Consider the following 57,671-nt stretch of genomic DNA (forward strand, 5'->3'; position numbering starts at 1 on the left):
CATGTCTTCGCGAATGACTTCACCCGTTCCGTCTTCAAACGTCACACGGTAGTTGTAGGCGATTCCCGGCTGGTCAACGAACGGAAGGAGCTTCAGACCGACATTACCCTGCTCACTCTCCAGCACTCGCTGCATGAGTCGCTGAACCAGTTCGTCGTCAGGAGAGACGTAATCGATGCCATCGTGGTCCATGGCGAACTCTCGGCTGAACGTGAACGGGCCGTACTTTTCGTCAGTACCCTGCCGAAGGGAGCGAGGTAGTTCGGCTCGATAGAGATTGGTCCCTGCCTTCTCGACGTCACCACCAAGCACCTCGATTCCGCGCTCGACGAACTCGTGGATGTCTGCTTCGGTCCCGTAGACATCCTCGGACTCGTCCATGACTTCCTGGATCTTCTGTCGGCTCTCTTGATCGAACGTGCTCGTGTCGACGAGGCTGCGTTCGTACCACTCTTGGAGCGTGCGTTGGCGCTCGTCGATGAGTTCTTCGAGTTCCTCTTTCGTGGCACTCGCTGGTTCCTCGTTCCGGATAGACTCCATGATGAGCGAGTCGACGTTGATGTCGTCGAGCATCCCAAGGACGTCGGCCGTGTTGCCGAGTTTCCCCCGGATGCTCTCGACCTTGTTCTGGAGCATGTCGAAAATCTCGCCCTCGCGAGTATCTTCGAACGTGAAGTTCCAGACCTTGACCTCTTCGTCCTGCCCGTAGCGGTGAAGGCGACCGATACGCTGCTCGAGGCGGTTGGGATTCCACGGCAGCTCGTAGTTCACCATAATGTGGCAGCTGTGCTGGAGGTCGATCCCCTCACTCGCTGCATCAGTCGCAAAGAGGAGACGGGACTGCCCGTGGTTGAACTCCTCCTCGATACGAGCACGCTCCTCCTTGTCGACGTCACCGTGGATGACGAGAATCTCGTCGGCCCAGGGTTCGTCCATCACGAGGTCGAGAAGGTAATCCAGCGTGTCGCGGTACTGGGTGAACAGCAAGAGCTTCTCGTCGGGTTGCTCCTCAAGCAACTGCTGGATGTAGCGGCGCACCTTCTGCGCTTTCGAGTCGACGGAGATGCTCTCTGCCAGCGAAACGAGATCGCGAAGCGTTTCGATCTCTTCCTCGAGTTGTGCGTCGCTCTCGGTGACGGTCAGCGCAGAGAGTTCCTCCTCAGCCCGTTGCTTGTCGTCTTCGCCGAGGTCTTCGCCGTCGAGATACGCTGACGCCTCCTCCGAGAGACGGGTGGTGCTTGACTGTTCGTCGACGAGGTCGCCCAAGCGACGGCTCAGTGTCGCTTTGATGGCGCCGATGCTGCTGACGAGTCGCTTCTGCATGAGCGCCATCGCGAACCCGACCGCTGGTTCGTTCAGTTTCTCGGACCGGTTGTAGACGTTCTGTACGTAATCAGTAACCGCACGGTAGAACTGCCGTTCCTCGTGGGGCATATCGATTGGAATCGTGGTGACCTCACGGTCGGGGAAGATGCGTTCGCCGTCGTCGTCGTACAGCGTCTGTTTCCCGCGTCGGATCATCACGCGGTCGACGGCCTCCTTCGAGAGATGCTGGTCCTCGGCGACGAGGAACGGGTCGATGTACTCGACGAGCGAGCGGAACGCTTCGCCCTTGCCGTCGTGTGGCGTCGCGCTGAGGAGGAGGAGCGAGTCAGAATTACCGGCGACCCGCTCAACCATCTTCGACGTTTTACTCGGCGACTCTCCCCGCTTGGCGGCCTTGTGGGCTTCGTCGACCACCACGACATCCCAGAACGTCTCGTCGAGGGCGGGCTGGAACTCCTCCTGCCGGAGAAACGCCTGGCTCGTGACCAGTTGCTGATGGTCTTGGTCCCAGATATTGGATTCCTCGCCGAGTCGGCGGCGCTCTCCTTCGGCCCACTGCCTGTCGGCCGGCGTGAGGCCGATGTCGAAGAACCGATCCATGTCTCGGATCCACTTCTTCTGAAGGTGGGCAGGAACGACGAACAGGACACGCTCAGCGCGGTTTCGAGCGGTGAGTTCTTTGAGAATGAGGCCTGCCTCGATGGTCTTCCCGAGGCCGACATCGTCGGCGATCAGCGCGCGCTGGCGGAGCTTCTGCATCACCCAGTTGACCGCGGCGAGCTGGTACGGTTCGAGGCGAACTAGCGAGTTCGAGATGCTCAGTAGCTGGCCTTGCTCGTGGGCAATCTGAAACTGGAGCGCCTGGGAACGCAGATCGAACCATTCGGCTGAGACTGCTTCGTGATCGGGATGCAGTTTATCGGCCGACGCTGGTTCCAACTCGGCGAGTCGATTGCGTTTTGACTCAATCTCGACATCGTCGATACAGACGGTCTTCACACCCGCGTCTTCGACGTACGCTCGCAGGTACTCAAGATCGCCGACTGAGTATGTTTTGATGACCTCGGCCGGAGTCCCGTTCAGGCGTATCGAGTCGCCAGGATCGAACGAATTCATTGCCCCTCTACTGGGTCAGATGACGACGTCTCGTCCTCTTTTTCCGTCTCTGTTCCAGTCGTATATTCACGAAATGCTCGTTCGAACGTATAGTCCTCGATCAGGTTCGCCTCGCTCGCGTTGTGGTCGCTCAATTCTCCTCTATCTTTTGTATTCACCCTGAAATCGGTTCTCCCGATTTCATCGAAGGCCACGTAGAATATCTCGTCTTCCTCGACGACATATCCAGCAAAAATATCGACCTGCCCATCCTGATACTGTTCAGTGAACAGCCGATATTTCCAGGGTTTCTCGTCGTTTTGGTTCGCCTTCTTGACCTGTGTCCGGAGGAGTTCGTCGTCTTTGTCAGCAACGAGGTCGTATTTGTACGACCCGTGGGTGTAGGACACTCGACATCCTTGACGAACGAGATGGGCTGCGACAGCGAGTTCGGCTTCTTCACCATCGATGTGACCCGTATTACGGTTCATCTCTACGCTCGCTTCCAACCAACGTATTGTGTTGTGGGAGCAGCATCATCGTTCACGGTTCCTTCGGGGCATACTGGTGTTACTCTTGGGTGATCGTAACGAAGTTCAATACAAACTCTTGAGGGAGAACGCCGCCGTGGTAGAATCGGGCGTCCGGTAGTCCCCGGTTGCGGAAGCGTCGAATCGGGTCCGCGAGGACGCTAACCTTCGTGTCGTCGTCGAGGTAACCGAGGTGAGCGTTCTCGTCGAGAAGTACGCCAGGCGTATTCTCGTCGAGATCGGCGCCGGCAACCCACCGACGAGTCACTTTCTCGGCTTCATCCGGTGGGTGGATGTCGTCGATGTCGACGTTCTCTGGGAGTGAGACGAAGCCGTGATCGGCGAGGATGTACGCTCGGTCCCACTCGCCCTGGTCGATCTTCTCGCAGATGATGGCCGATATTTTCTCGATACGGTCGCTGAACACGCTCTCGAAGTCGATCAGTTCCTCCTCGCCCGCCTTATCGAGGTCGTTCCAGTAGTAGGCGACACGGGTGTTACTCCACCCCGACTCGTCGTCCTCGCTCTGCATGATGTAACTCCAGCCGTCGTCCTTCAGTATCTTCTCGCGCTGGTAGTTACTGATCTCGCGGCCGTTGCGTTCGGGAATCAGTTCCCCATCGTCGAGTTCGGTGTTGAAACTGAACTTGCTGCCTGGTGTGAGGGCTGCCTTCCCAAACTCGGTGTCCGAGGGGAGCGTCCCGACCCAGGCGGTCTCGTCGACCTCGAGGCTGGGAAGGTCACGGCGGACCGATTCGGCCAGTTCGTGTGCGAGGTCGAAACGCAGTGCGTCGACGATGAACAACGCGACGCTCTGGCCACTCTGGAGGTGTTCTTGCTCCTGGTCGAAAAACTGGTGCGCGTAGTTCTCACCCACGAACGGCGAACCAGCCTCGATTTGGTCGACGACGAGATCACCCAGGTCGCTGAGATAGTCGAGGTACCGCGACTCAGTCAGCGACGTGCGTAAGTCGTCGAGTGTCGCCGTCGCGGGGTGCTCTTCGGGGAGGTCATGTTCGGGCTCGCCCGAGACGACGAGAGTGTACACGGCGTTGTCGATCTGCCAGGTTCCGTCGTCGACGTCGCCGTAGAGGTCGACGACGTCGGTCGTATCGCCGCGTTCCTCCCACGTCTCGAGTTCGTGTGCCAGTTTGGCGACTTCGACGGCCTGCTCCCAGACGTGCGTCCACGGGACGTCGCCGTAGGTCGTTTCGAGACGCCGGTGGCGATTGGATGCACGAGTCGTGCACGTCTCGTACTCGCCGGCGTGGAATGCTTGCGTCCATTCGTCCCAGAGTTCGTGTTCGAGCGAGGCGTCGACGGGACAGTCGGCGAGTTCCCACGGATCGTCGTGAGTGCGGAGGACATCGTGCCAGAAGCGAGCGTCAGGGTCGAGGTAGACGTGTGCCAGTTCCTCGGCACGTTCGGAATCGACCTTGCTCAGCAGCGACTGGAGTTCGGGCCGGGAGATTCCCAGTCCGGAACTGGATTCGGGTCGGTATTCGGCGTCGAGCAGTGACGTATCGAGACCTTCCTCGACGAGCCACTCGGCGACCGCCCAACGTCGCGTGCGCCTCACGAGCAACTCCTCGTCGGTGATTCCTTCGACGGCAGCGACGCCGTCGTCGACGAGGAGATCGCGAATCTTCACCAGGTCATCGGGATCGTCAGGGAGGTTTTCGGCGCCGTGTTCGAGCACGAACTGCACCGGGTCGTCGTGCCCGTCGAGGACGATCTTCGTCTGAAGGCCCTGAAGCGTCGGCAGACCACCCTCGCCGTTGAGCTCCCGGAAGAGCGTCTTCGCGACCTGCTCGCGGTCGCTCTCGTCGGCGTCCCCGCGAGCTTGTGAGCGGGGGGTCGTGGAGTCGTCCGAAAGATCGCTGGGCGATCTTTCGTGATCACGAGAGCGGCCATTGGCCGCTCTCGAACGACTCCGCTCCGCGGCGTCTTCGTAGGCCGTGCGGATCGAGGCCGCCTGGATGCGGTCGTTCTCGAAACAGCGTGCGGCGAGCTTGCCGATGTGTGCTTCGACGACACCACCAGTGTTCTCGACGTCCTGGAACCAGTCCACGTCGTCGTTGTGTGCCTGGGGTACGTACCAGACGGTTCGGTCCCGGGGCGCGTCGGCGCGGAGCTCCAATGGCGACTGTTCGGCCGCGTGGAACTCACAGCCCAGCGAGTGGCTCACACTCTCGACGACGTCGCGAAGGTAGCCACCGTCGTCCCACCAGAGTACGACCGGCTCTTCGTCGGCTGCCTCGGCGATGGCAGTCTCGATGGCGTCTTCGGCGCACTGTGGGAGGGTTTTGGTTGCGGGCATGGCTACAGCACTTGGTCGTCGACGGTTTTCGACACGATCTCGGCGTCGGCAAGCGGCGTGATGTTGATTTCGACGCCGTGTTTCCGGTTGGGCTGATAGCCGGCGGTCGTGATCTCCGAGAGTGCGCGATCGGCCCAGTCCGACGGAACCTGCTTATCCACGGCTTGACAACGGTCGTCGATCTCCTCTGCCAGCGCCTTGAACTCGGCCAACGGCGGGAGGTCCCCCACGCGCTCGATCTCTTCGTCGTCGACCATCGCTTCTAGGTACTCCCGGTCGACGAGGCTGGGGTCGTCGAGGCCGGTCGCGAGCGAGGCGAGCAGGCGTTCGTCCTCGGTCAGAGTGTCGTGCGGGTTTCCGTCTTCGTCGAGAAGGGCGGCGCCCTCGCGGTCGAAGTAGTAGGTCATAAAGAGGATACCCGTACTGGAGTAGTGGTCCGAGCCTTTGAGCCGCCAGTTGAAGTAGTCGAACAGGTCGGCGAGATGCGCCTCGACAGGTTCGTCGCTCGGTCGACCGTACGCCTCGCAGGCGCGTTCGAGTTCGTCGAGGGCGTCGAGCCACTCGTCGCGCCACTCGTCGACGGCGTTCCAGAAGTTGTCGGAGAACGTCTCTTGGAACCACGCCTCGCCCTTGCGCTCGCGCAGGTCCGCCAGCGTCTCGAGGCGCTTGCGGGTCTCCTCGCGGAAGCCGGCGACCTTCGGGGCCAGTTCCGCGACGCGCTCGCGGTCCTCGACGTCGAAATCGCGCTCGTCGGTGCTGCCCAACTCTTGGAGCACGTCCTCGAAGACGGCGATCTGGTCGAGGCCGCTCGCACAGCGCTCGTACTGCTCCGCGGCCTCGGCCTGCTCGCTCGCCGACAGGGAGTCATCGCTCCGCCGACGGTTGGCCGCCGACCGGCGCTCGCGAAGCTCGGCTTTCTGCGGTTCGAGGTACTGGTTCGAGAGGCGGTCGAACAGCCCCGAGTCTAGGCTGTGGTAGTCGAGGAAGCACGCGAATCCCTCGCCGGTCGAGTCGGAGACGAGGCGCTCGGTGGTGAGCCGCCAGACTATCGGCGTGTTTTCCATCCGGTCGACGTGGTAGTCGAACAGGTCCTCGGAGACGAACGCTCGGAGATTGGGGTACGCCTCCTCGGCGGCAGATTCGGCCCCGAGAATTTCGTCGACCTCGATCAGGCGGTCGTCGGCGTACTCGCCGTAGGCGTCCTCGAAGCGCTCGACGATCCGATCGAGCATGTCTGGCTGGTCGTCAGTCGAATACACCGGGATGATACCGTCATCCTCCTCACGGACGGCCTCCATCGCGAAGTGATGGACGAGGTCTTTGACTTGCTCGTCGATGTTGTCGGGGACTTCGGGAACGGATTCGGGGTCGGGGACTTCGCGGTCTTCGGGGGATTCAGCGGTTCGGAGGAAGATTTCTTGGCGAATATTTTTGCGTGTCTCTTCTTCAATTCCAATTTCATCATAAATGAGGCGATCAATCTCATCGGAGATCTCTTCTAGCCTGTTTTTTCGAATAAGGCTCTTCTTTTGTGCTTTTCTGGCAGCCTTTTTGATTGGTTTATCAACAGTTGGTGACTGCACGTGGAGATCGAGATCAGATTTTGCTTGTTCTGCGTGTGGGTGCTGATAGCCAAAACTGGGTCTTGTTCTGTTCGGGAGTAGCTCTGGATGAGAATAGTATGGACTGATGGGATCATGGAGTCGCTGTTTCAGAACAATCGAATATTGTTCCTTACCTAATCTCTCCAGCTCGTCTACATCTTCAAGCTTCTCTACCCAAGGAACGCTTCCGACTTCGTTGGCATTCCAGTGGCGTTCTGTCGTTAAAGACAAAAACAGATTGTGGTACAGGCTTGAGTTTAGAATACTCATCATCTGCCACAGCGATTTTTCTTCCCTTGGGAACATCATGAACCCGGTGTGGCTAAACAGCCCCCCCGGGTAGTAGCCAAAGCGGCGGCCCGTCCGCTTAATATAGGTCCAAGTTAAGCCCGGTTCCTCGTATAATTCCTCGTGGGGTGTTCTTACCGTTGTACTAGACCGCTTCAATCTTGTTCCGCTTTTACCCCACTCTACCGTTTCTGTGACTTGAGGAGATATCCATGCCTCGGAGCCACCTTTGGAGATTGGCTTGAACTGATCGAAATCATTCAGTTCCCAATGCAACCGGGCAAAACGTGTGTCGTCTCCTGTCAGTAATCCAGGAACGGCATTACAAACAGACTTCCCTTCAACATCTGCATGTTCAGCATCCAGTTTCACTGGAATATTATGGAGGTCCCTAACCGAACGAGGAACAGAGTAACAGATTGGTGTGCCTGGTATTTTTGAAAACTCAGACAATTTCACCTCAAAGTGTCGCCTGACTCCACTCTCTTGTCCTGAAATTGAATTGAGAAGCTCTCTCTCCTTTGATTTTGTATCTATGTCGTGGAGTCGCAGGAACGTACCCTGTTTTGAATTTGATTTAGTATTCGTCTGGACGACAGTCCCAACAGTACCGACTGTTGCGTTGTCGAGGACGCCGTAGCCAAATTCTGCTAAGAAATCAAACCCCCCTTGGTCTCCAACAAAGTCTTCTCGGAAGCCCCGGAAGGCCCGTTTAAACATGAAACTCCAGGGGACTAGCATACCGACACGACCGCTCTGCTTTGATAGGCTTTCACATGCTTCAAAGAAATTGATGTAAAACTCTGCAGAATAGCTATAACGGTTATTTACATAGTTCTGAACAACGTCCGGCATCCGATTCTGCGACCCATACGGCGGATTCATCAACGCCACGTCGTAGTCCTGCGCCAGAATATCCAACAGACGCACGAAACTCCGCAAGTCCTGCGCCAGGAACGAGTCCCCCTCCCGATGTTGTTCCACCGCCTCCCGCAGACTGTGGAGCACCTGCCCGAGCGTATGGCTCTCCCGCGGGTCGTCGCCGAGCGTCAACTGCGTACCCCCTACCTCGGCGTCGTCCTCGAACAGGTCCCCGAGGGTGCCGCGCACGTCGAGCAAACTACCGAGCCCGTGGACTTCCTCGAAGGCGTCGAGGATGCGGTCGAGCGCCTCTTCGACCTCCGGATCGTCGCCGGCGACCTCGTCGAACACCGCCTCGACGCCGTCGGCCTCGGCGATCGACGCGTCCGCGCAGACGATCCCGACCTCGGGGATGTTGAAGCCGTCGGCGCCCTCGGCCTCCGCACGGGTGCGGCCTTTCAAGTAGAGGTTGAACGCCGAGAGCTGACACGCACGCATGTCGAGGTCGACGCCGTAGAGGTTGTGTTCGAGGATCTTTCTAGGAATCTCCGCGCCGCTCAGGTCGGTCTCGGCGCGCCAGATTCGCTCCAAGACGTCGAACGCATAGAGGAGGAAGTGCCCGCTCCCACAGGCAGGATCGATCACGCGAAGCTCTTTCGGATGCTCGAACTCGGTCGGATCTCCCTCCTCCTCGCTCGGAACGAGGTAGGTACAGAAGTCGGCGATGTCCGGCGATTCGTCGGGCGAGAGCGGGCGGTTCTTGCGCTCCTCGGGGGCGAACGACTCCTGAGCGTCGACGACGTCCTGTAACTCACCGGTGTGTTCAAGATAGAGCTTCCCGAGCGAGTTGTCGGTGAGCATCCGGACGACCCAGTGAGGCGTGTAGAACTGGTTCGCCGGTGGGACGTCCTCAGGTTCGAGGCCCTCACGGTCGCCCTTGCGGCGCAAGTCGTCGAGCAGTTTGACGTTGTAGTATTCGTAGACCCAGCCGAGCACGTCGTCGGCCCGCCAGACTTCGTCGGGAACCGAATCGAGCTTCTCGCAGAGTTCTTCGAACGTGTCGTCGTCGGGGTCGATCAAACTGTAGGCCGACGAGCGATCGAAGAGGATCTCGATCTCTTCGGCGAGGTCGTCGCAGGCGTTGTGATATGCTTCGAGGATGGCCTCGTCCTCCAGCAGGAACGCCTCGTGGACCAACGTCTCGGCGGCGGGCGTCAGGCCGTCGTCCTTGAAGACGGTGACCTCCTCGTCGACGAAGTCCCGCACTTCCATGCAGCGCAGTGCTGCGAGGCGATTGACGATGGTGTATCCCACGCCCGTGACGTACTGATCGAAGGCTTCAGACCAGGTTTCGCCGTCGACGGCCTCGAGTTCGATCGCCTCGACGAGTTGCTGGGTGTCCTCGTCCAGTGAGCCGACATCCCCGGGCTCGTCGTTGAGCCCTCTCTGCGTGAGTTGGAACTCGACGTTGTCCTCGACGCGCTCCCGCATCTCGGTGACGACGTCTTCGAGGTGTTCACGCTCGTCTTTGTCCAGTTGCGCCTTCCGTTGGGAGAGAGAATCACTTGCCATAGGAGGGAATGCGTATGCTATGTTCGAATCGCACGACCAGCATTAATGTTGCCGATAGTGGAAGTCCGTACCCTATTTGTGGACGAGACTCCGACCCTCCGTTCATGTAAATCATCATCAGGATCGACTGCGTCTGTTTAGTCGATCGCTCATGTCCACACCCCGGAAAAACAGCAGTGGACCAGACGTAGTGCCATTCCCAATCAAGAGTGCCTTCACAGGAGCCGTCGCCACGACTGTCCTCATACCAGCGTTCGTGAAGATATGCCGTGAGTCGAGAAGTGTACACCGGACGCTCTCTCCGGAGGGCGGTGTGTTCTCTCGGGAACTATCTACGATCTTCTTGGCTAGTGAATTGGCGTTCGCGATCCTCCCTATCGCCTCGACGGTCGGTGCGATAGGTGTCGCCCATGTCGACCTGGGCGCAACAGGAGTCGTGCTGTACCCACTCATCTCGTCGGCAGCTATCGGAATGCTCGCAGGAAGTACGGCGACGGTTGTGACCTGCATGTTGGGTGCGGTCGCGATGGTGATCGTCCGGGCATTCACATCGGCGTCGCGTCACCAACGCCGTCCGCCAATTCGAGCGCGGTGATTGCGATGACCGACGATGACGAGCCCAACATGTCCGCGGGCAGGCGCGAACGGGAAGCGATGTATCCCGACCAGGGGGACGCCCTCGTTCGTATCGACTACAACAGTCTACCGGGAGACGCTCTCGAAAAGGCGGCCACCTACGAGTCCCTACGAGATCGGTAGCATTCCTTCAGACACGGACTGGGAGGGGAACGCGTACTCCAACGAAGACCTGTAAGCACTCGCTCGGGCGAACTCACTCCTCCAGTTCAATCGTGTGATGCGGGCTCTCTCGAAGCGTCGACAACGAGACGTACCGATCCCCCTGCACGAACGCGACTGTTCGGTTCGAGTCGTTGGCTGTCTCGTCGGGTGTGAGCACGATCGATCGCTGGAGATCCGACGGGTCTTGATCGAGGGCCTCGGGATGGCCTCCGAGCCGGTTTTGTCGGACGGCGTTTCGGCCCGTCTCGGGTTTGAACCAGAGGGCCGTCGACCCACGAATAGCCGCGTCCGAAACTGACGCTACGCCGGTCACTTGGTTGTCGAATGCGACGAGAAAGAGGTCAGATTCGTCGACGAGTGTCTCGAGGATGTCCTCGCCCAGACGGCTGTTGACGTGTTCGAGCACCGCGAGTAACCTCGACGTCACGCGGTTCTCCCCCCCGCGTATCCGTCGAGAAGAGCGGATTCGTCGTGCTGGCTCACGTTCACACCCGGCACCAAGTCGTTTCCTGCGAATCCCTGCCCCGGATCTATAGACAGCCACAGGAGCGGGCAAGCGAGTTACTCGGGACGGTTCTCGATTATTACGATGGTATCTTCGTCGAGGGAGTCCAACCGTTGGTTCACTGTGCGGACACGGTCAAGCAAGTCGTTCGCTTCCCGTAGCAGTTCTTCCGCTCGCTCTTCACCCGGCCGGTCGTCAGCGTCGACACGCCCCGTCACTGTGTGTGTGAGGTCGGCGTTCGGGAGTTCTTCCCGCAGTTCATCCGCCGTGTGCTCGAGGCGCTCCCACGTGTCTTCACCGGAAATCGGGTCTTTGGCCTCCTCGATCAGGTCTTCGACGCGAGTCGGCTTCGGTGGCGTCGACGACGTCAACGCCGCGTCGACGGACTCCCGTGTCAGGGTTTCCGGATGCTCAGAGCGGAGTTCTCCGGCGGCGTCCTCGAGCTGTGACCAGAGACTCTCGCCGTCCGACTCGTCGAACAGTTCACGAACGGTCGCATAGGTCTCGGCTTGCTGGACAACTACGGTATCGACGACAGTACGCTCCGATAGTGGTTCGCCGTTCCACGCGGTCTCGAGTAGTGTTGTGAGGTCATCGAGGTCAACGTCGTGAAATTCGCCCGTGGCCGAATCGATAATACGACTGACGTCGTCCTCGTTCGACTGAATCCAGCGACCAAGGTCTTCACAGATTGCTTCGGAGTTGGATTCAGTGGTGGTGTCTCCCGTAATCCGCCGATACTGCGCCGACGTTTCGTCGACGCGGTGATCCACTGCGTCCCGAAGCCGTGACTCGACCGTCGCGACACTGGGGACAGTATTGCTCTCCGCTGTCTCCCGCATACCGGAGGTCACCGACGCATTCGGATAGAGCGACGTCATCGTGTCCAGCTCGTCGCTGAACCGTTCCCAGAGCGTCGTCCCGTCCTCCTCGACGCCGAAGAGCTCACGAGCCTCCGCGAAAGTCTTCGCCTCCTCGAGTACCGTGTCGACGTCACTTCCCAAGTCGGACGTGGACAGTTCGTCACCACTGAGGGCTGGCTCGATCGTCGCCTCGAACGTATCGAGCGTTACGTCGAACTCTCTATTCGCTCCCTTCAGCGTGCGTTTGACGGTCGCACTGTTCTCGTCGACCCACTGGCCGAGTTCGGTCAGCCATTCGTCGATACCGTCGCCAGTTGGTTCGCCCTCAAGAACGGTGTCAACGAGCGTCCGTACTTTTCTCGGATCGATTATCTTCTCGAAGCGAACCGTCAGCGACGTAAGTCCGCCTTTCGTCCGAACCTGTCTACCAACCGACGTTGGGTCATTTAGATACTCAGTATTTTGTTTGAGCACGACATCCTCGTTGGAGGTCGCGAGCGTGACGAGAAGCGCTGCGATCGACTCCTGTGGCGTCCCGCGGTAGTCACCGTTCGCCGTCCGGGTCTGCTGGAGGAGCGTCTCGACGTCGACCGACTTCTGTGACTCGTACGTGTCGATGAACTCCCGACACCAGCCGGTGACTCCGATCTCGGCGCTGGTGGTATCGACGCCAAGCATCGCGGCGTCCGCGCCCGAGAGCGGCCATTCTCCGCTGCCGCGGAAGAACTTCGCCATCGCCTTCGCGTCGTCGACTTCGACGAGCGGCCGTGAGAGCGTCTTCCGAGACGATCCGAACACGGCGTCGACCTGATCCTGGACGACATCGTCGAGCACGCTGGAGCGTGCGCCGCGACGTTCGTGGACCGTGTACACCGATGCGTCCTCGAGGATTTCGGTAACCGAGGTTTCGAGACGGCGCTTGTCAGTCCGGTGTTCGCGCTCGAGTTCCTCGTGGGACTCGGTCTCCTCGTCTAACACCTGTCCCATCCCGATGACGTTGCGAATCCGCTCGAGCATCGTCTCGGGCACGTCGATGGTGATCAGAACGTGTTCGCCACCATCCGGGCCGTCATTTACATCCTGCCACGTCTCGACCTGCTCGGAGATGGTATCGTGTTCGTCTGCCAGCACGCGAACGCGAAGCGCATCGTACTCCGGGGACGGCGCTCGGTCGACCGGTTCGAGGATCGAGTAGTCGTACCGCAGTGGGACGAGGCGCTCGTCGCCGACGTCGGCCTCGTGACGGCTCCCGTCGCTGCGGAAGAAGTCGTCGCTCTCGCGCAGTCGCGTCTCCAACCACGCCGACAGCTGGTGCGGGGAAATCTTCGCGGCCTTGTCCTGCGCCCGGCTGAGGATACTTTCCTGATCCTCGGAGACGAGCGTGTACACTTCGTCGCCTTGGTCGTTCGTTTCCGTGAGGGCCTTCTGCTTGTCGACGAGCCTTTCCAGCCCCGACCCGGTTCGCTCGACGACGTCGTCGACGGACGCGGTGACGTCGTCGACCATCAACCGTCCGAGGTTCCCCGGCGTCGAGGGGACAGCAGGCGTCTGGTTCAGGAGGTAGAGCCCCTTCGCGAGGCGCACTTCCCAGGCGTCTCCGTCACCGTCGAACGTTGGCACGAGCGTGTTGTCGATCATCTCCTGAACCCACAGCGGGAGGTACGTCGTCTCCTCGACCAGCAGGTCGAACAGGACGTCCCACGTGACGAGCGACCCTTCCTCCTCCGACGCCCACCCGAACTTGGTGAACAGCGACCTGACCAGAACGAGCAGTGCCCGCCCCTGGATGTAATCTCGGTCCGTTGACCGTCCCTGTGTAATGAGTTCCTGCATCACCGTTCGCAGGAGCGACAGGTCGTACTCGCGGAACGGATAGGACTCGATCGGATCCGGGTCCGCACTCGTCACCGAGGAGTACGTATGAAGTGAGAGGTCGGGCATCGACGCCACCATCGACGCGACACGCTCTCTGCCCTCGGGATCGGATTTTTGGAGCCAGCGTTTTCGGACGATGATCTCCGTGTCCGCTCCTTCGAGTGGGACCTGTTGGTGTGTCCAGTGGTCTTCGGGCGGCTCGCCGATGAGACTCTCCCGTGTATCCGGGAGGGAGTACTGTCCGGTGGTGACCACGACCGGGTTGGGCCCACGCTGCAGTGCCTCCATTGTGTCCTCGAACTCACGATAGCGATGGCGACTGTCGCCGACGAAGAGCGCCACCTCGTCTAACCCGAGCAGCAATTCGGTCCGTTTGCTGCCGTCGTTGAGAGCCTCCGTTGCAGTCTCGACTCGTGAGACGAGGTCCTCGGGATCGAATTCTTCTGGATCGACATCCGCTTCTGCGGTCTCGATGGAGGCTTTCACGCCCGAACGACTGTCGAGTTCCGTACCAGACGTCTCTTCCATCGCCGGCAACGCCTCGTAGAGCCAGCTGCGGAGGGACGCCCGTTCTGCGAGCACGTCGTCGAATGTCTTCCCGTCATGCTCGAACGTTCGGAGGGCTTCCCAGACCCCATCGTACTCCATGTCCAGTGTCCAAGCCCACTCGAGCAGCCAGTTCGGATCGGTCGGATACCCGAGTTCACGGCCGATCGCCTCGAAGATGAGGAACGGCAGCGGGGGCTCTTTCGACGCGTCGCGGTCGAGCAGGTTGAGGAAGACCGGCTTGAGGCGGTCGAGGTGCGAGTCGGTGATAGACCGCTGAAGTTCGTCGAACCCGGGCCACTGCTCGGCCAGCCTGTCACCCAGGTAGGCGAATTCCGACTCGTCGTCGGCGAGGAGGCCGACTAGCTTCAGGAGGTGAGTCTTCCCGGAGCCGAACGTCGCGTGGATGTAGAGAAACCGTGCAGCCTCACCGGGATGTGTCTTGATCGTCTCGCCGAGTTCCGTGAGAACCCGCTCGGCACTATCCGTTTCGTAGAACTCTCGGACGTCGGTTTCGGCCCGTTCCCGGGCGTTGACTTTCTGTACTTCTTCGAGTTGTCGAGTCGGATCGCTGTGGAAGAGGTCGTCGATAGTCATTGGAGATGCACCCCCTGGATCTGGCCGTCGATCTGGTGGGCCGGGTAGTAGTGCCGCGATTCGCCACCGAAGAAACTCAATTTCCCACCGACGACGTCTCCAGGGAACGGGATGCCGACCGTGGACTTGACGTTCCGCCGGTCGAGTTCGTCGAGCAGTTCTGACGCGCGCGTGAATGGATACAGACTGCCGAGGTTGAGCAGGAGCACCACGTGGCTCTGGGTCTCCAGTTGTTCTTCGCTGAGCGCGTGCTCGATCATCTGTTGAACGAGTTCCTCGGCGAGTTGATCTTGCATTGTCCCCTCGATACGCTCGCCTGGCGACGTGTCGTCGTCGAGGTCGGCTAGTGAATCGCCCAGGTCGACGAGGAGTTTGTACACGTCGGTCTGGGGAAGGAGTTCGTCGAGTCGGATCGGCTGAACAGTAACAATGTCCGGAATCTCCGGTGATTCCATTCGACCAGCCGACCAGGTTTCCAGACGGTCTGCTACCCGGTGTTCGACCGCTGGCTCGACGGCAGCGATAACGAACGGATTACGAATACCGTACTGCCCCTGCGCGAACGTACTCAGTTTCTCCTTGAATTCGCGGTACGGCGACGAACTGCCGTGGCTCATCGAATAATCACCCCTTCGTCCGTCTCCTCGATCTCGAGGGCTTGCTGTTCAACAAGACGCTCCAGACGACGATTCAGTTTCTGCCGATCGTCCGGTACGATTCCGATCTGGTCGATGCCGTCGGGCGTCCGAGTGCCAACGATCGACGATAGCTCGTCGAGTCGGGACCTCACCTCGGTCGGAGTATATTCGACCGAATCGCCGAGGGGTTCTAACTGCGCTATGTCGTCCGTTACTTCGACGACCTCGTCTGAATCTGCATCACTCGACAGCATCGTGATGGCGTTCTCGATCGTTTCGTACCACTGCTGGAGACGGCGCATCGGCGTGATGTATTCGCCCTCGAAGGCGATGTGGACGCCTGCTGGGAGATCGGTAGCCTGGAGCACCCAGTGATGCTCTTCGATACGGTTGACCAGTTCACCCAAGCCACGTTCGTCAACGAACGCGTTCCACGACCGGTCAAACTCGGGAGCAAGGTCAGGAACTAACGCTCCGGACAGCGTACTCCACCCGTCGGTCGTCCACCACTCACCGTCGAACGACGATACCGCGGTCGAGCGAGAGACGATGGTAGATCGAGCGTCCTCGTCAACCCAGTCGAACTGACGGTTCCCGATCGTTAGTACCGCGTCAATCCGTTGTAGCGTCGAAAGACGCCGGTTCCAGACGTCGATTACCTCTTCGACCCACTCCTGTGTCTCGTTCGTCCGGTCGATAACGCCCTCGATACCGTCGTCCTGTGATTTGACCGTTGAGATGCGGTCATCGGCCGCCTCGATTCGCTCGGTCAGCTCGTCAGCAAACGTCTCGAGTAATTCGGCGACTTCGTCAGTTCGAACGTCCGTGTCGACGACAAGAGTGACGTCTTCACGAAGTCCGGTAAGCTTCGAGCGAATCTGCTGGTTGGCTTCCTGGAGGTGGATGAGACCATCCGCAACCGTTTCGGTCGTTCCCTTGAAACCGCCCTCTTCCAGAACATCTGCGGGCGACTTCCATTTGAGTAATGTAAGCCTCGTCGTCGAGAGGCTGTCGAGGTCGAGGACAGCCTCGTCTTCCAGCGTGCTTCCGTCTTCGTCGATAGGTAGCAGTCGTCCTTTTCGACAGAATCCCCAGATGATCGCACAGAGTGCGGGCCGTGCCTCGTCGTAGAACGGCTTCCGGTCGACGATACCGTCGAGGACGGTATTCATATTGAGCCCCTCGTCGCGGCCTTTTAGCTGTCGACCGGTGAGAGACATGACGTTTCGCTGGATCGTCTGTTTACCTTGGCTCCCATTCTGGTTCGAGGGAACCTGAATCGTTTGCGCCCACGTGGGCAGTGGTGAATCGCCGTCGAGTTCGCGTAGCTCGCGCAGTCGACTCTCGTCGACTTGGAGCATCATTGGGTGGAAGTCGTCGGGGAAGGCGACGTCGACCGTGGCCCGAACTGCTTTCGAAAGACCGCGGATGTCCGTCCGATCTTTGACGGTGTACGAGCCGCTCATCATCGCGCTGGTCAACTTACTGCGGACTGCATCTGCACGCTGTTCGAGGTCACGCTCAACCGCCGGTGGTGGGTCACGTGTCGCAATCGCGTCGCGAAGCGACCACCACTCGACCAGTCGTTTTCGTAGGTCTTGGAGACCATCAGTGTCTATCTCCCAGTACAGCGTGTCCTCGTCGGTTTGTCCGGAATCCGTGTCAGGCCGAACGCCCTGAATAGCGATGTCGATATCTAGTCCCCTCTCAGACAACTCACTCGTCTCGAACGTCGTTCCGTCGAGTTCGAAATGATACGAAACCGGGTACTCGTCGCCGGACTCCCCGTACGGAACTGACTCGGGAAGAGACAGGTCTTGGGTAATCCGTTCCCAGAGATGGTCGTCTAGCGTTGCGACGACGTCGTCCCAGTCCGGGTCCGCTTCGTTCTCCTCGGTATCGTCGTAGATGAGCCGCTCTTCCTGTGTTGTGAACCGATAGCGTGGTCCACTCTCGTCTTGAGCCGGTCGGATAAACTTCCGAAGCCGATCTAGTGATTCCTCGACGCGATTGGTCGTACTGATCCAGGATTGGCCATTCAGGTCATCCATGACGGCCACCGCGATGTTCCCCTCGTTCAGTGGGACGATTTCGTGAACGTGCTGGAGCAGGAGTACCGCCTTCGCGACGGCGAGGTCGAACTCCCGGAGCTCGCTCTGTTCGTCGTCTACCTCGTCCGCGATACCGGTCGTCTCGTCGGGCCCCTCGACGACCCGCATATCCTGTGGGAGGATTTCGCGCAACTCAGGCTCGATCAACTCGAAAAAGTCGACCAAGGAGACGATCCGGTCTTCCTCGCCATCGTCGACCCAGTCTTTCAGTAGCCCGTGCATGAGCGCAAGGATGGCCCGTGCTGTTCCCGAAAAGATGGACTTTGCCGGATCGTTCGCCTCCCGACGAAGATTGAACAGAATTTCGAGGAATAATGGCGCGTGATACGGGAGGAACGGATAGCATTCGACGAGTTCTTCATCGTCGATCGCGTCGAGCGGCGGCTTCGTGTTCTGCTTGATCTCGTTGTAAACGAGCGACTCAGGCGGTTTCACACCGGCATCGTCGAGGATTCGGCGAACTGCGTCTTCGCCTGTTTTTGACTTTTGGAAAAGCCGTCGTTTAGCTATGTCACCGACGTGCTTACTCGGTAGCTGATACCGGTGTGGGAACCGGTCTTTGACGATACTGAAATCAGCGCCGTGCGCCGCGAATTTCGGCTGAACGTCTTCGATTCTCGCCTGTGCGGTTGCGACGAGCTGAATGTCACCATTCCCGATGTCGTCGACGTTCTCTGCAAGCGTCTGAAGCTCGGTGAGACGCTCGAAATCGGTCCCGATGAAGAGGCTCACTTCGTCGAGCAAAAGAAGGAGCTTGACCGGTTCGCCGAGCTCCTCTTCACGGTCTCGCCGGAGGGATTCGAGGCGGCCAACGACCTCCTCGGGGTCAATATCCGAGGGCTGGAGGTCAGTGTAGCCGTCCCGCGTGCCCGTTACGTCCTCGAACAGCCCCGGGAGCACTACGTCGGAGAGCGCGCTGTACTGTTGGATGTCGGTCCAGAGGTCTGCTTCCTCCCATTCGTACTGCGGCGATCTCGGGGGCACTCCCTCGACGACTGATGCCGCTTTGTCTTGCCGCTCAGACCACGCTTCGGTCGTTTGGTACCAGTCTTCGAAGTACGCGACGTCGAGTTGGGAGGACAGCCCGGTGGAGATTCCATCATCGACACCCGTGAGGATCGGGTTCCGGTGGGCATGCCGAAGAACGATCTCACTGAAACTTCGTTGCTTCTGTCCCTGGTATTTCAGCAGGTTCACCGAGACGGGAATGACGTGGTATTCGGAATGAACGCGTTCCCAACGGCCGCGCAATTCGTTCAGGTTGCTCTCGGTCGACGTATCCGGAACGAGAGAGGTCCAGACATCGTCGTAGCAACTCCGGAGCCACTGGGTATCCATCAGGCCGTCAAGGACTGTCAGCAGATGACTCTTTCCGCTGCCGTAGTAGCCGTAGAGCCAGTAGTTCGACCCCGTGCGCATGTCCTCTGCCTCGCCGAGCAGGCGATTGACGAAGTCTTCAAAGAAGTGTTGGGAATCCTCCGTGACGTGGTAGGACCCTATAGCTTGTCGCCTGTGCCGGTTTCCCTCCGCCGACTGCTCCTCGCGGTCGATGCGTACCGATTCTTCGAAATCTTCAGACAGGTCATCGAACCAAGTTGGACCAACCATCATTCAGCACCCTCTTGAGAGAGCCATGCGTACGGTTCGTCAGTAGGTCGCAGTTGGAGGCGGCCGTGGAGTTCGACAAACTCCCAGGCGTCCGTTTTAGCCACTCTATCGCAGTGCTCTTCCCACCGATCGCTCGGCTGAAGCAGGTACTGGAGGCCGACCGGCGACTCTAGCCACTCGTCACCACCCTCCGCATACGAGTAATCCATCGCAACGAGGAGTGGTATATCTCCGAGTGATGGTGGATCACCGACGACAGTTTGCTGATCTTCGAGGACGCCGATCTCACGCATGACCGATCGGAAGCCTTCACACCAACGTTCCGTGGTGGAGTCAGCGTAGTCGAAAGCGGATCCATCGGAGTATTCAAACTGGTCAAGGACAGCAGTGAGTGCCTCGTTCGAGAAGTCAAGTGCGTCTGGAGCGTTTACAGAAAGTCGCTGTACGTACTCGTGGACGACATAGCGGACGAGCACGTCGTCCGCGACGAGATACGGGTAGAGAACTTGTGCTTTGTCCTGCGGCGTTGAGCAGGTATCCAATACCGTAGGTAGGGCACGCGGGTTGGGAAGGCTGGCAGGAGCGTTTTTGAATCGTGATGCGAGAACACGGTAGATCTTCTGTGAACTTCCTCGTGTGCTGCGGTTAGCACGGCGTTCATCGAACCAGATCTCCTTGACCAGGTTCCAATTCCCGTGTTCGTTGTATATTTGAACGATCTCCTCGGCTCGCTCAACGAGAAGACCACACATGGTCAAGTCCATGTTTACCTCGTCCTGTGAGAATCGGTGAGAGAGCGACGGCGGTTGCGTCCCCCCGCCGTCAGGGATAGTATTCATACGATCTTGAAATCAATCAACCTACTTTACTATTTGTCATCCACAGACGGGGTAGCCAGTCGGAGAACGTCCTCGCGAGTCATCTCTGAACTCACGACACCTGGTGGACTCTTCGGTGATTCGAGACTACTCACCGTTCAAAAACTGGTCGTCGTCGAATAGACCTGTTCTGTGATTCGACCGTCCGCCGTAGACGATCGGACTCAGTAACGCCCCCTCTGGTCAACACGTGGCAAGAATCATACTAATCTATCGACCGGACCGTCTCACAGAACAGTACGGACACCTGAGTGACTGGTCGGCGATACTGTGCTGACGGGAAACGTGTATGTAGCACTGCCCGAATCCGGACGGAACCGTCACCGTGATAGTTCTATTTTGACAACGTTGCCGGCTGGCGAATTCTCCTCGACTGTGATGGTACCGCCCGACCTGGCGGTGATCAATTTCACGAGCCACAACCCGAGACCGCTCCCGTGGTACAGCGGTGTTTGCTCCGCTTCGTCTACCAATAAATCTCGGTCCATCTCGGGGATGCGCGGCCCACTGTCGGCTATTTCGATACGAACCGTCTCGTCAGTCTGAGTAACGGTAACGGTGACTTCAGGCGACGGCGAATCGTTGTGGATGATCGCGTTCGTAACGAGTTCTTTGATCGCCTGTCCAAACTGTGGCATCGCCTCAACGGTTACGTCGTCAGGGCAATCAACAGCAATTGTCGCGTCCGAGTACTCCGAACCAACACGCGAAACGACGTCCTGGAGGCGATCGCGTACCTCGATTCGGTCCTGTGTCGGGTCCTCCCGAAGCAATTCCGTTATCTGGCGTTCTTTGTCTGCCAGTCGGATCAGTCGGTCGCTCGTGTCCACGATCTCCTCGGCAGAGGCTGCAACCTCCCCCGACGTCTCGGCGTTGATCGTCTCGGCTCGTCCTCGAACCATGTTCATATCGTTGCGGAGGTTGTGTCGTAACACCCGATCAAGAACTTCTAACTGTCGTTGGCGCTCCTTGCGCCCTGTGACATCCTGTTGGAATCCGATGTAGTTGACGACGGTACCGGCATCGTCTCGTACGGGCGCGACTTTGAGGTGGTTCCAGAACTCCGTGCCGTCCTTGCGATAATTTTTGATCTCGATCGATATAGGTTCCTCCGAATCGATCGCCTCCCGAATTTTCGCAATCCGGTCCGGGTCGGTGTTCTCGCCCTGAAGGAATCGACAGTTCTTCCCGACTGCCTCCTCACGTGGGTAGCCCGTCAAATCTACGAACGCCTCGTTGACGTAGATCATCGGGTTGTCCTCCCGGTCCGGATCAGTGATGGTGATGCCAACGGGGGCTTCGTCAATCGCCTGCGTCCGTCGCTGTAGCGTCTCCTCTCGCTCTTTGCGTTCCGTAATGTCCTTCTGGACTGCAACGAACGAGTGAATCTCGTCACCGTCGGTGACGGGGGCGACCGTCTGCATCGCCACGTACATTTCGCCGTTCTTCCGACGGTTGATGATCTCCTCTGCCCACACCTCCCCAGAGAGGATCGTGTTCCAGAAGTCCTCGAAATACCCATCCGGCATTGCCCCGGAGTTCAACACGTGCGGTGTCTTGCCGACGACTTCTGCCTGAGTGAATCCAGTTGTCTCCTCGAAGCCCGCGTTGACGTACTCGATTTTCCCGTCGGGATCGGTGATAAAGATCGCGTGGCCAGCGGATTCGACCGCCTGCTTGATGCGTTGAAGATCGCGTTCGCGCTCCTTGCGCTCGGTGATGTCCTGCATCGTCCCCCGAACGCGGGCCAGTTCCCCGTCTTGGTACTGGGGTTCGCCCCTCGTTCGCACCCATCGCTGGTTGCCCTCCGCATCGGTGAGTCGGACTTCGACATCGTACGGCTCATCCTCCTCGATAGCCGTCTCGAACGCATCTTCGACGATCGGTCGATCCTCGGGGTGGTAATATTGGAGGCTCAGTTCCGGAGACGGCGTCGTGTCGTCTGGGAGCGCGTGAATGCGGGACACCTCGTCGGTCCACCATCCCTCTTCGGCATCGATATCGTACTCCCAGGCGCCGACGTTCGCAATATCTTGGGCTTTCTCGAAGAGATCGACCTGGCGTTCGAGCTCGCGCTCTCGTTCTCGCAAGGTGAGCGACTGATTCCGCAGTCGGAGCAACGCTTCGAGTCGCCAGTTGAGTTCGGTCTGCTGGATCGGCAGCGAGACGATCTCGTCGATCGTTTCCGTGACCACGTTGTCGGCGAGCTGACCGGCATCTGACTCGATGATATCCGCCCCTGACTCCGGAAGCAAGAGGAGATACGGAAGCAAAACGGGGGCCGCCGCCGCCTTCTTCTCACGGAGCGCATCGAGGTGTTCCTGGAACGCTCCTTTGTCGATGATACAGACATCGAAGTCAGCGTCCTCGATGTCGCCCGAGAAGTCCACGGATTCGTAGGAAGGGTGATCGTCGATCCATTTTTCGAGCACCTGTCGATTGCCCGAATCCGCAATGAGGGGGAGGATCCGGTTCCGGGATCCGCGCACCGCTTTGGGAGTCATCGTCATCGGTATTCACCCCAGTCGGCGACTCTTTCGGGTAGTTCGACCTCGGTACTGACCCCGCCCGAGTCGCCGTCGCTGATTTGTAGTGTGCCGCCGTACTCCGCGACTGGTGTATCGACGAGAGAGACCGAGTCCCGCTACAGGATGATCGAGTCCTTGGTCGGTTCGGTCAAGCACTGCGTTCCGCTGGTCGGATGGGGTCCCCGAGTCGTCGTGGGGCATCGTGATCCTGATCCGCCCGAGCGTATCAAGTCGCTCCCGTAACTCTACGGTGCCGAGCGGTGTCGTCAGATCTTCATCGACAAACTGTGACACCGCCGGCTCTGTCTCAGTCCCTTCCCGACGATCGAGTGTCTCAACACCGGTGTCGGACCCATCGGGCAACACCGGGAGCATATCGTCTGCCTTCCGCTCTCGGATCTCGGTGTCGTACTCACGGAGCGAATGTTCCTCGAAAACACCGACATCCAGGTCGGCCTCCGAGAGAGCAACGACGGCGTCCGAGACGGTCTCGTACTTGTCTGGTCGTTGGAGTCGAATGACGTGTCCTCGTGGCTGGCCCACATGCGACGGTACCGGTACGACCCGGGCGGGTGATGTCACTGTCCCAGGCCGGCCAGCGGTTCCAAGCACCGGTGACTCAGTCTCCATCGTCATTCCAAGTCGGTGTGCCGGTGAGAATCCCTCGGAGTTCGGGCAGCGAGTCCCCGACCTGCAGACCGTGTTCGGTGATCTCCAGTTCCCGGAGCTGGTTTTCGTACTGGCTGGTGCGCATCTTGAGGACGCCGATCACCTTCCGGAGTGAGCCCTTGTATTCGACATGGCGCAGGACGACGATGCTGTCAGCAAGATAGCTCATGCCTTGGTCGGTCGCGCGGAACTCACCGGTGATGTTGTGGACTTCGTTCGTCACTAGTCCGGTCACGCCCATGTTGCGGAGGTAGCGACCGATCTTGACGAGGTCCCGCATCGGGTCTTCGTCGACGCCGCGTAGCGACTGCTCGAACCCGCTGGTCCCGTCGATCATCACGATTTCGGCGTCGTTGTCTTCGACTTCCGATCGGATGCGGTGGGTGAACTCGTCGATCGTGAGTTCTTCAGGGCCGATCACCTCCACGTTGAGCGTCCCCCGGTCGATCATTTCGGTCACGGGGATGTTGACGGCCTCCGCGCGCTCGAAGAGGGTGTTGTGGTCCTCTTCGAAGCTATACAGGACCGAGCGCCGGCCTCGGCCTGCGGCCTCTTTCATGAACTGGAGACCGGTCGTTGTCTTGCCGACCCCTGTCGGCCCGCTCAGAAACGTGATCGTTCCAGTGGTGAGCCCCCCCGACAACAGTGAGTCCAGTGCCGGAACACCCGAGGAGAGTTTGCTCGAAGTGTGCTCGCGCTCGTGACGGTTGGGATCGAGTCGTGGCCACACTTGCATACCATCGTCGGCTATCTGGAGCGTGTGGTGTCCGGATCGAACAGAGGAGCCACGGAACTTCGAGACGTGGATCGTTCGGCGATCCGGCCCCGCCTTGACGTTTATCACGGCATCGACGAGAAACTGCAGGTCGTCGTCGGGCATCGACGTGGCAGCCTGCGAAGTGAGCAGGACCGTCGCGCCCTCGCTTTTGAGGAAGTTGATCAGGCCGAGAATCTGCGACCGGAACTGGTGTTCGTCGGGAGCGAGATACCGGAACTCGGTGACTGGATCCACCACGACTCGATCCGGGTTGATCTCTTGGACCTCCGCGCGAATGCTCTCAACGAGCGAGGGCGTTTCCACTTCACCGGACTCAAACAGGGTGTACGTCTCCTCGCCCTGAAACTGGTCGCCAGAGGCAGAGAGGTTGAGGAACTCGATCGCATCAATAGCGAAACCGAAGTGCTGGGCAGTATCCCGAATGTAGTCCTCCGGTTCGCCAAGGTTGATGTACAGCCCGGTCTCGTCCGCATCCAGACCAGCAGCGAGAAAGTGTAAGGAGAAAATCGACTTGCCAGAGCCGGGTTCGCCTCGCACGAGCGTTGCAGACTCGGGGAGATAGCCGCCGCCGAGGATATCGTTCACGCCCGGAATGCCGGTCACGAGTCGCTCTCGGTCCGTATTATTCGTTTTGCTCATGTATACCCTGGCTTTCTGGCACCATATGTCTCTTCGCACTTGGTTCCAAGCCGTGATAGCTATGGCACATTATTTTTGTCCTATAATCTGGCAACGGACGTCCACCGAGCATTCAACCGGAACATTCGAGTTTTTCGATCGAACTGGAGATACGGAAGCAAGACGAACAGGGTGAGAAGGCCAGCCAGCAGCGCGAGAGCGGTCAGTCCAACCTGCTCAAAAAAAAAATGCGCCGGCGGTTCGGGGTTACTTGCCATCGTCCCAAAACACGTGACCACGTGTGTTAGTTGCCAATATTTTGACTCAAGAGTGCGTATTGACAAATCGGGTGAATGTTGGCGACGGGACGATCCGGCGTGTCGTGTTGAACGAGGGTGTATTCGAGGAGATGCCGTGGGAAAATCCTGTGACGATTGGGTTGTTGAGTACGTAGAGCTCGTGGTCCTCGCTGGAGGGGTGCGACGGACCGCCGAGACACAGCGAGGATCAGAGCACTGGCGAGCCAACGGCGAGCGGTTGTGGTTGTCCCGAAACGCCGTGTCGAACGCCAGGAGTTCCCGACGGTATCGTGGCGGAATTCTGGCTACTCCTAATACGAATCGAGAAACACGACAGGAAACTCACGCCTCTCGTTGCCGAGTAACAGGCTCCTAACAAAGTGGCCGGCTCCGAGATGGACGGCCATGGTTTCACTGCGAGCCCTCGCCGTCAACGCTGTCGTCGGCCTCGTCATCCTGTTCATCGCGAACGTCGCCGGACTGGAAGTACAGATATCACTCCTCACGCTTTTGGTGTGTGCGATTTTCGGGATCCCCGGAGCGATCCTAGTACTACTGCTCGCACTGTTTGATGTCGCCTTCGTGGCCGCGGTGGTCCCGGCGCTCCCCGTGTGAGACCGGTTCGAAGGCGGACACCCACGCTTGGCGTCGAAACGGGCCGGGAGAGGTCGGGGCGTACTTCGCTGACAGTTCTCTAGGCGTTCATACGTAATCATGGCACACCCGTATCGAAACAGTCGCCTTCGCCCCGTGAACGTCTCCGTCGACGCGTGAAGGACAAGGCCAAGCGGTACGAACCGGCACACCCGTCGAAATCGGACGGGCGTAGACCGCTTTGGATATCGACGCCGTGACCCGGAGTCGGTCGCCGGCGCGATCCGGAATGGGTGGATGGACTTCCGTCTCGCCGATCGATTTCCGGGCCGTTTCACCGAACTGCCGTACGGACTACTCTACCGTCTGAAAGGGAATACGACCCGGACGACGGGGACTCTGGACCACGAACAAAAGGGCGATCGAGAGTCATTCGGGCGAGAGGAGAAGGTGAGATGTCTCCTGGGCCACCAGGCCGAGGACGAGGGTTCCGACGAGCAAGCCCGTCGTTTGAACGTCCCCGAGTAAGTCAATATTACTAGCCGACTGGACTGAAACGGATCAGCCTACTGGCCACAATCGGAGGTATGGTTTCTGCATACCGTCTGGATTGTCAGGCCGAACCGTTGCAGACCGTTGCAATCGTATTTCGCTTTCGAGCGTATCGGCACGGCCCTCTCGCCCGTATCGAGTAGGCGCTCACAAGGTAATCTATCGGCCACTGGTCCGAATGTCCTTGCGTAGATTATCGCGTCTTCTGTGTCCCCGTATTCTCCGGAACGATCCGGGGAAGCTACCCACTTTCGAGACTGGCCTCACGGAGGACGGCGTTGACCGCACCACCGAGCAGAACGACGATACTGGCGAAGTACAACCAGGTGACGAACAAAAGGACGGCACCGATCATCCCGTACGCTGCGTAGCGGGTGGCGTTTGCCGCGTAAAGCCGGAACCCAATCTGTAGAAGCACCCACCCGCCAGCGGCGACGGTTGCCCCCGGAAGCACCTCACGTATCGTCACGTCGACCGACGGGAGGACGTAGTATATCGACAGGAATGCGAGTACAAGGAAGGAGATCAGCAGTAGCGACCCGAGAACGTTGATAAAGAGAAAAGCGAGCGGCAGGAACGAGAGCACGACGCTGACGGCGACGACCAGTCCGATGGCGAGCGCAATTCCGGCCATCACGACGAAGCCGTTCAGAACCTGTTTGAGAAGCGACGTGTCCACGGTATCGGGGTACAACTCGTCGAACGCCTGGTCGAGGCCGCGAAAGAGCTTCAGGGCGCTCCAGGCCAACCCGAGGACCCCGATGACGGACGCAGCCCCTCTGCCGGAGGTCTCCGTGAGCGCCTGGGTCACACCGTCCTGACCCGCCGACGAAAGTGGCTGGCTGAGCCTGCCCGTCACACGGCCGGCCAGTGCTTCGCCACCGACGAACGATGCGACCGCCACGGTGAGCAGTACCAGCGGGATGATCGAGACGAAGGCGTAGAAGGCGATACCGGCCGCCAGGTACGTGAGATTGCGGTCCACTGCGAGGGCGACGATGCTGTGGATGGTCAAGCGAGCCCGATCCAAGGGTGCGGTGACGTATGACCCGATTTTCGTACCGCTGCTCATTGTATTTTATACATACAGATACTCACCACTCCGGGCAGTTAGTTATCCGATGCGTATCTCGCAGGACGACGAACCCCGCCAGGACAGGGCTCTGAAACGCCGGAGATACCGGAAAAAACGGCGGCTTACTGCAACCCTCGTTTGACGGGGCCTATAGTAGCGTTTGGAACTGTTCGCACACCTGATCGCCAGACTGCGTGCGATCAGGTGTGCGATGACTTACAAAGGCTACTATAGCCGAGGTCAGAACTGCTCGCCGTAGTGACGGCGAGCCTGTTCGGTGGTATTCCGATTACAGGGATTCTCCATGTAGGTCGGACCGATTCCGATTGTGTCGTCCTCCATATCAGTGAGACTTCCGACCTTGACGATAGCACCGATACAGCCTGGATCTTCTCGATCGGCATAGTACGTGTTGTAGTCCTCTCGTGTGAACGTGTACTCCCAATCCTCGGTTTCCCTATCGCCATCTTCTCCGTAATGGACGGCGAGGACAGTGTACTCACCCTGTGTTTCTGGCCAGGTTGGCTCGATAACTACCCCCGGTGTCCCGTTTTCGGCGCCAACGGCTGGCAACGTGATCATCCGGTCGAGAAGATTCTCATCGTCACCCTCCCGAGTCACGAGTAAGCGGATCCTATTTGCCACAGGTGAAAAATTGACAACTTCGATCCTCCCAAGAACGGTCGTTTCAGAGCCGAGAACAGACGAGCAACCGGCAACAGAGACACTCCCAGCGGCTGCCAAGCGTCTGAGTACCTGACGACGGTTCATCGACTATCTCCGTTTGATCGCAGACTCCGATAAGTCCTGTACATACCGAAACGTCTAGCCTCTATTGATCACGCGCGGATGACCGGTACGGGTTGGGAATCTGCGAATTGTTACGACACCATCTCGTGATCGTGAGTGCTACGGACAGCCTGTGACAGGCCGTTTGCTTCACTGAATATTCGGAGTGGGATAGATTTCCACAGCCACCAACACGGCCTCCTGTATCATCGGCTAACGCGTTCCGAGAACGTGTATGCAAACTCAGACCGGCCAAGGCAGGCCGGGTCCGGAAGTGGAGAGTTGTCTCGGAGGGTAGCCGGTGCCGTAGCACTTGGAGCACTGGATGGTGTTGCCGGATCTGTCTCAGTTGTCGTTGTCGACTCGTTGTCTGCATCCTCGAAGTTGAATGGCCTCTCTTTGGAGTGATAGTGCGTAGCTACGTTGTTCAGCCGGGATTCGAACCCGTCGCAGCCGGTTACGTCTGGTGGCGTGACGACTACAAGCTACTGGACCGGATTCAGGTACCCTCGATCGAGGGGTTCGCGGTGATTGGCCTCGGAGTGATCGGGTACGAGGTGGCACAGCGAGCGGTGACACCGGTATTACCGATGAGCGGGCTGAGCCACGGCGCACATGGTGGGACGACGGTGAAGTGGCGCGCGTTGTCGGACCACCCGGAGATCATCGCTCCGGGGGGAGTGGCCACGTTCGTCGTCGTGACACCCATAGAAGAAATCCTGTACGGAGGGATGGTCCACGATACGCTCGAACCGGCAATCGGGTCGTTCGGCCGGGTACTGGTCGGCGGACTCCCGTTCGGTGGGATGCATCTGCTCCTTTCGGGTGGGGTCGTGTCAACCCTGTTCACGAGCATCTTCGGTGTCCTTCCGGCCGCTTGCAACGAGCGGAGGGGAACTTGACCGTGCAGATATCAGTACGTACTGTATACGGGCCGCGACTCGAGCCACCCACTCGGGACAAACCGGACCATCCGTGTGAACTCCCTCCGCATCGACTCGCAGGAACGATCCGTCAGCAGTTCAGAGACTTCCGTGTCGGTGATCGACCGCTCCTCCGTCCGAACGACTACCCATAATCCGTGCTGAGTACAGCCCGCGTATCCAGCGCGGAGGAACCAACGACCCCCCTCGACAGCGTTCGGATGCCTTCCTGGTAGGATGAAATCGGGACCACACGACAGGACTTCGATCAGCCACAGAGGAAAATACACTTCACCGCGCCGAGAGAATCAGCCGCCTATGTGTGACGCGGAGGATCCCCTATGTACGTCGTGATCGTCGGGGCGGGCGAAGTCGGGACGGCTATCGCCGAGAGTCTCGCGGAGACCCACGACGTCGCCGTCATCGATATCGACGGGAGCCGCGTCGAGGCGCTGATGTACAACACCGACATCCTCGGTATCGAGGGTGACGGCACCGATCTGGACACGCTGGCGGAGGCCGACATCGAGGAAGCAGACATCCTCATTGCCAGTACTGACGACGACGAGACGAACATCGTCACCTGTAGCACCACGATGACGGTCACCGAGGCGTTCACCGTTTCCCGGGTCAAGAGCGCGAAATTTCTGCGGACGTGGCAACGGTCGAAGCGTGCGTTCGGAATCGATCATATGGTTGCGACGAATCTTTTGGCTGCCGAGACTATCGCACAAATTGCCGGCTTACCGGCGGCACGTGACGTCGAGATGTTCGTCGACGGACTCGTTCAGATGGCCGAATTCGAGATTCCGGAGTCGAGTCCCGTCGCCAACCTGACCGTCGAAGCAGCCGACCGCTACGATTCGCTCACGTTCGCCGCCGTATTACGTTGAGACACGGTGATCGTCCCTCGCGGGGAGACCGTCTTGTAACCGGGAGACGACGTGATCGTCATCGGAAGTCCCGATAGCATCCACACGTTCGCACACGAACTCGAACCGGGCACCGACGGAACACCAAACGTGCTCGTCGTCGGTGGCGGCGATATCGGCTACCACGTCGCCCGTCTCTTACAGGAACGTGGTCTGAAACCCCGTCTCGTCGAGCAGGATCAGGGCAGGGCTCGGGAACTCGCCGAATCGCTCAACGGGACCACGGTACTGGAGAGTGATGCGACGGATCGAGCATTCCTCGAACGGGAACACGTCGACGACGTCGATATCGTCATTGCGGCACTCAACAACGACGAAAAAACCTGCTCGCCGGCCTCCTCGCCAAGCGTCTCGGTGCCGAACGAGCCGTCGCAGTCGTCGATTCGGGAGGCTACGTCGACCTGTTCGAGGAAGTCGGCATCGACGTGGCAGTCAATCCACGCGAAGCGACCGCCGAAGAGATAACCCGGTTTACCCGTGAGTACCAAGCCGAAAACGTCGCGATCATTGAATCCGACCGCGCGGAAGTCCTCGAAATCGAGATCTCCGAAGAGAGCGTTCTCGTGGACAGACCGATCCGCGAGTCCGTCGCCGACCTTCCGGATGGGGTGGTCATCGGAGCGATTGCCCGTGACAGGAAATTGTCATTCCCAGGGGCAACACCGTCGTCGAGCGTGGGGACCACGTGGTCGTGTTCGTCGAAATCGGCTCGCTGAAGGAGGCCAGCAGTAAACTGTAGGATGCTCCATCGTCGCTCCCGATGAGGGGGATGGTAAGAACGGGAGATTTTTCCGGATTCGCAGGGAGGAGGTGGCATAATGGACGGTGACCAGTGATGGCGGTTCGAGTCAATTGGCGACAGAGCGTCGCGTTCACGGGCACGGTCATCAAATATCTCGCCGTCACCATGCTCGTCCCGTTGGCGATCGGTCTCCTCTACCGAGAGGATATCGTCGTCTTTCTCCTCTCGATCGGCATCGCGGTCGTCATGGGCCTCGCGCTGGAACGCCTCGACGACGACCCGCAACTCGGCGCTCGCGAAGCACTGCTCTTCGTGGCGCTAGCGTGGGGAGCCGTCGCCCTCGTCGGGGCAGTGCCGTACGTCATCGCCGGGTACGGCACCGAATCGACGCTCCGCTATCCCGTCAACGCGCTGTTCGAGTCGATGTCCGGGTTCACCACCACCGGTGCGACGGTTCTCGGCGCAATCTCGCTCGAACGTCACTCCCACGCACTGTTGATGTGGCGACAGCTCACCCAGTGGCTCGGTGGCATGGGGATCATCGTGCTGATGGTGGCCATCCTCCCCGAGGCCGCAGTCAACGGCGCGCAACTGATCGAGTCGGAAGCGCCCGGCCCGGAACTCCAGAAACTGACGCCGAAAATCGCCGAGACTGCCCGGCTGCTCTGGCTGTTCTACATGGGTTTCACCGTCCTCTATGTCGCCATACTGATCGGCCTCCACTACGCGGGGATGGCCCCGAACATGGACGTCTATAACGCCGTCGCGCACGGATTCACGACGCTGCCGACGGGCGGATTCTCCCCGCAGGCCGACAGCATCGCGGCGTTCTCGCCAGCCGTCCAGTGGGTCGTCGTTCCCTTCATGCTCATCGCGGGAATGAACTTCGCGCTGTTTTACCTGCTGGTGCAGGACGAATACGCCGAGTTCCTCCGTGATCGCGAACTCCAGGCCTATCTCGGTGCGAACGCCGGGATGATCGTCATTCTGTGGGGCTTTCTCTTCACTGGCTCGGCCCCACCCCTGGAACTCGGCGGCGTCACCGAGGGCGCCCTCGAAAACTCGCTTCGGCAAGCCACGTTCCAAGTCGCTTCGCTCCTGAACTCCACGGGATACGCGACCAGTGACTTCGCAGAGTGGGGAACGACCGCACAGGGTCTCCTGCTCTTTGCGATGTTCATCGGCGGTTCGGCCGGATCGACCGGCGGTGGCGTCAAAGTCGTCCGATGGCTGGTCGTCATCAAGGCCATTCGCCGGCAGTTGTTCACCACGGCCCATCCGAGCGCGATCAAGCCGGTTCGTCTCGGCGGCCACGTCATCGACGAGGAGGTCATCAGGGCGATCTACGGGTTCACGCTGCTGTACCTGCTCACCTTCGGCGTGGCGACGGTGCTCATCCTGCTCGACGCGGGCCGTGTCGGCCTCGATATGACGACGCTGGAAGCGGCCAGTGCGAGTCTGGCGACGCTCGGGAACATCGGTCCAGGGTTCGGGTTTCTGGGCCCATTCGGGAGCTACCTCGACTTTCCGGCCTCCAGCAAACTGCTGATGATCTTCCTGATGTGGATCGGTCGGCTGGAGATCATCCCCGTGTTCGTGATGTTCACGGGCGCGTTCTGGAACGAGTAACCGGTCTCCGTCTCCCGTATCACTCCGTCTCTTCGGAGGGTTCGCGCTGCACCACGAGGACGGGGCCGAGAAACCGGTCGGCGACCTGATCGGCCGGCATCCCGAACACGAACGTCGCCAACGAAGGATCGGATTCGCCCATGACGACGACGTCGAACGCGTCGGCTGCATCGACGATCGCGTCGAGGGCCGCCTGCCCGCGCCCGACGCGCGTCTCGATCCGCGAGGCGTCCATGCCCTGGTCCTCCAGTCGGTCTGCCAGTCCATCGAGAAGTGTCGCCACGTCCTCGTCCGTTTCCGCTTCCTCCGAGACGTGGTACAGCGTCACCGACGCGTCGGTCGCTCCGAACAGCCCCGCGACGACGCGGGCGAGGCGGTCGACTCCCACGGTCCCACGGACGGCGACGAGGACGTCTTCGACCGGCCCCGTCGCGTTCGGGACGAGTGCGGCCAGACAGTCGTGCTCGGTCGTCGTCCGGTCGATCGTCTTCTGGCCGTCGTGGGTGAACACGAGTCGCCGCTCGACGGTCGCCCCCGCCTCCTCGAACATCGCCTGGTACTCGTCGAGCCGTTCCGTGGCCCGATCCTCGAACTGCATCTGCGCCTGTCCCGGCGCCGTCTGCTCCGGAACGACGTGGTAGCCAAGCAGGACGACGTGGGCGTTCGCGAGGAGTTCGGGCACGCCCTCCGGAACCGACTCTCCTTCGAGGACGCGAAGCGGGACGAGTATGGATGGACGGTCAGTCATATCAGATGTCCCCTTTGAGTGTCACGCTCCCAGCGTAATAACGGTACCAGAGGTAGGAGACGAGCATCACCACGATGCCGATACCGATCGACGCGGGCTGCATGAAGGCGATCAGTCCGAAACTCGCGAGCGTCCCCACGGCCGGGACCACCGGGTAGCCCGGCACCCGGTAGCTGGGGGAGTACCACTCGGGATTCCGTCGTCGCAACACGATCAGGGCGACACACATCAGCCCGTACATGATCAGGTGGAGGAACGAGGCAACCTCCGCGAGCAGTTCGACTTGGCCGGTCGCGACGAGGACGAGGATGGGGCCACCGGCGGCGAGTAGCGCGACGTGTGGCGTCCCGTACCGGAGGTTGACCTCGCTCGCTTTGCGCGGGAGCAGTGCATCGCGGCTCAGTGCGTACACCGCTCGCGAAGCGCTGAGAATCGACGCGTTCGCACTCGAGAACGTCGCTAGCAGTCCGGCACCCAGAATCGCGACCGCACCGGGAAGCCCGAGGAACTCACGGGCCACCTCGACCATCGCCGTCTCCCCGAACTGGCCGAGCCGATCGGCTCCGAACGCGCTGGTCGCGACGAAGATTGTCACGACGTAAAAGACGGTGACGACCAGGACCGATCCGACCATCGCCAGCGGGAGATTCCGACCCGGCTGTTTGATCTCGCCCGCGACGGTCGCGACCTGGGCGAACCCCAGATACGACGTGAACACGAGCGCCGCGGTCGTCAACACCGGAAAGTACCCTCTCGAGAAGAACTGCTCCGGAACGGTGCCTCCACCGAACACGCCCACCGCGTCGAGAACACCGTACGAGAGAAAGGCCGTGAGGACCACGAGGAGGATTCCGACCACCACGTTCTGAATCTTCGCGGTGTTCTCCGTGCCGCCGATACTCAATGCCGTCAGTGCGGCACCGAACAGCAGTCCGATCCCGATGACGGGACTGAACGGGAGCGAGACACCGAGTTCGGCGAAGACGGCGCTCGCGTAGTGGCCGAGGCCGACGAGATAGAACGCGGAGGCGAACATCAGGCCCAGCCACAGTCCCAGCCCGACGATCGCCCCGTAGGCCGTTCCCATCCCCCGCGAGATGAAGTAGTAGCCGCCACCGCTCCGGGGCATCGCCGTGGCGAGTTCCGAGGTCGGCAGCGCCACGAGCAACGCGATCAGTCCGCCGATCGCAAAGGAGAGGGTGGCGGCGAGGCCGGCGTTGTTCGCCGCCAGTCCCGGGAAGACGAAGATACCTGCACCGATCATGGTCCCGATCCCGATCGCCAACCCGCCGACAAGCCCGATCGTCCGTTCGAGTTCGACGTCGTCGTCGTGAACGGTCGTCTCGTCGGTGACGGCTTCGGGCTCCGCGACGGGGGTTTCACCGGCGACGTTCTCGCCCGCTGACTCGACGTCGGGTGGCTGTTCGGTCATATCAGGAAGATAGTTTCAGCAGTCGGATAAAATCGCCGACGGTCGTACGGTGTTCTCCACGGGCAACACAGGGCAATGAGAGAGGGTATATACTGACCCGCCGTCGCTCCGAAGATGGTTCGGACGTATCGGGCCGTGTGGGCGGCGCACACACCGAACCGGATGGACAGGCCATTATGCCTGTAACCGAAATGGTGGTTCTAGATCCGTCTCCATGGTCACATTACTCGTCGTCGCCGGCCTACTCGTCGCCGCGTTCGTCGGGTTCACCATCGGCGGCTCCTCGACCGGCGTCGCGTTCGGGCCGGCCGTCGGGAGCAAACTCGTCAGGAAGGCAACCGCGGCAGGGCTCTTCAGCGTGTTCGTGTTCCTGGGCGCGTGGACGGTCGGTCGCAACGTCATCGTGACGATGAGCGAAGGGATCGTACCGGCCGCACAGTTCACTCCGGTGGCCGGTGTCGGCGTCCTGTTTTTCACCGGGGCGTCGCTGCTGGTCTCGAACATCTATGGCGTCCCCGCCTCGACCTCGATGACGGCCGTGGGGGCGATCGTGGGGTTGGGGCTCGCAACGGGATCGCTCAACGAGGCGCTGATGTTCACGATCGTCTCGGCGTGGATCGTCGCCCCACTCATCGGGCTCGCGATCGGTGCGGTCATCGGGCGGTACGTCTATCCCCAACTCGAAGCCCGGCTCTCGTTCACGCGCCTCGAACGACAGTTGATCCAGGTCGACCGCTCGGGCCGTGTTCCGCGCGTCCGGTTCAACAGGAACGCGGCGCCGCGCGATCTCATCGGGTCGGTGCTGGTGTTGGGGATCGCCTGTTACATGGGGTTCAGCGCCGGCGCCTCGAACGCTGCGAACGCAGTCGCCCCGCTCGTCGGCAACCGCGCAGTCACGATCGACCAGGGCGTACTCTTGGCCGTGGCGGCCATCAGCCTCGGCGGGTTCACGATCGCCAGACGCACCCTCGAGACGGTTGGTGACGGCATCACGGACCTCCCCATTCTGGCGGCGCTCATCGTCTCCACCGTGGGTGCGACGATCATCACCATCCTCTCGTATTTCGGCATTCCGGCGAGCCTCGCAGTGAGCACGACCTGTTGTATCATCGGCCTGGGCTGGGGGCGGGCGAGCCGCGTCGTCACGCTCGCGGAACTCGCCACACCGCCGTCCAAGACCGAGCCGGGGCCGAAACTCACCACTGATGCCCTCGCCGCCCCGTCGACCGGGGACGACAGACCAGCGGGGCCGACCGTGGGCGACCTCGCGTCCGGAGCGGTCCCGGAAACGGCCGATCAGCACGACGACCCTCCGTCCGTCCCTCCGATCGGCGAAGAGGACATCGAGGAACTGACCGCCGAGAGCTTGTTCGACCCGGCCGCGACGAGTCGAATCGTCGTCCTCTGGATCCTCACGCCGTCGCTCTCGGTCGTGGGATCGTACCTCCTCTTTGCCCTCGTCCTGTGAACCGCTCGCCCCGCAGAGAGCCGCGTCGCACGGTCGATACCGAGGGCAGTGAGACGGGTCCCGACGAGCGATGCGTCTCTGCCTGTGGATTCGACGGACGAACGTTTAATGCCCACGTGGATGAAGTGGTTGCCATGGTTCTCACCTCCGCCCGTGGAGGGCGTTGAGCGTGGCGGGAGTCGTCTTCTGGGCGCTCGTCGTGCTGGCGACACTCACCAGCCTCGCCACGGCGTGGGCGCTCGGTGCCAACAGTAACTCCCCGCCGTTCGCACCGGCGATCGGTGCCAACGCCATCTCGACGATGCGGGCGGCCTTCCTCATCGGCATCCTGGCTGCGCTCGGCGCACTCACCCAGGGCGGAGCGATCTCCGCGACCATCGGAGCGGGGCTCATCGACGGTGTCCAGATCACGTCGCTGGCGGCGACGGCGGGCCTGCTGACCGCGACCGGGTTCATGGTCTTCGGCGTCTACACCGGCTATCCGGTACCGGCGGCGTTCGCGACGACCGGGGCGATGGTCGGCGTCGGACTCTCGCTGGGCGGCGACCCCGCCATCGACACCTACCGCCGTATCGCGCTCTTCTGGGCGCTCGTCCCCCCGGTCTCGGGCGGGCTCGCCTATCTCACCGCCACCCTTCTCCGACGCGACGACATTCCGGAAACCGTCGGCGTCCCGTTGCTCGCGGCGGTCGTCGGGGGTATCGTCGCCAACGTCCAACTGGGGATCCTCCCCTCGCCGCCCGACGCAACCCAGAGTTCCGTCGCGGGGTTCATCGCCCGACGGATCGAGACGCCGGGGATCGGTGGGATCGACCCGCTAGTGATCCTCGTGACGCTTTTCGCCGCCGCGGCGGGGTTCCAGTTCATCCGCCGACGAACCCAGGCCTCGGCCGAGGTCGGGATCCGGACGTTCCTCGTGATCCTCGGGAGCGTCGTCGCGTTCTCCAGTGGCGGCAGTCAGGTCGGCCTGGCGACCGGACCGCTCGAAAACCTCTACGGGACCGAACTCGGCCTCCCAGGGATCGTCCTGCTGGCGCTCGGCGCGACCGGCATCCTCGCGGGCGCGTGGATGGGCGCGCCGAAACTGCTGCAGGCGACCTCCCGCGAGTACGCACAGTTGGGGGCCAGACGCTCGATCGCTGCACTGGTTCCCGGGTTCATCATCGCCCAACTGGCCATCGCACTGGGGATCCCGATTTCGTTCAACAACATCATCATCTCCGGCGTCATCGGCGGCGGACTCGCCGGCGGCTCGGCGGGCGTCTCACGCCGGAAGATCGGCGTGACCCTGGCGTTCTGGCTCATCACGCTCGTCGCCTCCATCGCGATCGGGTTCGGGCTCTACAGGGCCTTCGCCGCGGTGCTGGGCGGCTGATGAGCGCCGGTTAGCGCACGACGGTCACGGTCACGGGGGCCTCGCCGACGACGCTCGTCGCCACGGTTCCGAGCAGCCGGCGAGCGATATCGCCTCGCTCGCCGCCGTGACCTCCCATCACGACGTGGTCGACGTCGTTGGCGGCGACGTATCCGAGGATGGCCTCGGCCGGGTCGCCGGTTTCCACCGCCGTCTCGATCGTCCGGTCGACCTCGGCTGCCCGTGCCTTCGCTCGTTCGACGACGCGGTCGGCCCGATCGCGTGCGCTCTCGCGGCGATCCTCGCCTGGTTCGAGAACCCCGCCCTCGCTCATCGCCGCGTCGATCGGTGTCACCACGTTCAGGACGGTCACCCGACAGTCGAAGTGTTCGAGCGCCTGCGCGAGTGCCTCGTCCGACAGCGGCGATCCGTCGAGCGGGACGAGGACGTGCGATGGCGCCATAGCACACCTTGGCCCCCATCATACATATCGACGGTGGTCCGTCGACGCGCGGGTGGCGACGATGCGACGCCGACCGACCCCGCGACGTCGGGACACGCCAGACGCCGTCCGCATCACTCGTTTTCGTCGTCCGCAGGGCCCCGTATCTCCGTCTCCTCCGAGAGGTTGAGTTCGGCAACGAGACGAGCGGTCATGACTCGGTCGACGATCGCGAGCAGTTGCCTGTCGTCGGCCGTGTAGTCCGCGAAGATGCCGAGGGGGACTTCGCCACCGTCCATCCCGCGGTGGCCGCCGCCGCTGCCGACATCGGGAAACGCGCCGTCGAGCACGTTACCGATGTGGATCCGCGAATCGGTCGACCGGGCGGAGAGTTGGATGCCGTCCTCGACGATGCCGAATACGATCGCCGTCTCGACGCCCTCCAGTGTCGCGAGGTAGTCGGCCGCCTGGGGCAAGGCGTCACGCTCGCTCGTCCGACCGATCCCCGAGATGAGGACCGACCCCCGCACGGTCCGGTTCGTGATCGCCTCCGCGATCGCATCGACGGTCGCACCGGTGACCGACGGGTTCGAGAGAGTCCGAAGTAACGCGTCGTCCGCGTACTCGTGGAGCCAGCCCGCAGCCTCGTACTCCTCGCTGGTCACGCCGCGGAGGAAGCCGAGCGTCTCGCGACGGATCGCGAACAGGAGGGCCGTCCCCAGGGCGGCGTCCATCTCGGTCGCTCGCGATGGTCGACGAACCGCGCCGCGATGTCGGCGCTCGGGTGGTGGTCGATCACGATGTCGACCGGGGTCCCTTCCGGGACCCGATTGTTCGCCCCCGGAACCGCGTGATCGACGAACGCGAGCAGTGACCCCTCCGCCCGGTCTTGGACGGCTGCGGGCTCGAAGGGTGTCAGGTCGATGTCGAGGAGGTTGACGAACGCCCGGTTCTGCTGGTGCGAGATGTCTCCGCTGTAGAGGATGTGGTGTTCGTCGATGCCGGCAGCTATCGCGATCCGGCCCAGCGCGAACGCGCTCGCGAGACAGTCCGGATCGGGGTTGTTGTGACAGACGATGGAGAGTTTCTCGCCGTTCGCGAGCAGTTCTTCGAGCTCCTGTGCAGGAGGCATACCACACTATTGTGACGAATCTTACAAGCGTCTACTGCCTGGAACGGGCCGCGAGCGTCGGCGGTCGGGGCTCGCATCGCCCATCTGACCGAACGCGTCGCCTTCGAGGAGCCGAGGTACCGGACCGTCGGACGCTGGCGCGAGCGGTCGTGGATGGACTGTCGGCGCAGCGGTGGGCATACCGGATCGAGATGACGGGGCAGTTCTGGAGCGACTCGGATCGTTCACCACGATCCGTCACGCAGTGATGCGACTCGGCCCGGAACCCGCGGCAGTCGAAGCGGATTTCCCCCAACTCGGCGTCAATTCGACCGAGTTCGGAGAGACGTCCTTCGGCGGCGGCTGACGTCGGACGGGACGTGTGCGGGCGAAGGGACGACACGGCACACTTTGCATTCGAAAGTTCAGGACATCGATAGCCGAACCTCCGAAAGCACAACCCAACTGAACGTGGGGCCCGTACGTACGAGTAATGAGTGAGCGAACGAGCCAGATCGATATTCAGGGGATGAGTTGCGCGAACTGTTCGCAAACCATCTCCGACGCCGTCAAGTCACTCGACGGCGTCTCGGAGGCGAACGTCAACTTCGCCACCGACGAGGGATCGATCGCGTACGATCCCGAGGAGGTCTCGCTGGGCGAGATATACGACGTGATCGGAGAAGCAGGCTACTCACCAGTGACCGAGTCGGTCACGATTGGGGTCACCGACATGTCGTGTGCGAACTGCTCTGAGACGATCCAGGACGCACTCGAACGGACACCGGGCGTCGTCGACGCAGACGCCAACTTCGCGACCGACGAAGCACAGGTGACGTACAATCCGGCCGAGGCGACCCCGGGGGAGTTCTACGACGCCATCGAAGACGCAGGCTACTCGCCCGTCCGCGAGGACGCCGAGACCGACGACGGCCCGGAGGGCGATGCCCGGGAGACTGCCCGACAGGACGAGATCCGTCGGCAACTCCGGCTGACACTGTTCGGCGCCGTACTGTCGCTACCCCTCCTGGTGTTCATGGCCGCCCACCTACTGTCGCTCGGCCTCGTCGGAGACGAACTCTTCGGCATTCCGTCCGGCTGGGTCGCGTTCGCGCTGGCGACGCCCGTCCAGGTGGTGCTCGGCCGACCGTTCTACCGGAACTCCTACACGGCGCTCGTCACCAACGGCCGCGCCAACATGGACGTCCTGATCGCGCTGGGCTCGACGACCGCGTACGTCTACTCCGTGGCGGTCCTGCTGGGGTTAATCGCCGGCGGGCTCTACTTCGATACGGCAGCGTTCATCCTCGTTTTCATCACGCTCGGAAACTACCTCGAGGCCCGTTCGAAGGGTCAGGCCGGCGAGGCACTCCGGAAACTCCTCGAGATGGAGGCCGATACGGCCACCATCGTCGACGCGGATGGCAACGAGAAAGAGGTATCTCTCGACGACGTCCAGGTCGGCGACCGGATGAAGGTCCGCCCCGGCGAGCGGATCCCGACCGACGGCGTCGTCGTCGACGGCCAGTCGGCGGTCGACGAGTCGATGGTGACCGGCGAGTCCGTCCCCGTGGAGAAAGCGGCGGGCGACGAGGTGGTCGGGTCGACGATCAACGAGAACGGCGTCCTCGTCGTCGAGGCGACGAAGGTCGGGACGGACACGGCACTCCAGCAGATCGTACGGACGGTGAAAGAAGCGCAGTCCCGCCAGCCCGACATCCAGAACCTCGCGGACCGCATCTCCGCGTACTTCGTCCCCGCAGTCATCGCGAACGCCGTCCTCTGGAGCGTCGTCTGGTACCTCTTCCCTGCAACCCTCGCGGGATTCGTCGACGCGCTCCCGCTGTGGGGCCTCGTCGCCGGTGGCCCCGTCGCCGGCGGCGTCTCGGTCTTCGAGTTCGCGGTCATCGTGTTCGCCTCGTCGGTGCTGATCGCCTGTCCCTGTGCGCTGGGCTTGGCGACGCCCGCCGCGACGATGGTCGGGACGACCCTCGGTGCCCAGAACGGCGTCCTATTCAAGGGCGGTGACGTCCTCGAACGCGCCAAAGACGTCGACACCGTCGTCTTCGACAAGACGGGGACGCTGACGAAAGGCGAGATGGAACTCACCGACGTGATCGTGTTCGATGACGACGAGCCGCCGGTCGCCGACGGTGGTGGCTCCGTTACCGATGGAGGCCAGCTGACCGTCAGCGAGCGGTTCAGCGAGGAGGACGTGCTTCGGTTCGCGGCCACCGCCGAGAGCGCCAGCGAACACCCCCTCGCCCGGGCGATCGTGGAGGGGGCCGAAGCCCGCGGCATCGACGTGACCGACCCCGACGACTTCGAGAACGTTCCCGGCCAAGGCGTCAAAGCGGCCGTCGACGCCGAGTTCGGCGGAGGTCCGTCGGACTGGCCCGACGGTGGCGTCGAGATACTGGTCGGCAACCGGACCTTCCTGCGTGAGAACGGGATCGACCCCGCGCCCGCCGAGGAGACGATGGAGCGCCTCGAACGCGAGGGCAAGACCGCGATGCTGGTCGGGGTGCGCGGCGTGGAGAGCGAGCACCGCGCGGCGAGCGATGCCCAACCGGGATCGGCGGGCGAACTCGTGGGCGTGGTCGCGAACGCCGACACGGTCAAGGAGAGTGCGAAAGACGCCATCGACCAACTGCAGGAGCGCGGCGCCGACGTGATGATGATCACCGGCGACAACGAGCGCACCGCCCGCGCCGTCGCCGAACGGGTCGGGATCGCCCCCGAGAACGTCCGTGCGGGAGTGCTTCCAGAGGACAAGTCGGCCGCCGTGGAAGCCATTCAGGACGGTGGTGAGCGATCCGCGTCGGACCGGCGCCTCCACGGTGGTCGAAAGGTGATGATGGTGGGCGACGGCGTCAACGACGCCCCCGCGCTCGCGGTCGCCTACGTCGGTACGGCCATCGGGTCGGGCACGGACGTCGCCATCGAGGCCGCGGACGTCACCCTGATGCGTGACGACCCGGTGGACGTCGTGAAGGCGATCCGCATCTCGGACGCGACGCTCACGAAGATCAAGCAGAACCTCGTGTGGGCGCTCGGCTACAACACGGCGATGATCCCGCTGGCCTCGCTCGGCCTGCTCCAGCCCGTGCTCGCCGCCGGCGCGATGGCGTTCTCGTCGGTGTCGGTGCTGTCGAACAGCCTGCTGTTCCGTCGGTACACCCCCGATCACGACTACACGCTGCTCGACCGCTTCCGCTGAACGCCTCTCACTTCGACGGCATCTCCCACACGACCGACGGTGTCTCGTACATCGGGTGGTGACACAGTCCGCGTCGACGACTCCCTGGATGACGCGCTGACCAGCCGCTCTTTCGCGACGAGGCCGGCATCGACGTCGACGGATCCAGGGGACCGTCCGTGGTTGAACTCCTCTTTATCGGAATTGGAGCGATTTGTGAGGGGACCACTCTCGATACATAGACGTTTTCAGCGACACTCATCCAAACAACACTCGTCTCCGCTGGACTGATTCTGATTTTTGCGTTCTCTTATGCTCGATCCCGAACAACAGATGTATGACGGAATCACTCGCGGCGTCAAGACCTCCGTGGGGAGCGAGCGGAATCCGACTGTCCCATATCGAGAAGCACCTCGATCGGACTGAAAATCGAGACCGGTCGTCTCAGTGCATAGACAACGGAGTGTAGATGAGTCCTGCCCATCCCCCTTATGGAGACATCACGATCTCGAACCGTGCCCCGCCATCGGGCCCATCCGTCACAGACACCGTCCACCCGTGGGCCTCCACGATCCGTTTTGCGATGGTTAGTCCGAAGCCGGTGCCATCACTCATCAAAGAGTGGCCCGGTTCGAAAATCTCGTCACGCCTGTCTACGGGAATCCCTGACCCATCGTCTTCGACGTAGATGGTGTCTTCATCGACACGCCCAACACGAACGGTCACGTCCGTGCCACCGTGTTCGACAGCGTTTCGGAGCAGGTTCTCGAAGACGTGTTGTAACCGGTCGCGGTCGCCCTGGAAGGTCACTTCATCAGCTATCTCGAGGGTCGCCTCGTCCGTGTCTACCATTCCCCAACAGTTCCCGACGAGATCGATCAAACTGACCGACTCCGTTTCGTCTATCGTGTCACCCTGCCGGGCGAGCGTCAACGTGTCCATGACGATGGCCTCCATCCGGTCGAGCGCTTGTACGAGTGGACCGAGGTGTTCGCTTTCCGTTTGTTCATCGAGGATCGTTGCGCGGCCCTGTGCGACGTTGAGCGGATTGCGAACGTCGTGTGAGATGACACTTGCAAACTCGTCGAGGCGCTCGTTTTGACGACGGAGCTGTCGCGCCCGCTCAACGCGTTCGGTGACGTTTCGGGTGATTCCCACGAGACGGGATATTTCCCCGTCAGTAGTAACTGGCGCGAGGTTCGTCTGCCAGATGCGTGCTTCTTCGTCGATTTCTAGCTCCTCCTGATACGAGATCGGCTCACCAGCCTTGACACAGCGGTGATAGTTCGCTTCCAGTTCCACTCCCCGTTCCGCACCGAACACCTCGCGTGGTGTCCGTCCACGAACCTGTTCGGTGGTGATTCCAGTCTGTCGCTCGTATGCCGGACTGAGGCGGTCGAACCGGAACGTGATGTCGCCCGACGCGTCGACGTCGATGAAGAAAATCGCGTCGTCTGCATTGTTTAGAAGGGCTTTGTACTCTCTGGCGAGTTCTTGCAGTTCGTGTTCCTGTCCTTTCCGCTCGGTGATATCCCGGCTGTTGAGTAGAATGCCGTCGATGACAGGGTCGTCGAGCCGATTCCGCATTGTTGCCTCGATCCAGCACCAGGTGCCATCGGCGTGTTTGAATCGGACTTCGACGGTCCGGGATTCGTTCGGGGTTTCCACAACCGCCTCGACCGCGTCGGCGTTTCGCTCCCGGTCGTCAGGATGTACGTATTCGTATCCGGTACTCCCGACTATTTCCTCCGGATCGTAGCCGAGAACTCGGGTGACTGCGGGGCTTACGTACGTTATCGTTCCGTCTGTGTCGATGATCGTGGCGACATCGTTGGACTCTTCGACGAGCCTCCGATACCGCTCTGCCCGATTCTTTCTCCGTTTTTTCGAAGTCTCAGCGTCTTCCATTGGTGTCTCTTGGTGTGGAGGGTATAATAATGCCCAATATCAGCTATCCGGTATTCTCCACTCACGCATCAAAACTCATAGACTGCGCGGACTGTGCCCCTCGGATGATATAGATCCGACACACCGAGGATACCTCCGGCTGAGACGCCGAAATCAAACCGCGACGGCGACCCTCGAGACGGCCGGTTGCGACTGGTCATCTCGATACGTCCGATCGAATTCGACGGTTGGACGCCAATCGTTTTCCCCCACACTTCCCTCCACTGAGTCGTACCGATCGCCGGGTGCGTCACCGGCCGTGTGTACAGACAGTCACGTATGCCACTCGCTCAACTCCTCGAACAGTACGTCAGTCTCGGGATTCTCGTTCTCGCTGCAGGCCTGAGTATACTCAGTTTCCTCGCGTGGCGACGGGAACGTGATAGTCGTATGCGAACCGTCACACTCGGGTACGCGATGTTCGCCGCCTACGGGCTCATCGTGTTTCTCGAATACCCGTTGCTTCCGTATTTTCCGTACGCCACCCTCGAATTGCTCGAACACGGGAGTGCAATGCTCATCCTCGGTGGGCTCTTGACCTTCTTTATCACTTTGACGCGAGACTGAGCAATGTCGGACCCGGACCTCGAACTGGCCTCTCGACGAGAAATCTACCAGCGGATAGCCGACACGCCGGGCGTTCACTTTCGCGCGCTGCTCGACGAACTCGAGTACGCCCAAGGGACGCTCCAGTACCACCTCCGGTGGCTCGCCGACGAGGAGGTCATCGAGGTCTCGGACGACGGCAAGTACACGCGATACTATCCGGCTACCGAGTTCGACGAAGTCGATCGAGTCGTGATGAACGCATTGCGACGGGAGTACAGTCGCCGCATCCTCGCACATCTTCTTATGGACGGTCCGCTCTCGACAACCGAGCTCAGCGACCGCTTGGACAAGGCACAGTCGACAGCCTCGTGGCACCTCTCGAAACTCGCCGAGGCCGACCTCGTCACCAAGGAGCGCGACGGCCGGAGTGTCGTCTACGAGGTCAGCGACCCTGACCGGGTCAAATACCTCTACACGATTCACCAGCGCTCGTTCACTGACAAAGTCGTCGACCGTCTCTTGGGCCTCTGGGACAGCTACTAGCCCGAGGTGGCGCTCGACGGAATTCCCCGATTGCGGCCGCGTGAATCGTCCCGAAGACGAATCCGGCGTACGCGAACGAGTGGCCCCCACGGGCGCTGGAAGCGTTTTGCGTCAGTAAAGCCCAACACGCCACGACGAGCATCAGCAGTGCGCCCGCGCCGGAACCTGTCCGGTGACGACGAACCACGCGACGAGGACGCCGAGCCCGGCGTGTAGCAACGTGACGATCATCGCGAACGCGGAGGGTTCGACATGGATGCGTTGGGCGGCCTCGTGGAGCACACCGAACGCCTCCGTGTTGTAGGGGATGCCTGTGAGTACGGCCAGGTACAGCAACCGGTATGTGACGCGCGCGGCACCGCGGTCAAGGAGCCAGACGAGTTGCGACATTACGATGCTCCCGTCGTTTCGACGACATCGGGACAGCCATCCGCGTCCTGAAACCCGTTCGTCGTTTCCGGTCGTGTCGGACACTTTTCGTCGGGGTCGTTGATCGCGTCCCCATCGTAATCGGCGGGTGCCCGTCTCGTCGAAACGGTCCGATCGACGAGGTCGCTTTGCTGCTTTTCGGTCGCTTGGGTAGCACGCACGTCCCCGATCTGCAAGATGACAGGAACGGCCGCCACTATAGTAGCCTTTGTAAGTATTCGCACACCGGATCGCACGCAGTCTGGCGATCAGGTGTGCAAACAGTTCCAAACGCTACGATAGAACGACGATAGCCACGATGGTGATTCTTGCTTAGGTGTCCAGGACATGCCTCTCAAACTCGTCTGTCGTATGATACACTCCCTCGTGGATAATGATCGCTTCCAGCCCCTCCCACTCCGACGCAAGCGTCGTCGTTAGGGCGTCAACCTTCATGCAATCTCGACACGCGACGACGGTGACCGACTCGTGACGCGAGCCGAGCGACACGGTGGTCGCGTCGTAGATGTGATCCGTGCCGTTTCGCGACCGTCGGTATCCACCGGATGTTGCGACGTGCCAGTCCGTGTCCAGTATCTTCAGCGGCGTGTCGTCGCCGTATGGGCTCTCGATGGCGACCGGACCCGTAGGCGGGCACATGTCGCCACCTCCGCCGACGAACCCGCATCGACCAACACCTCCGAGTGCCTCGCTGGCCCGGTCGACGATGTATCCTTTCGCCAGACCATTGAGGTCGAGTTCGACGTCTTCAGTGACGTGAGACCCACTGATTCGGACGGTTCCGGTATCGAACCTCGTTGGAGGTGCTTCACCGTCACCGCGCAGGAACGTTTTGGGATCCTGTTCGACGCATCCCTGATCGATATCAAACACTCCCCCGGTTCGGTCGTTGTATTCGAGTCCCCGACAGACGATACGTGCGGCGTGGTCGTTCGCTACCTTGCCTTCGCGGTTGAGGTAGCTGACGGCACTCGCCGCGTCGAAGGCGTTCAGCCGTACTTCCATCGACCAAATATTACGATTCAATCCGATGAGATGGTGTTCAGATACGGGTGAAGAGTGAAACGGTCCGGGTTTTGAGTGCCGATGCACGAAGTCGCACGCTTCGGCGACAGTAGCGACCGCTTCGAGTTAGCATCTGTGGAGCGAGCCACGACTCTCGAACCGGTGATGAAGCTCAACATTAGACTTCGTTTGGCCAAACTATCATTTTTTAATTATATATTGATTATGCATATTTTGGGCATCGATCGGGCCGCTCCACCGTACACACCCGGGTACAGAAGGCTGATCCGCAGCCGACCGGTGGTGCCGATCAGAATTGCGTTGCGGTCGATGAGGTCGTACTTCAACCCGGCGTTGAGCAATATTGGCTGTACGACACCGTCGTTACCGACACCAAGCCTGCTTGACGTACGGTCCATTTTCGACGGACACAGCCGTCGACCGGAATATTCCTGTCTGAACGCCGCGAGCAACCTCTCGTCGACGAGCGACCTTTGGCCGTGGTTGCAGGCGGCCTGCCACCGCTTCGAACTTCGATTTCAGCATGTCACACACGAAATCGGAATGCTGCCGAACATATACTTGAAAAAGTAAAAGTACAAAACTAACATTATTCATATATTTTTGATCACGCCGGACCGAGTACCGCTGTAAATTGGGTACAAGCGTTTGTCGTCGCATGAAATCAGCCAATCTGATCCCGACCCCATAGAGAGCGGTAGGCCGAGAGGGGGTGTGCCGAATCCGAGTCCGGTGGCGTCTCGGACGGGATTGTGTCCCTGCGGAGTGCCGAGGATCAGGAGCCGATTTTAAACTCCTCCTTCCGAAATCGAAGTGAACGTACGGGCTGACCCTGGTATCGACGAATAGTACGGTCGCGTCCGACCGGACTGAAGCGCACGTACTCGGCGGCCCGAGAGCGGGAAAAGTCTATGTGAATGGTATACAAGAACTCGAAGTATGAGTGGCCGTCCAGACATCGTTCGGCCCGGCGAGGCCAACGACGAAGTGGTCAGTGATCTGCTTGCAGAAGCGAAGAGTGGGTGGTATGGTGATGCAGCGTTTTTCCGCGCGATGGCACACGTCCCGCCAGTATTCAAGCGTATCGTTGACACGTTTGAGGCGTTCGGTCAGGGAAAGCACATCGATCCGGCGCTCTTCGAACTGATGCGACTGAAGATTGCGGAGTGCCACCAGTGTGCGTACTGTGCGACGGTCCGGACGCTCGAAGTCCGCGACGAGATCGCCGACAAGGAAGACCACGTGTTCGGCACAATTGACGAGGAGGGACTGACGAGAAGGGAGTATCTCGCGGTTCGTCTCGCACAACAACTCTCGGAGGATCCCCACAGAATCACGGAGGAGCATTTCGTGGAACTTCGGGACGAATACACCGAATCGGAAGTCATCGAGCTACTGTTGTTCGGTAGTCTCGAAGTGGGACTGGATCGTTTCTGTATTGCGCTCGAACTCCAGACGACCGGTGACGGACCCTATCCGGACGATATTTCGTATCCCCTGGGGGATGATCGGACGGAGCATTAGTGACTGCCACCCTACCGAAGATCCAGTTCACGGACGGACGAAGCTTCCACGACCGGTCCAGATCCGAAACGTGCGTTTGGACTGGAATTTTTCGCCGTCGGACTCCGCCGGCAGCCGATTTCTACCGACAGTAAATTTATGACTGGGCAATCTGTTGTCACAGACGACCTTCCAGCTATGAGTCAAGTCAACACGATTGCCAACGTCACCGACGAGGTCGACGGTGACGAGGCTGTCGATCAAAATATCTCCGCGGGTATCGCACTCGCCGACGTGTTACGGACGACGCTCGGGCCAAACGGTCGTGATAAGATGTTGGTCGGCGATGGACAGGTCGTTCTGACGAACGACGGTGCGAGTATCGTGGATCGGATCGATATCGAGTCACCGGCCGCGAAACTCGTTTCCGAGGTTGCGCACTCGCAAGGCGGTGACATCGGGGATGGAGCAACCTCCGCGATCGTGTTGTCGGGGGCCCTTCTTCGCGAAGCGAACGAACTGCTGGAAGACGGATTCCATCCGACGACCATCGTAAACGGCTACGGGGAGGCGGCCACACGAGCCAGGAACCGGTTGCCCGAACTCGCGACGTGGGAAAACCACGACGACGAGACGCGTCGGCGGATCGTCGAGACGTCGATAACCGGACGCTGGGATGCCGAACGCACTGCCTTCTTAGCTGATCTCGCTGTTCGAGGATATCAGGCGGCGCGAAGCACCGACGGCCCGCGACTGGAGAACGTGACGATTCACGGAATCGCAGGCGGTGGAACGGCCGATTCGAAGCTACTGGACGGACTCGTCATCGATACCGACCGATCCTCGACGTCCGTCTCCGATGTTCCAGCACCACTCCCGCGACGTGTCGAAGACGCCAATGTCGCGGTCGTCGACGACGAACTGACTATACAGAGTCCGGAGTCGACACCGCAACTTTCCGTCGAGGATACCGACGCACTTCGGCGACTTCAAGCGTTCGAGACAGGTGAGTACGAACGATACGTTGACACGCTCACGACCCACAATATCGACGTACTGTTCTGTCAGAAGTCGATCGACGACCGACTCAAGGCTCTCCTGGCACAAGCCGGTATCCTCGCGTTTGAACGGACTCGGCAAGACGAAGTCCACAAACTCGAGCGTGCGACGGGTGCCTCGCCGATCATGCGACCCGGAGAACTCAACGTGGGCGCAGTCGGTCACGCTCACGTCGTCGAACGACGGACACTCGGGGCCTCGGAGTTCACCCTCGTCCGAGATTCGGCATCGACACAGGTTTCGTTGCTCCTTCGTGGCGGGACCGACCATGTCGTCGATGAAACCGAGCGGATCGTTGTCGACGCTATCGACCTGCTCGCATCGTTCGATGCTCGCGCCGGTGTGGTGCCTGGCGGCGGGGCGACCGAAGTGGCACTTGCGGCGGATCTGCGTACCTGGAGCCGCAGCATCGGTGATCGGACACAGATCGTCGTCGACGCCGTTGCCGATGCCCTGGAGACGATCCCACGCACGCTCGCTCGGAACGCCGGACACGACCCCATCGACACGCTGTTGGAGCTTCGACATCGCCACGACGATGGGGATGCGACCGCGGGTCTCGATGTCAACACAGGAGACGTGGCGGATATGTACTCTCGTGGAATCGTCGCCCCGGTCCGTCTCAACGAGCGTTTGATCGCGAACGCGACCGAGGCCGTGACGTCCATTCTCCGGATCGACGGCATCATTCACGTCGACGAGCCGGTTCACGAGGACGGAGACGACCACGACCATCAGCATGCCATCAGCGGTGGATTCCAGAGTGACTCACACGGTTATCCCTGGGCGATCGGGCACTGAGAGCTGCATCGTTCACCCTGACGAACACGATTTTTGGCCGATGACTTCGGGCCCAGTCCTCCCACCGTTCTTGTACTCGGACAGACCGATCGCGTGTATCCACCACGGACGTTCAAGAACGGATCGATGGCTCGGCGACCGGGTGAAGAATAGATAGGCGGCCGGCCGACTACGACGGCCGTGCCGCTGTCCCACGTGATTTGCTTTTGATATCTCCTAATCGGTCCGGATCGATGTCGAAGTTGAAGGCCGCTTGTGGCACGGACACCGTAACACAGGTGTTGGGTAGGTCGACAACGCCGGCCAGGCGACTCTCGACCGGGATGGTACTCAGTGAGAGGTACGCCTGTTCTCCGGTGTAGCCGAAGTTCTTCAGATAGTCGATGGCATCGAGACAGGCCCGACGCATACCGACGTTGGCGTTCTTGTAGTGTTGTGTTCCGTCCTCGTCGACCGAGTAGCCTTCGAAGGTGATGTACTCGGAGAAGTCCGGTTCGACGTTACCGGGTTTGAAGATTGCGTGATCGAGACCGAACTTCTCCATGCCACCCTTGATCACATCGACGCGGAAGTCGATCCAGCCGGCCATCTCGATGGCGCCACAGAACGTAATCTCGCCGTCACCCTGCGAGAAGTGGATGTCGCCGGTGATGAAGTTCGCCCCGTCGACGAACACCGGGAGGTACACACGCGAACCGCGGCTGAGGTTCTTGATGTCACAGTTCCCCGCATTTTCGCGGGGCGGAATGGTGCGAGCGGCCTCAGTTTTTGCCTCCTCGACTTCCTCGTCGTCCATCGAGCCGAGCATGACGTTCTCGGGTTCGGGTGGGAGTGCAAGGGGCGGTTCTTCCTCGCGGGTTTCGTGGTTGACCGCCGTTTCCGCGTCTGGCCCGTCGTCAATGAGTTTCTGCTCGCGCCGGTTCCATTCCTCGAGGAGTTCGTGTGACGGCGCGGTGCCGAGAATGCCCGGATGTGTGAGGCCGGCGAACTCGACGCCCGGAATGTGCCGGGACTTGGTGTACACACCGTCGAGATCCCAGATCGATTTCCGGGCTTCCGGGAAGTGGTCCGTAAGGAAGCCGCCACCGTTATCCAGTTCGAAGATCCCCGTGAATCCCCACTCGTGATCCGGGAACGCTCCGATGTCGAGGATATCGACGACGAGTAGGTCACCAGGTTCGGCGCCCTCGACCTCTATCGGACCGCTCAGGTGATGATTCGGTGTCAGGTCCATATCGCGGATATCGTTGGCGCTATCGTCGTTGTTAACCTGACCACCGGTCCAATCCAGACACTCGACACGGAACTTCTCTCCCGGCTGAACAGTTGAAGCGGGTGGCGTGTCCGGGTGCCAACGGTTGACGATCGGATCCGGTTGCTCTTCTGGCGGCGCATCCGTATCTACCTCGAAGACGGTTTCTGGCATGCTCCGGTCAGACAACTATGATAATCCATTATATATTTTGCGACGAATAATCATGATTAACTCACCGGAGCTCCCGCAGTTTTACCACCGGTGCGTTCGTCCCTTCGTATCATGCCCGAGGAACGTTCCGACATCGAAGACGGCGTCGAACTGTATGTGAGCGCCTGGAAGTTGTTTCGTGACCAACCGTTCGACGCCAGCGGACTCGCCAAGCGGCTGATCGAACGCGACGAGTACGAACTGGTGGCTGATGAGCGGGAACCGGAGGCCTCACTCGACGAACTCGTACATTACGGGCTACTGGAACGGACCGATTCCGGATACCGGATCGCTGTCGAACCGAATGCCGCTGCCGACGAGTTACAGGGGACCGAATCCTTGCGAACTGCGGCGGTCGACCGTCTGATTCGATCGGCACTCGTCCGAACCAGCGAGAGATCGGACTCGGGTGAGTCGCTCTCGTTCGAGGGGGAGTCGTACACAGTCGTCGAACTTTCTCCCGGAACGACGGTGGCCGATGGGATCGAGTGCGTTACCGAGGCTGTGACCGAGGACGAGAGACGAGGCGTGGCCATCACGACAGCCGGCACGAACGCGGCTCAAGCACAGCAAATCGCCGATAGACTCACCGAACGACAGTGGGAGAAAGCAGGGACCGACGTAGTCGGGGGGGACTCGTCGGAATCGGAACTCACCTTTCGCCTGTTTCTCGATCGCTCTAGTCGCAGTTGAAAGTCAGTATCCACCCGATCGTACGCGATCTTGCCATGGAGTGGACGAACAGTTTCAAACGCGATTGCTGTGTCACCGACTCGGACAATCGTTATTGTCGAACTGCCGGCCACGGTCGCTCGCGCTCCAAGTGGAATTCGCGCTGGGACGTTCATATCGGAAAATTATAAATATCGGATAGTCATGGTTAGATATGTGATGTCACACCAGACTACAACAGCGGTCAGTAACCGAACCGGTTGGAGGGAGACAAATGCCACTGTATGAAATTCTGGGGATGGGACTCCTGTTTGTCGGAGGAGTCCTCTTCGTCAACGGACTGTGGCTTCTCGGATATGGGGGCGATCGGGACGTCGCGGTATTTAATTTCCTCACAGGGCTGATAACGTTCTTGATCGTCCTCTGGTGGGCCTTCGGCGGCGATGCGTCCGACGGTACGCCGTTCAACGCAGCGGGAACGATGTTGTTTTCGTTCACGTATCTCTGGATCGGCGCAAACGCGATCCGTGGTGTCGAAGACCAGCGTTCCTTCGGCTGGTACTGCTTTTTCGTCGCGTTGACCGCTGCACCGACTGGCTATCTGGTCTTGCTCACCGGCGATATCGGACTCACCGCACTGTGGTGGGTGTGGGCCGTACTCTGGGCTTCGTTCTTCGTTCTCCTTGGACTCCAGCGTGATGATCTCACCGTTCCAGTCGGCTGGTTCACCGCAGCAACCGGTGTCGCTACCGCCGTCGGTGGCTATCTGATGGCTTCCGGTTTCTGGCCCTGGGCATAAGATAACTTATATTTCCAAATTGTTAAGTAGATATACTATGCACATTGTCGTGGGTGACCATCACCCACGATCCCAATGCCCGAAGTAAAATTCGAAGTCGACGTGGACAGTCCACCCGACGAACAGCCCGGAGCCAATCCGTTCAACCGCTGGCATCCCGACATTCCCGCCGTGGTCGAAGTCGACGACGGCGAGACCGCCCGTCTCGAAGCGCTGGACTGGACCGGCGGCCAGATCACCGACAACGACGACCCGAACGAGGTTCGGGACGTCGACCTGAGCCAGGTTCACTACCTGGCCGGGCCGGTTCACGTCAACGGCGCCGAACCTGGCGACCTCCTGAAAGTCGAGTTCCTCGACATGGGACCGCTCAACGGCCGCGCCGAGTGGGGGTTCACCGGTACCTTCTCACAGCAGAACGGCGGCGGCTTCCTCACCGACCACTTCTCGAACGCCGCCAAATCTATCTGGGATGTCGACGGCTACACGGTGTCCTCCCGACACATCCCCGACGTGCGCTACGAGGGGAAGATTCACCCCGGACTGGCAGGGTGCGCGCCCAGTCAGGAACTCCTCGAGGAGTGGAACGAACGCGAACAGGCACTCATCGACAAGTTCGAGGAGGACCCCGAATCGATCCCGAACCACCCGACCGGCGAACACGAACCCGGGGTGGCGAATCCGCCGACGCTCGAGGGCGCCCAGATGGGGGAGATGGATTCCGAGGCCGCCGAGGAAGCCGCCGAGGAGGCCGCTCGAACCGTTCCACCCCGCGAACACGGCGGCAACCACGACATCAAGGACCTCTCGATCGGATCGACCGTCTACTTCCCCGTCTACGTCGAGGGCGGCAAGTTCGGGGTCGGCGACTTCCACGCCTCACAGGGCGACGGCGAAGTCACCTTCTGTGGCGCCATCGAGATGCCCGGCTACGTCGACTGCAAGTTCGAAGTGGTCAAAAACGGCATGGAAGAGCACGGCGTCACCCACCCCATCTTCGAACCGGGACACCGCGGCCCCAACTTCGAGGACTACGTCACGTTCTGTGGCTACTCGGTCACCGAGGACGGCGAACAGAAGTACATCGACTCACATACGGCCTACCGCCGGGCGTGTCTGCAGGCCATCGACTACCTGAAGAAGTTCGGGTACACGGGCCAGCAAGCCCTCCACATCCTCGGCACCGTACCCATCGAAGGCCGCCAGAGCGGCGTCGTCGACGTCCCCAACGCGTGCTCGACGCTCGCACTCCCGACCGGCGCCTTCGAGTTCGACCTCTCACCGGGCAGCCTCGGCAACGCCGAGGACCGCGGCAACCTCGTCGTCACCGACGAACCGCTCGGGTAGAGCGGTAGACGGCATCTCTCTTTTTGCCACTCGAGGGACGGACAGTCCGTGAGACGCGTTCGAGAGCACGTGGGGCCGGATTATGAGGGTGTGGATATGGTCCCCAGAATAATTTTCCCACAGTAGTACGAACGGTAGTGATATCAACATGTCCGACAAGTTTGAGACTTCGCAGGGTCGTCGGATATCTCCGCCGGAGCGATTTGTCGAGCAGGCCAATATCACCGACTCTGATATCTACGCCAGGTTTGAGGATCAGTGGCCGCACTGTTGGGGGCGGGCAACTGAGTTCCTCGACTGGGATCGTTCCTTCGACACCATCATGGAGCCCATAGATACCCCTCCCTATACCCGGTGGTTCGTCGGGGGCGAACTCAACGCATCGAAAAACTGTGTCGACCGTCACGTCCAGGCCGGACGTGGTGACGAGCCAGCACTCCAGTGGATCGGCGAACGTGGAGTGACGAAAACGTACACCTACTCGATGCTTCAGCGTGAAGTCAACGAAGTCGCAGTGATGCTCCGTGAGATCGGGGTGTCCGCCGGTGATCCAGTGGCGCTCTACATGCCACGCGTTCCGGAACTTCCGATCGCGATGTTGGCAGCCGCGCGTCTTGGCGCCCCGCACGTCGTCGTATTCGCGGAATATTCGGGCTCTGTTCTCGAGTCGTTCATGCGAGAGACCGGCGCACGAACCCTGGTGACTTGCGACGGCTTCTATCGGGACGGCAAAGTACGGGCGCTCAGCAGTGAAGCCCGGAAAGGAGTCGGAGAACTGCCGTGGGACGTCACGAGCGTGACACTGCCTCATATTCATGACGAAAGCCCGGACTTCGGGCACGATTTCAGGCGCCTGCGTGAGGAGTGCCGCGGCGAAACGATAGCGCCGGTCCCCCGAGCGTCGAGCGATCCGCTATTTTACTGCTACGCCTCGGGTCCGTCCGGAGGGCCGATGGGAATGGAACACGTCGTCGGGGAATATCTCTCCTACGTGGCCTGGACGGCGGCGACGGTTCTCGACCTCAAACCAGCAGACACGTTCTGGTGTCCCGCCGGTATCGAATGGATCACCGGACATTCATACGTCATCTATGGTCCGCTCGCCCACGGAGCGACGAGCATCCTCTACGAGGGGGCACCGGCATATCCGGACAAGCATCGTCCGTGGCGAATTATCGAGAACAACGACGTCACACAGTTCTATACGACACCGACTGCCATTCGGACGTTCATGGAGTGGGGAGGGAAGTATCCGGACGTACACGATCTCAGCTCGCTTCGACTGCTGGGTACCGTCGGCCAACGTATCGAGGCGGAGACGTGGCAGTGGTTCTATCGGAACGTCGGGGGCGAACGCTGCCCTATTGTCGATACATGGTACCAAGCCGAGACCGGTGGGATTACCGTCTCGACGATCCCTGGGGTTGGTGAGATGAAGCCCGGCTCGGTCGGTCCACCGCTACCCGGGATCGAAGCGGTGGTGGTCAATGCCGAAGGAGAGCGTGTCGATCCGGGAGAGGCAGGATATCTGGTCCTCGAGAGGCCTTGGCCGGGGATCTTCAGACCGGTAGGAGAACCGGATCATGAGGCGCGAGAGTACTGGACCGAGTTCGGAACGCCCGGAGAAGACTGGAGATACTTCACCGAAGATGGAGCGATGGCCGATCGGGACGGATACGTCACCGTCCTCGGGCGCCTCGATAACGTGATTAACATCGGTCACTACAGCAAGAACCGCGTTCACGTGAGCGAGATCGAACGAGTCATCGCCGAACTCCCCGATGTTGGAGATGTTGGAGTTGTCTGTGGCGGACACGAGATCATGGGGGAGGCCCCGTACGCATTCGTGGTCACTAACGACTCTACCGACCGAGATTTCGAGACGCGCATCGCCGAGAAGGTGGAACGTGATCTCGCCGCACAAGCCCGTCCCGAAGCGGTTTTCAGAGTTTCTGAACTCCCCCGAACCTACTCGGGCGGTATCTTGCGTCAAGTACTGGTGGATCTGGTGAACGGCGAACGACTCGGTGATACGGATCTCCTCCGCAATCCCGACGTTTTGGACGACATTGCGGTCGAGATACGCCACCGTCTCGAAGGCGGTGAGTTACCCTGAAGGGCCACCGACGACCCGGATTCACCGTTCGTCGAGCGCAACGACGGCGCAAGCGTCCGTTCCAACGGAAGTAGCGTCCACGTCTCGGCCGTCCCTTTCGCGTCTCCAATACGCTACACCTCGAGTGTCTCCTCGGTCGCGACCTCATCGCCGACGCTTATCGTACCCCCGTAGTCGTCCTCCGGTACCTTCGTGATGAGCATAACGGTAAAGAAGTGTTCGAACGCCTCTCTCGGAGCCCAGTCCGGGAGTGTCTCCTCGCGATAGTCCGCGAACCGCTGCTCAAAGTCCTCGATGGGCTCTCCGGTGTCAGGATCTCTCGAGGGAACGACACAGCGTGCGCAGGCTTCAGCACCCTCGAACCAAGTCCCATCGATTTCGAATCCGGAAGGATTGTCGCCGAGGAACCGGTCCTCCCAGAAAGGCGGAACGCCGCCGATTTCAATATTCGGTCGAAGGCGAATCCGTGCTCCCGCGACGGTCATGTCGTCGAACCACGATGCAACCTCCTCGAGAGTTCCAGTGCTAATGATGGAGGGACCCAGTTTCGGCCGATCGATAAACGACGGTGGTTCCCGGTGGCGCAGTTCAACCGATTCTCCGACGAATTCGCTGAACCATTCACTTGCGGTATCACGTTCGGTTTGTAGATCGAACGTGACTTCGTTCCCGCTTTCGCGCACGGTCAACGTGAGTTCGTGAGTCTCCGGATCGAAGGCTGACCGTACCTCGTGTGTGTGATCGATCTCTTTTCCGTTGAACGTTTTGCCGACTGAATCAAAACGATCCTCAATCACGTTGTTTTCGTCGGGATCCAACATCGCGTACTCCCGGTCTCCCCGAAAAGTACCGGCGTCGTTGATGCTGATGGTTTCGACTGTCATCCGATCTAATCCCTTGATCGGGTAGACCCAGAGATTCTCAATGTAGGCCATCAGTATGCGGTGGGTTGGATGATCTGATAAAACTTTGTCGAACCCGTTCGAGTGAGAACGACACGCGACAACCACCAGCCCAACGGTAGTTAACAACACATGTGGTGTTAACTTCATCGAACGTCGACTCAGCCGTAGTTACAGATCAACCCCAACGCGACAGGTGCCGTCACTTCGGGAGACAAGAATTTTCAAACTAACGTTAATTTCGACCAATAGTCGTTTCCTCGTATTTCACACTAGAATAGATATTATATATTGATATAAAAATAAGTTTGTAATGAATATAATCACTGAATAATTTGGCATAATACACTACTAATAGCCAAAATAATGTCCGAAAAGAACTCATATTGCAAAATACTGGGGACGTGTTACCCGAATATCACCCTGCAGTGTGTTCGTTTATCAGTTTAATATGATAGTCGGCGCAGTGAAATATGTTCGATGTAACCTCGAGGAGCACGCCGTAACCGGGCCGTTTCTATCCCCCCAGTCACGAAATTATTTTCACCTTTTGCTCACGTGTCTCGTTTTCACTTTCGAGCGGATAGCCGCAAGTAAAGTATGACGGTCTCTC

General features: G+C 60.3%; 38 protein-coding genes and 3 pseudogenes (1 of these 41 running past the window's edge). 19 read left to right on the forward strand and 22 right to left on the reverse strand.

What is annotated here, in order from left to right; genetic code table 11:
• From NBT82_RS06030 to pglX, 4 genes are all read right to left on the reverse strand, one after another.
• Positions 1-2,442 carry the 5' portion of a helicase-related protein gene (locus NBT82_RS06030; protein ID WP_251330653.1) on the reverse strand. Its footprint begins 465 nt before the window's first position, so 2,442 of the gene's 2,907 nt are visible here — the first part of the coding sequence; the start codon lies at positions 2,440-2,442; its stop codon lies off the left edge, out of view.
• Complete coding sequence (locus tag NBT82_RS06035) at positions 2,439-2,912, reverse strand: group I intron-associated PD-(D/E)XK endonuclease (RefSeq protein WP_256476700.1); 474 nt, start codon at positions 2,910-2,912, stop codon at positions 2,439-2,441. Before NBT82_RS06035 ends, NBT82_RS06030 begins: the two co-directional genes overlap by 4 nt.
• A gap of 79 nt (positions 2,913-2,991) precedes the next feature.
• On the reverse strand, positions 2,992-5,271 hold the full coding sequence (gene pglZ / locus NBT82_RS06040; RefSeq protein WP_251330655.1) for a BREX-5 system phosphatase PglZ: 2,280 nt from the start codon (positions 5,269-5,271) through the stop codon (positions 2,992-2,994).
• Between the two features lie 2 nt (positions 5,272-5,273).
• Positions 5,274-9,596: a BREX-5 system adenine-specific DNA-methyltransferase PglX gene (pglX, locus tag NBT82_RS06045; protein WP_251330656.1), complete on the reverse strand. Its 4,323-nt coding sequence runs from the start codon at positions 9,594-9,596 to the stop codon at positions 5,274-5,276.
• A 600-nt stretch (positions 9,597-10,196) separates the two neighbouring features.
• Here pglX and NBT82_RS06050 point away from each other — a divergent pair.
• Entirely contained in the window at positions 10,197-10,355 is a 159-nt protein-coding gene (locus NBT82_RS06050) for a hypothetical protein (RefSeq protein WP_251330657.1), read from the forward strand.
• 73 nt (positions 10,356-10,428) lie between these two features.
• On the opposite strand, the gene NBT82_RS06055 is transcribed toward NBT82_RS06050, so the two are convergent.
• The 6 genes from NBT82_RS06055 to NBT82_RS06080 form a co-directional block, all read right to left on the reverse strand.
• Complete coding sequence (locus NBT82_RS06055) at positions 10,429-10,824, reverse strand: hypothetical protein (RefSeq protein ID WP_251330658.1); 396 nt, start codon at positions 10,822-10,824, stop codon at positions 10,429-10,431.
• A 134-nt stretch (positions 10,825-10,958) separates the two neighbouring features.
• Positions 10,959-14,783: a hypothetical protein gene (locus NBT82_RS06060; protein WP_251330659.1), complete on the reverse strand. Its 3,825-nt coding sequence runs from the start codon at positions 14,781-14,783 to the stop codon at positions 10,959-10,961.
• A complete protein-coding gene (locus NBT82_RS06065) occupies positions 14,780-15,400 on the reverse strand; it encodes a BREX protein BrxB domain-containing protein (RefSeq protein WP_251330660.1) in 621 nt (206 codons plus the stop codon). The genes NBT82_RS06060 and NBT82_RS06065 overlap by 4 nt, the downstream gene beginning before the upstream one ends.
• Positions 15,397-19,140, reverse strand: a complete 3,744-nt coding sequence (locus tag NBT82_RS06070; RefSeq protein ID WP_345780715.1) for a hypothetical protein — start codon at positions 19,138-19,140, stop codon at positions 15,397-15,399. The genes NBT82_RS06065 and NBT82_RS06070 overlap by 4 nt, the downstream gene beginning before the upstream one ends.
• Positions 19,140-19,904 carry a BrxA family protein gene (locus NBT82_RS06075; RefSeq protein ID WP_251330662.1) on the reverse strand — a complete coding sequence of 255 codons (765 nt, stop codon included), beginning with the start codon at positions 19,902-19,904 and terminating at the stop codon, positions 19,140-19,142. Before NBT82_RS06075 ends, NBT82_RS06070 begins: the two co-directional genes overlap by 1 nt.
• Positions 19,905-20,338: 434 nt before the next feature.
• Positions 20,339-22,528 carry a PAS domain S-box protein gene (locus NBT82_RS06080; RefSeq protein WP_251330663.1) on the reverse strand — a complete coding sequence of 730 codons (2,190 nt, stop codon included), beginning with the start codon at positions 22,526-22,528 and terminating at the stop codon, positions 20,339-20,341.
• Between the two features lie 441 nt (positions 22,529-22,969).
• Between NBT82_RS06080 and NBT82_RS06085 the strand changes: the two genes are divergently transcribed.
• Positions 22,970-23,122 carry a hypothetical protein gene (locus tag NBT82_RS06085; RefSeq protein WP_251330664.1) on the forward strand — a complete coding sequence of 51 codons (153 nt, stop codon included), beginning with the start codon at positions 22,970-22,972 and terminating at the stop codon, positions 23,120-23,122.
• A 43-nt stretch (positions 23,123-23,165) separates the two neighbouring features.
• On the opposite strand, the gene NBT82_RS06090 is transcribed toward NBT82_RS06085, so the two are convergent.
• Positions 23,166-24,632: an ATPase domain-containing protein gene (locus NBT82_RS06090; protein WP_251330665.1), complete on the reverse strand. Its 1,467-nt coding sequence runs from the start codon at positions 24,630-24,632 to the stop codon at positions 23,166-23,168.
• Positions 24,633-25,315: 683 nt separating this feature from the next.
• Here NBT82_RS06090 and NBT82_RS06095 point away from each other — a divergent pair.
• Entirely contained in the window at positions 25,316-25,525 is a 210-nt protein-coding gene (locus NBT82_RS06095; protein ID WP_251330666.1) for a pro-sigmaK processing inhibitor BofA family protein, read from the forward strand.
• Between the two features lie 772 nt (positions 25,526-26,297).
• Here NBT82_RS06095 and NBT82_RS06100 read toward each other — a convergent pair.
• Positions 26,298-27,128: a YihY/virulence factor BrkB family protein gene (locus tag NBT82_RS06100; RefSeq protein ID WP_251330667.1), complete on the reverse strand. Its 831-nt coding sequence runs from the start codon at positions 27,126-27,128 to the stop codon at positions 26,298-26,300.
• A gap of 243 nt (positions 27,129-27,371) precedes the next feature.
• Positions 27,372-27,902: a hypothetical protein gene (locus tag NBT82_RS06105; protein WP_251330668.1), complete on the reverse strand. Its 531-nt coding sequence runs from the start codon at positions 27,900-27,902 to the stop codon at positions 27,372-27,374.
• 428 nt (positions 27,903-28,330) lie between these two features.
• Here NBT82_RS06105 and NBT82_RS06110 point away from each other — a divergent pair, with 428 nt between their 5' ends.
• The 3 genes and pseudogenes from NBT82_RS06110 (at position 28,331) to NBT82_RS06120 (ending at position 32,146) form a co-directional block, all read left to right on the forward strand.
• The gene (locus NBT82_RS06110) at positions 28,331-28,822 is read left to right on the forward strand and encodes a CPBP family glutamic-type intramembrane protease (protein WP_251330669.1); all 492 of its coding nucleotides are present in this window, start codon (positions 28,331-28,333) and stop codon (positions 28,820-28,822) included.
• 362 nt (positions 28,823-29,184) lie between these two features.
• Positions 29,185-30,514, forward strand: a pseudogene (gene trkA, locus NBT82_RS06115) (Trk system potassium transporter TrkA).
• A gap of 96 nt (positions 30,515-30,610) precedes the next feature.
• Positions 30,611-32,146, forward strand: coding sequence for a TrkH family potassium uptake protein (locus NBT82_RS06120; RefSeq protein WP_251330670.1), 1,536 nt, complete (start codon positions 30,611-30,613; stop codon positions 32,144-32,146).
• Positions 32,147-32,165: 19 nt separating this feature from the next.
• Here NBT82_RS06120 and NBT82_RS06125 read toward each other — a convergent pair whose 3' ends face one another.
• Together NBT82_RS06125 and NBT82_RS06130 are read right to left on the reverse strand one after the other, a co-directional pair.
• The gene (locus NBT82_RS06125) at positions 32,166-32,894 is read right to left on the reverse strand and encodes a universal stress protein (protein ID WP_251330671.1); all 729 of its coding nucleotides are present in this window, start codon (positions 32,892-32,894) and stop codon (positions 32,166-32,168) included.
• Between the two features lies 1 nt (position 32,895).
• Positions 32,896-34,326, reverse strand: a complete 1,431-nt coding sequence (locus NBT82_RS06130; RefSeq protein WP_251330672.1) for an APC family permease — start codon at positions 34,324-34,326, stop codon at positions 32,896-32,898.
• Positions 34,327-34,540: 214 nt separating this feature from the next.
• Between NBT82_RS06130 and NBT82_RS06135 the strand changes: the two genes are divergently transcribed.
• Together NBT82_RS06135 and NBT82_RS06140 are read left to right on the forward strand one after the other, a co-directional pair.
• Positions 34,541-35,794, forward strand: a complete 1,254-nt coding sequence (locus NBT82_RS06135; RefSeq protein ID WP_251330673.1) for an inorganic phosphate transporter — start codon at positions 34,541-34,543, stop codon at positions 35,792-35,794.
• A gap of 169 nt (positions 35,795-35,963) precedes the next feature.
• Positions 35,964-37,169, forward strand: coding sequence for an inorganic phosphate transporter (locus tag NBT82_RS06140; RefSeq protein ID WP_251330674.1), 1,206 nt, complete (start codon positions 35,964-35,966; stop codon positions 37,167-37,169).
• Positions 37,170-37,179: 10 nt separating this feature from the next.
• Here NBT82_RS06140 and NBT82_RS06145 read toward each other — a convergent pair whose 3' ends face one another.
• Positions 37,180-37,611 carry a universal stress protein gene (locus NBT82_RS06145; RefSeq protein ID WP_251330675.1) on the reverse strand — a complete coding sequence of 144 codons (432 nt, stop codon included), beginning with the start codon at positions 37,609-37,611 and terminating at the stop codon, positions 37,180-37,182.
• Positions 37,612-37,724: 113 nt separating this feature from the next.
• Positions 37,725-38,722, reverse strand: a pseudogene (locus tag NBT82_RS06150) (DHH family phosphoesterase).
• A 172-nt stretch (positions 38,723-38,894) separates the two neighbouring features.
• Here NBT82_RS06150 and NBT82_RS06155 point away from each other — a divergent pair.
• Positions 38,895-39,068, forward strand: a complete 174-nt coding sequence (locus NBT82_RS06155) for a hypothetical protein (protein WP_251330676.1) — start codon at positions 38,895-38,897, stop codon at positions 39,066-39,068.
• 126 nt (positions 39,069-39,194) lie between these two features.
• On the forward strand, positions 39,195-41,921 hold the full coding sequence (locus NBT82_RS06160) for a heavy metal translocating P-type ATPase (RefSeq protein ID WP_251330677.1): 2,727 nt from the start codon (positions 39,195-39,197) through the stop codon (positions 41,919-41,921).
• A gap of 468 nt (positions 41,922-42,389) precedes the next feature.
• Here the strand turns inward: NBT82_RS06160 and NBT82_RS06165 are convergent, their stop codons facing one another.
• Positions 42,390-43,808, reverse strand: a complete 1,419-nt coding sequence (locus NBT82_RS06165; RefSeq protein ID WP_251330678.1) for a PAS domain S-box protein — start codon at positions 43,806-43,808, stop codon at positions 42,390-42,392.
• A gap of 429 nt (positions 43,809-44,237) precedes the next feature.
• On the opposite strand from NBT82_RS06165, the gene NBT82_RS06170 reads away from it, so the two are divergent.
• Positions 44,238-44,414 carry a hypothetical protein gene (locus tag NBT82_RS06170; RefSeq protein WP_251330679.1) on the forward strand — a complete coding sequence of 59 codons (177 nt, stop codon included), beginning with the start codon at positions 44,238-44,240 and terminating at the stop codon, positions 44,412-44,414.
• Positions 44,415-44,417: 3 nt separating this feature from the next.
• The gene (locus NBT82_RS06175) at positions 44,418-44,939 is read left to right on the forward strand and encodes a winged helix-turn-helix transcriptional regulator (protein ID WP_251330680.1); all 522 of its coding nucleotides are present in this window, start codon (positions 44,418-44,420) and stop codon (positions 44,937-44,939) included.
• Positions 44,940-45,080: 141 nt separating this feature from the next.
• Here NBT82_RS06175 and NBT82_RS06180 read toward each other — a convergent pair whose 3' ends face one another.
• On the reverse strand, positions 45,081-45,329 hold the full coding sequence (locus NBT82_RS06180) for a hypothetical protein (protein WP_251330681.1): 249 nt from the start codon (positions 45,327-45,329) through the stop codon (positions 45,081-45,083).
• Between the two features lie 351 nt (positions 45,330-45,680).
• On the reverse strand, positions 45,681-46,373 hold the full coding sequence (locus NBT82_RS06185; RefSeq protein ID WP_251330682.1) for an FAD:protein FMN transferase: 693 nt from the start codon (positions 46,371-46,373) through the stop codon (positions 45,681-45,683).
• An 81-nt stretch (positions 46,374-46,454) separates the two neighbouring features.
• Between NBT82_RS06185 and NBT82_RS06190 the strand changes: the two are divergent.
• The 3 genes and pseudogenes from NBT82_RS06190 (at position 46,455) to thsA (ending at position 49,757) form a co-directional block, all read left to right on the forward strand.
• Positions 46,455-47,056: pseudogene (locus tag NBT82_RS06190) on the forward strand (transposase domain-containing protein).
• A 277-nt stretch (positions 47,057-47,333) separates the two neighbouring features.
• Positions 47,334-47,918 carry a carboxymuconolactone decarboxylase family protein gene (locus tag NBT82_RS06195; protein ID WP_251330683.1) on the forward strand — a complete coding sequence of 195 codons (585 nt, stop codon included), beginning with the start codon at positions 47,334-47,336 and terminating at the stop codon, positions 47,916-47,918.
• A gap of 177 nt (positions 47,919-48,095) precedes the next feature.
• Entirely contained in the window at positions 48,096-49,757 is a 1,662-nt protein-coding gene (thsA, locus tag NBT82_RS06200) for a thermosome subunit alpha (protein WP_251330684.1), read from the forward strand.
• Between the two features lie 169 nt (positions 49,758-49,926).
• Here the strand turns inward: thsA and fmdA (NBT82_RS06205) are convergent, their stop codons facing one another.
• Positions 49,927-51,183: a formamidase gene (fmdA, locus tag NBT82_RS06205; RefSeq protein ID WP_251330685.1), complete on the reverse strand. Its 1,257-nt coding sequence runs from the start codon at positions 51,181-51,183 to the stop codon at positions 49,927-49,929.
• 111 nt (positions 51,184-51,294) lie between these two features.
• Here fmdA (NBT82_RS06205) and NBT82_RS06210 point away from each other — a divergent pair, with 111 nt between their 5' ends.
• The 4 genes from NBT82_RS06210 (at position 51,295) to NBT82_RS06225 (ending at position 56,156) form a co-directional block, all read left to right on the forward strand.
• A complete protein-coding gene (locus NBT82_RS06210) occupies positions 51,295-51,915 on the forward strand; it encodes a hypothetical protein (protein WP_251330686.1) in 621 nt (206 codons plus the stop codon).
• A 253-nt stretch (positions 51,916-52,168) separates the two neighbouring features.
• Positions 52,169-52,693: an AmiS/UreI family transporter gene (locus NBT82_RS06215; protein ID WP_251330687.1), complete on the forward strand. Its 525-nt coding sequence runs from the start codon at positions 52,169-52,171 to the stop codon at positions 52,691-52,693.
• Positions 52,694-52,768: 75 nt separating this feature from the next.
• Positions 52,769-54,040, forward strand: coding sequence for a formamidase (gene fmdA, locus NBT82_RS06220; RefSeq protein WP_251330688.1), 1,272 nt, complete (start codon positions 52,769-52,771; stop codon positions 54,038-54,040).
• A 148-nt stretch (positions 54,041-54,188) separates the two neighbouring features.
• Positions 54,189-56,156, forward strand: a complete 1,968-nt coding sequence (locus NBT82_RS06225; protein ID WP_251330689.1) for an AMP-binding protein — start codon at positions 54,189-54,191, stop codon at positions 56,154-56,156.
• A 113-nt stretch (positions 56,157-56,269) separates the two neighbouring features.
• Here NBT82_RS06225 and NBT82_RS06230 read toward each other — a convergent pair whose 3' ends face one another.
• Positions 56,270-57,091, reverse strand: coding sequence for an MOSC domain-containing protein (locus tag NBT82_RS06230; protein WP_251330690.1), 822 nt, complete (start codon positions 57,089-57,091; stop codon positions 56,270-56,272).
• Positions 57,092-57,671 lie beyond the last annotated feature (580 nt).

The organism is Haloplanus sp. HW8-1 (assembly GCF_023703795.1).
In the GTDB taxonomy this organism is placed as follows: domain Archaea; phylum Halobacteriota; class Halobacteria; order Halobacteriales; family Haloferacaceae; genus Haloplanus; species Haloplanus pelagicus.

Coding starts and splice junctions, on each gene's coding strand:
- NBT82_RS06215 (WP_251330687.1), top strand. CDS start 52,169: ATGCCACTGTATGAAATTCTGGGGATGGGACTCCTGTTTGTCGGAGGA.
- NBT82_RS06160 (WP_251330677.1), top strand. CDS start 39,195: ATGAGTGAGCGAACGAGCCAGATCGATATTCAGGGGATGAGTTGCGCG.
- NBT82_RS06125 (WP_251330671.1), bottom strand. CDS start 32,894: ATGACTGACCGTCCATCCATACTCGTCCCGCTTCGCGTCCTCGAAGGA.
- fmdA (WP_251330685.1), bottom strand. CDS start 51,183: ATGCCAGAAACCGTCTTCGAGGTAGATACGGATGCGCCGCCAGAAGAG.
- thsA (WP_251330684.1), top strand. CDS start 48,096: ATGAGTCAAGTCAACACGATTGCCAACGTCACCGACGAGGTCGACGGT.
- NBT82_RS06210 (WP_251330686.1), top strand. CDS start 51,295: ATGCCCGAGGAACGTTCCGACATCGAAGACGGCGTCGAACTGTATGTG.
- NBT82_RS06050 (WP_251330657.1), top strand. CDS start 10,197: ATGACCGACGATGACGAGCCCAACATGTCCGCGGGCAGGCGCGAACGG.
- NBT82_RS06090 (WP_251330665.1), bottom strand. CDS start 24,632: ATGAGCAAAACGAATAATACGGACCGAGAGCGACTCGTGACCGGCATT.
- NBT82_RS06095 (WP_251330666.1), top strand. CDS start 25,316: ATGGTTTCACTGCGAGCCCTCGCCGTCAACGCTGTCGTCGGCCTCGTC.
- NBT82_RS06070 (WP_345780715.1), bottom strand. CDS start 19,140: ATGGTTGGTCCAACTTGGTTCGATGACCTGTCTGAAGATTTCGAAGAA.
- NBT82_RS06100 (WP_251330667.1), bottom strand. CDS start 27,128: ATGAGCAGCGGTACGAAAATCGGGTCATACGTCACCGCACCCTTGGAT.
- NBT82_RS06185 (WP_251330682.1), bottom strand. CDS start 46,373: ATGGAAGTACGGCTGAACGCCTTCGACGCGGCGAGTGCCGTCAGCTAC.
- NBT82_RS06130 (WP_251330672.1), bottom strand. CDS start 34,326: ATGACCGAACAGCCACCCGACGTCGAGTCAGCGGGCGAGAACGTCGCC.
- pglX (WP_251330656.1), bottom strand. CDS start 9,596: ATGGCAAGTGATTCTCTCTCCCAACGGAAGGCGCAACTGGACAAAGAC.
- NBT82_RS06085 (WP_251330664.1), top strand. CDS start 22,970: ATGTTCCTCGAAAACACCGACATCCAGGTCGGCCTCCGAGAGAGCAAC.
- NBT82_RS06165 (WP_251330678.1), bottom strand. CDS start 43,808: ATGGAAGACGCTGAGACTTCGAAAAAACGGAGAAAGAATCGGGCAGAG.
- NBT82_RS06080 (WP_251330663.1), bottom strand. CDS start 22,528: ATGACGATGACTCCCAAAGCGGTGCGCGGATCCCGGAACCGGATCCTC.
- NBT82_RS06170 (WP_251330679.1), top strand. CDS start 44,238: ATGCGAACCGTCACACTCGGGTACGCGATGTTCGCCGCCTACGGGCTC.
- NBT82_RS06120 (WP_251330670.1), top strand. CDS start 30,611: ATGGCGGTTCGAGTCAATTGGCGACAGAGCGTCGCGTTCACGGGCACG.
- NBT82_RS06230 (WP_251330690.1), bottom strand. CDS start 57,091: ATGGCCTACATTGAGAATCTCTGGGTCTACCCGATCAAGGGATTAGAT.
- NBT82_RS06060 (WP_251330659.1), bottom strand. CDS start 14,783: ATGACTATCGACGACCTCTTCCACAGCGATCCGACTCGACAACTCGAA.
- NBT82_RS06195 (WP_251330683.1), top strand. CDS start 47,334: ATGAGTGGCCGTCCAGACATCGTTCGGCCCGGCGAGGCCAACGACGAA.
- fmdA (WP_251330688.1), top strand. CDS start 52,769: ATGCCCGAAGTAAAATTCGAAGTCGACGTGGACAGTCCACCCGACGAA.
- NBT82_RS06105 (WP_251330668.1), bottom strand. CDS start 27,902: ATGAACCGTCGTCAGGTACTCAGACGCTTGGCAGCCGCTGGGAGTGTC.
- NBT82_RS06035 (WP_256476700.1), bottom strand. CDS start 2,912: ATGAACCGTAATACGGGTCACATCGATGGTGAAGAAGCCGAACTCGCT.
- NBT82_RS06225 (WP_251330689.1), top strand. CDS start 54,189: ATGTCCGACAAGTTTGAGACTTCGCAGGGTCGTCGGATATCTCCGCCG.
- NBT82_RS06135 (WP_251330673.1), top strand. CDS start 34,541: ATGGTCACATTACTCGTCGTCGCCGGCCTACTCGTCGCCGCGTTCGTC.
- NBT82_RS06180 (WP_251330681.1), bottom strand. CDS start 45,329: ATGTCGCAACTCGTCTGGCTCCTTGACCGCGGTGCCGCGCGCGTCACA.
- NBT82_RS06065 (WP_251330660.1), bottom strand. CDS start 15,400: ATGAGCCACGGCAGTTCGTCGCCGTACCGCGAATTCAAGGAGAAACTG.
- pglZ (WP_251330655.1), bottom strand. CDS start 5,271: ATGCCCGCAACCAAAACCCTCCCACAGTGCGCCGAAGACGCCATCGAG.
- NBT82_RS06145 (WP_251330675.1), bottom strand. CDS start 37,611: ATGGCGCCATCGCACGTCCTCGTCCCGCTCGACGGATCGCCGCTGTCG.
- NBT82_RS06075 (WP_251330662.1), bottom strand. CDS start 19,904: ATGGACTTGACCATGTGTGGTCTTCTCGTTGAGCGAGCCGAGGAGATC.
- NBT82_RS06175 (WP_251330680.1), top strand. CDS start 44,418: ATGTCGGACCCGGACCTCGAACTGGCCTCTCGACGAGAAATCTACCAG.